Annotated in this window: 9 protein-coding genes (2 of these 9 running past the window's edge); all 9 read left to right on the forward strand. The window is 64.6% G+C overall.

What is annotated here, in order from left to right; genetic code table 11:
* A protein-coding gene (locus AB1286_RS19345) for a cytochrome P450 (protein ID WP_430364777.1) crosses the window boundary here: on the forward strand, positions 1–1,007 show its 3' portion. It extends 226 nt beyond the left edge of the window; only the last 1,007 of its 1,233 coding nucleotides appear in the window; the start codon falls outside the window, past its left edge; it ends in the stop codon at positions 1,005–1,007.
* Between the two features lie 16 nt (positions 1,008–1,023).
* Entirely contained in the window at positions 1,024–1,476 is a 453-nt protein-coding gene (locus tag AB1286_RS19350; RefSeq protein ID WP_430364778.1) for a hypothetical protein, read from the forward strand.
* Between the two features lie 257 nt (positions 1,477–1,733).
* Positions 1,734–2,858 carry an ACP S-malonyltransferase gene (gene fabD, locus AB1286_RS19355; protein WP_430364779.1) on the forward strand — a complete coding sequence of 375 codons (1,125 nt, stop codon included), beginning with the start codon at positions 1,734–1,736 and terminating at the stop codon, positions 2,856–2,858.
* Between the two features lie 91 nt (positions 2,859–2,949).
* On the forward strand, positions 2,950–4,179 hold the full coding sequence (locus AB1286_RS19360) for a beta-ketoacyl synthase N-terminal-like domain-containing protein (protein ID WP_430364780.1): 1,230 nt from the start codon (positions 2,950–2,952) through the stop codon (positions 4,177–4,179).
* 20 nt (positions 4,180–4,199) lie between these two features.
* Positions 4,200–5,459, forward strand: a complete 1,260-nt coding sequence (locus tag AB1286_RS19365; protein WP_430364781.1) for a hydroxymethylglutaryl-CoA synthase family protein — start codon at positions 4,200–4,202, stop codon at positions 5,457–5,459.
* A complete protein-coding gene (locus tag AB1286_RS19370; RefSeq protein ID WP_430364782.1) occupies positions 5,440–29,658 on the forward strand; it encodes an SDR family NAD(P)-dependent oxidoreductase in 24,219 nt (8,072 codons plus the stop codon). Before AB1286_RS19365 ends, AB1286_RS19370 begins: the two co-directional genes overlap by 20 nt.
* A 64-nt stretch (positions 29,659–29,722) precedes the next feature.
* Entirely contained in the window at positions 29,723–45,004 is a 15,282-nt protein-coding gene (locus AB1286_RS19375; RefSeq protein ID WP_430364783.1) for an SDR family NAD(P)-dependent oxidoreductase, read from the forward strand.
* A gap of 71 nt (positions 45,005–45,075) precedes the next feature.
* Positions 45,076–56,808: an SDR family NAD(P)-dependent oxidoreductase gene (locus AB1286_RS19380; protein ID WP_430364784.1), complete on the forward strand. Its 11,733-nt coding sequence runs from the start codon at positions 45,076–45,078 to the stop codon at positions 56,806–56,808.
* Positions 56,809–56,816: 8 nt separating this feature from the next.
* Positions 56,817–57,671, forward strand: partial view of a PfaD family polyunsaturated fatty acid/polyketide biosynthesis protein gene (locus AB1286_RS19385; protein WP_430364785.1) — the 5' portion only. The gene runs 615 nt beyond the window's last position; 855 of the gene's 1,470 nt are visible here — the first part of the coding sequence; it begins with the start codon at positions 56,817–56,819; its stop codon lies beyond the right edge, outside the window.

Here is a 57,671-nt window from a genome sequence, read left to right on the forward strand (position 1 = left end):
CGTCGGAGGAGTTGCCGCGCTTCGAGGAATTGGCCGCGCATATCGGGCGCTGGCTATTGATGCGCGATTTGCCGAGCCATAAGCCGTTGCGCAAGTTGATGAACAAGGGCTTTTCTCCGTTGACGGTTCAGCGGCTCAAGCCGCGTATCGATTCGATCGTCGCGTCGCTGCTCGACAATTTGAGCGCCGTGGCGGAACCCGACGTCATGCGCGACTTCGCCTATCCGCTGCCGGTGCGGGTGATTTGCGAGCTGCTCGGCGTGCCGGCATCGTTGCAAGATCGGTGCATCGTTTTGACCGACGATATCGCCGTGTTGCTGGCGAACCCGCATGTCACGGTCGAGGCGGCGGACCGGGCAAAGAACGCGGTGCTCGAGTTGTCGGAATACTTCAAGACGATCATCCGCGAGCGCAAGGACACGGGCGAGGAGAATCTCTTGAGCCTCTTGCTCGATATCGCGGACGACGAAGACCAAAAGATGTCGGAGGAAGACTTGCTCGCGCAGTGCGTGATGCTGCTCTTCGCCGGACATGAGACCACGCGCAATTTGATCGGCAACGGCGTCTATACGCTGCTCAATCACCCCGATGCCCTGGCCGTCGTGCGAACCGATCCCGAGCGGACCAAGTCGGCGATCGAGGAGGTGCTGCGGTTCGAATCGCCGTTGCAGGCTGTGCGGCGCGTGACGTCGGCCGAAGTGGAATTCGACGGCACCGTGATTCCCGCCGGCGGGTCGGTCATTTTCATCACCGCGGCGGCGAATCGCGATCCGCGGCAGTTCGACGATCCCGATCGCTTCGATATCGACCGTCGAATGAACCGGCATTTGGCGTTCGGCGCCGATCATCATGTTTGTATCGGCAGCACGCTCGCGCGGCTGGAAGGGCAGATTGCCGTGGGCGCGCTCGTTCGTCAGTTTCCGAATATGAAGCTAGTCGACGAGCGCCCGGATTGGCGCGGGCACGCGGCGATGCGCGGGCTGCGCACGCTTCGCGTCGACCTTTGAGCCCGCGGGATTCGCCATGCCGCCCCAGGGCCGCGCCGGCGTCGTGCCGGATTTCCTGATGGCGACGAGCATGGGTACGTTCGCCGCGCTGGAATTTGCGCAGTGCCTCACGGTGCGAGAGGCGGTGCGCGCTGTTGTCGAGCAAGCTCGGCTACTGGAGACGCTATGCCTTTTGCGCGAGATCGACGCGACCTATTTGTGGGACGTCATCCGCAAGCCGATCCGTTTCGATGCCGCCGCAACGATGCTGTGTACGACGCAAAGCGGGACGCTACGGCTCATCGACGTGGGCCTCTCGGGCACGCTGGCGACCAGCCTGAAATACGGTAAGGCGAAGCTCGGCGCTGCCTGCGAAATCGATGCGCTCCTGTCGCCTTTCGGCGCAGGAGCCGCGCGATATGAGCGGATCGTTGCCGATTTGAAACCGGTGGCGGCGGCGCGCGGCCTTCCTGAACCTATCGCTTGGTAATGCGGCGAATGCAATTTCGATTGGCGATCGATTGAGTTAGATGCGTCATTCGCATGCCGTCGGGTTCGGGATGTGAATCACATCGAAATTGTGCCTTCAAAGTGAATTGAAAAAATCTACATGCGTCGAGGAAGCACTGCTTTCCTGCGATATGCGGTTTGAGTGATGACGTCTGACGCGGCTTGCGACCGAGCCTTCGGGCGGAGGTAAGCCGGCGCGTCTTGAGTTCGGCATTCATGAATGGTGGAGGGTGCGGGATGAAGGTCTTCGTGTTCCCGGGACAAGGTTCCCAGCTTCGGGGTATGGGTGGCACGCTATTCGATGATTTCCCCGATTTGACGCGGCAGGCGAGCGAGATCCTTGGGTATTCGATCAAGGAACTCTGTCTCGAAGATCCTAGAAAGGAACTGAACCAGACGCAATTCACGCAGCCGGCGATTTATGTCGTCAACGCGCTCTCGTATTTCCGTCGAATGCAAACCGGCGGGCAGGCGCCGGCGATTTTCGCGGGACACAGCCTGGGCGAATTCAATGCGCTGATGGCGGCCGGCTGTTTCGACTTCGAACTCGGCCTGCGGCTCGTGAAGGTGCGCGGCGAGTTGATGGGCAGGGTCTCCGGCAGCGGCATGGCGGCGGTCATGAATATCGGCCAAGACCGGATCGCCGCGATCATTGGAGAAGAAGGCGCGCAGGGCGTGGATATCGCGATTCACAACTCGCCCACGCAAAGCATCATCGCGGGATTGCGCGAAGACCTCGAACGCTTGGCGTCGCCTATCGAGCGCGCAGGCGGGATGTTCTACCCGTTGAACACGAGCGGCGCGTTTCACTCGCGCTATATGCGCCCGATCGCCGAAGACTTTCGGGGTCATCTGATGAACGCGATCTTTTCGCCGCTGAAAAAGAGCGTGATCGCGAACGTATCGGCCCGGCCCTATGGCGACGACGAGGTGGTCGCGAACCTCGTCAATCAGCTCACGCGCCCGGTCCTATGGTGCGAGAGCGTCCAGTATCTGCTGGCACAGGGCGCAACCGATTTCGAGGAGATCGGCGATAGCGATGTGCTTACGAAGCTGATTGCCAGGATCAAAGCGACGCCGCTTGCCCCTCCACAGGGGCTACCGGTAGCGTCGGACACGACCGTGCAACCGCGCGCGGCATCGGCTCGCGAAGACGCGCACATTCCACCGCGATCGCCGGCCGACAAAGTGGCGGCGTGGAACCAGACGTATCCGATCGGCACGAGGGTGCGGTCGGCTCGGACCGTCGAGGGCGAACTCGAAACGCGAACGAGCGCTCTGGTTCTGTTCGGCCATCGCGCGGCGGTCTATTTGAAGGGCTACAACGGCTACTTCGATTTGGACGAACTCCAGATCGTTTGAGCCGGTCGCGGCGAATCGCCGATTTCATTCGTTCAACCTCACCGGGAGGCCGAGGCATTCGGCCGTCCCGGCGAACCGGCATGCGCGCTTCATGAAAGATTCCGAATCCTCCGGCATCGCGATTACCGGCATTGGCGTGGTCTCCGCGATCGGGCAGGGGCAAGCGGCGTTCGGCCGTGCGTTGCTCGACGGCTGCGCCGCATTCGATGTGATGCGGCGCCCGGGCCGGCAACGCGACTCGCGCTTTCTCGGTGCCGAGATCGCCTCGCTCGCGATGCCGGGCGTCGTATCGAGCCGGTCGATCCGCACCGCCTCGTTCAGCGCGCAGGCGGCGCTGGCGACGCTCGACGAGGCGTGGAACGACGCTCGCGTGGCCGACGTCGATCCGCTGCGCGTCGGTTTGATCGTCGGCGGCTCCAACGTCCAACAGCGAGAGCTTGCATCGATCCACGAAACGTACATGGGCCGCGAGGCATTCGTGCCGCCCCATCACGCGCTCGCGTTCATGGACACCGATCTGTGCGGGCTGTGCACGCAGCAATTCGGCATCAAGGGGCTCGCGTACACGGTCGGCGGTGCATCGGCGAGCGGGCAGCTCGCGATCGTGCAGGCGGCCCAAGCGGTGCTTGCCGGGCAGCTCGACGTGGCCATTGCGCTGGGGGCGATGACGGACCTCTCGCATTGGGAATGCCAAGCGTTGCGCACGCTGGGCGCGATGGGCTCGGACCGCTACGCCGATGCGCCCGAACTCGCATGCCGGCCGTTCGACCGCTGCCACGACGGCTTCATCTACGGCGAGTGCTGCGGTGCCGTCGTGATCGAGCGGATCGGGGCACGAATGCGCGACGGCGTCACGCCCTACGCGCGCATAGCGGGCTTTGGCGTGGCCATGGACGCGAATCGCCAGCCCGATCCGTCGCTGCAAGGCGAGATGCGCGCTATCGATGCGGCTTTGCATAGCGCCGGGATGGCCGCGGCCGATATCGACTATGTCAACCCGCACGGCACGGCATCGAGGCTTGGCGACGAGACGGAGCTTGGCGCGCTGCGTGAAAGCGGTCTACGCCACGCGTATCTGAATGCGACGAAGTCGATCGTCGGACACGGATTGAGCGCGGCCGGCGCGGTCGAGGTGGTCGCCACGTTGGTCCAGATGCAAGCGAAGCGCCTGCATCCGACTCGCAATTTGGACGATCCGATCGATGCGGCCTTCAATTGGGTCCGGCGCGAGAGCGTCGCGCATTCGATCGAGAACGCATTGACGTTGAGCATGGGCTTCGGGGGCATCAACACCGCGTTGTGCCTCACGCGTTACCACTAACGAATCGAGGGAGAGGACCGATGACAGCCGTTGGAATCGAAGCGATGAACGTATTTGGCGGCACGGCCAGCCTCGACGTGGCGCAACTCGCGGCGCACAGGCGCCTCGATACGGCGCGCTTCAACAACCTCCTCATGAAGGAGAAGACGGTCGCCTTGCCGCACGAAGACCCGGTCACGTTCGCGGCCAACGCGGCCAAGCCGTTGGTCGATGCGCTTTCGCAGGAGGCCCGCGATCGGATCGAGATGGTCATCACGTGCTCGGAATCGGGCATCGACTTCGGCAAATCCATGAGCACCTACATCCATCACTACCTCGGGTTGAACCGCAATTGCCGCTTGTTTGAAATCAAACAGGCCTGCTACTCGGGAACGGTGGGGTTGCAGATGGCGATCAACTTCGTGCTCGCGCAGGTGTCGCCGGGCGCGAAAGTGCTCGTGATCGCCACCGACATTTCGCGCTATATGGTGGTGGAGGGCGGCGATGCGTTGACGCAGGATTGGTCGTTCGCCGAACCGAGCGGCGGAGCGGGCGCGGTGGCGCTGCTCGTCGGCGAAGAGCCGCGGATCCTCGATATCGACGTGGGTGCAAACGGCTACTACGGCTACGAAGTGATGGATACGTGCCGGCCCGCGCCCGATGTCGAGGCGGGCGATGCCGACTTATCGCTGCTCTCGTATTTGGATTGCTGCGAGAACGCATTCCTCGAATATCAGAAGCGCGTCGGCGACGTCGATTATGTCGGCTCGTTCAAATACCTTGCGTTTCACACGCCGTTCGGGGGGATGGTCAAAGGCGCGCACCGCACGATGATGCGCAAGCATGCGCGCGCCGCGCCGGCAGACATCGAGCAGGACTTCGAGCGGCGCGTGATGCCGGGACTCGTCTACTGCCAGCGCGTGGGCAACATCATGGGCGCCACGTTGCTGATGTCGATCGCGAGCACGATCGCGAACGGGGAGTTCGCCTCGCCCGCGCGCATTGGCTGCTTCTCCTATGGCTCGGGGTGCTGTTCGGAGTTCTACAGCGGCATCGTGCGTGCGCAGGGGCGAGCGGATCTGCGCAAGCTCGACATCGGCGCGCATCTCGACCGCCGTTACCTGTTGTCGATGCCCGAATACGAGCATCTTCTTCGCAACAACTCGCAATTGAAATTCGGCACGCGCAACGTTTCGGTGCGCGACGACATCGTCCCGGGCGCCCTACGTTCGGAGCCCGGCCGCGCTCAGCTCGTCCTACGTGAAATCAAGGAATTCCACCGTGAATACGAGTGGATCTGACGAGGTGGGCGATCGTTCGTCGATGAATATCCAACCGGAGCGGGGAGGGGACGTGCTCGCGTTCGTCAATGGCATGGTGGCCGGCTTCGTTGCGATTCCGGTGATGAATGCGTGCCGGCGGCACGGCGTGTTTCAAGCGTTTTCCGGAACGGCCGCGCCTAGCGCCGAGCAATTGATCGCCGCAACCGGTGCGCGGGACCAAGCTTTGCGCGTCGCACTCAAGCTCATGACCGATCTCGGGTGCCTCGAGTCGGACGCCGAGGGCCGTTATCGGCTCTCTTCGATCGGCGGTCAATGCATACCGTTGTTGGAGCCGGCCGGCGCGCTGTTGTCGGGCTCGATAGCGGATGTCCTGGCGCAGCCGGACGGCTCGACGTTGGCCCGTCTGTTGACGCTCGCAGAGGACGCCGAGTCTAGGGGAAGCGCGCTGGTGAGCGCAGCCGTTCTCGCGCCGCTGTTCGCGGAGGTTCGGCGTTTGGGCGGCGAGCGAGTGCTGAAAGACGGAGACGTCGGCGTGTCGGACGCCGCGCTTGCGCAGTTGCGCCGCTATTTCGAAGCGCGACGGTGGGCCGGTGACGAGCAAACCGGATTCGAAGGGCTCGATGCCGGCCGCCAGCTATTCGATGCCATGTCCGGGCTCGATGCGCTGCTTGCCTACGAGCCCGCACTGCGTAGCATCGATGCGGTGCTGTTCGATCCGGAGGCGCCTGCCCTTGCGCCGAATCCACCCGGGCACGAGGTGCTGCTCGAGCGGGTGTTGAACGTTGCAGGCGGCGAGAACGCTTATCGCGAGCAACTTGCCGCGGCCGTCGAGCTTGTCGTCGAACGGTTCGATGCGGCACCTTTGTCCGCGCAACCGAATTGGGTCGTCGATCTGCGCTGTGGCGACGGCATGTTCCTCAAACGTGCATACGAAGCGATTCGCGAAGAGACGCGGCGTGGATCGGCTTTGTCGACTCAGCCGGTTTGCATGATCGGCGTAGGCGACGACGAGCCGATGCTCGAGGCCGCGCGCCTCGTGCTTGCGGACGTGCCGCATATTCTGTTGGCGGGTCGGTTCGACGATCCGCGAGACCTGCAAGCGGCGCTTGCGGAGCGGGGCGTGAGCGCTGTCGAAAATGCGCTCTATGTGGCACCGTTTGCTTACCACGATCGTGACATGTCGGCGCCCGCCGGCGCGGGCGAAAACGTCGCGCAACTCGCCGATGCGGGCATCGAGACGCACGCATTGGTCGCGCACTTCGGCCGCTGGCGCGACGCCGTGGACGCGCATGGACTTATCGCAATCGAGACGCACGCCGTAGCGACATCGCCGAGCGGCGCCCTTGCGGCCTGTGCATTGGATGCGCTCCATGGCTTGCTTGGCCGGCGCCGGTTCGATGCGCCCGCGTTTTTGATGGCCGCCGCCGAAGCGGGACTCATGCCCGTGCGCAGTTCGTCACGGCGTTTCCCGACCGGTGGGCCAGCGGCTCTCGTCACGGTGAACCGATTCGTGGCCCGCGACTTTCGAATTCGTCATCCGTTCGAGTCGGATCTGCCCGTGCTGCGCGAATTGGATATCGCGTCATGGACCGATAAATTGGCGGCGCCGGTGCACGAGCTGCTTCGCCGCGTGCGCGAATCGAGAAGCACGCAGTTCGTCCTGGAGCGGGATGAGCGCGTGGTCGCCGCGCTCTATTCGCAACGGGTCGGCGAGCATCGTCCGCTCGATACGCCCGCAGCCCGTTTCGCGGAACTTCACGATCCGCACGGCCCGGTCGCGCATCTGCTCGGCATTTGCGTCGATCCGCAATGCCAAGGGCAGGGACTGGCCGATGAACTCATCGAGTTCGCGTTGACGTACTTCGCTTGCCGTGACGGTATCGAAAGCGTCGTCGGCATCACGCGATGTTACGGCTACGCGCAGGCCGCGGCGGGCGGCGAATCGATCGACACGTACATTCGCCGACGCGACGAGACGGGTGCGGTGCTCGATCCGATGCTGCGCTTCCACGAAGCGCATGGGGCGCGCGTGCGCCAGGTCGTGCCGGGCTTTAGGCCCGACGACGCGGAAAGCGGCGGTGCCGGCGTGTTGGTCGAATACCCGCCTTTCCGAACGCAAAGCGCGAAGCCGGCCGGCCGGCCGGACGCGCAGCCGGTGACGGCGAACGTCGACCTTGACCTCGCGAAAGCCGTTCGCGAAACGATCGAGGGCATTCTTGGTGATCGGCGCATCGACGCATACGGCCCGCTCGTTCCGTTGATGTCGATGGGATTGACGTCGTTCGAGCTGACGGATTTGCGTCGCCGGCTCGGCGCACGCGTCGGCAAGACGCTGGATGCGACGTTCTTCTTTCGGCATGGGACGCCGGCGTCGGCGATCGACGCGTTAATGCGGCAGGACGTCGATGCGATGCGGACTCGGCGCGCCGGCGCGCAGACGCACGAGAGCCGGCCAAGCGCAGTCGCGACCGTGCACGCGCCGCGGATCGACGCGAGTGCCGCGGCGCAACGCGACGCGGAGGGCATCGCAATCGTGGGTATGAGTTGCCGCTTCCCCGGCGGCGCCGATACGCCCGAACAATTCTGGTCGTTATTGGAACGAGGTGTCGACGCAATCGGCGAACGCGCGCTCGCGCGGCAGGCGTCCGGTGCTAACGACGAAGTTGTCCGACGCGGCGGCTTCCTATCGCGCATCGACGAGTTCGATGCGATGTTCTTCCGGATCTCGCCGAAAGAGGCCCAACTGATCGATCCGCAGCAACGCCTGCTGCTCGAAGCGGTGTGGGAGGCGCTTGAGCGCGGCGGCATCGCGGCCGGCACGTTGGCCGGATCGAACACCGGTGTGTTCGTCGGCATGATGCATCACGACTACGAAGTGCTGTTGCGCGAGCGGCATGCCGGTCACGAACGCACGCCGCGCTTTTCGACGGGCAACGCGGCGTCCGTCGCGGCGGGGCGGATCGCCTATTTCTTCGATTGGCACGGCCCGGCGTTGGCTGTCGATACCGCGTGCAGCTCGTCGCTCGTCGCGATTCATTTGGCCACCGAGAGCCTTCGAAACGGCAAATGCGACGTCGCCGTGGCGGCGGGTGTCAATCTATTGCTCGATGCGTCGGGGTTCGAGGCGTTCGAGGCGGCGGGCATGCTCTCGCCCGATGCCCGCTGCAAGACGTTCGATGCGTCCGCCAACGGCTATGTGCGCGCCGAGGGTTGCGGTGTGCTCGTGCTCAAGCGGCTTGCCGATGCGCAGCGCGCGGGCGACCCGATCTGCGCCGTAATCCGAGGCAGTGCGATCAATCACGACGGCGCGAGCGCTGGGCTCACGGTACCCAATCAAGGCGCCCAGCAGTCCGTGATCGAAGCGGCGCTGCACGATGCGCGAATCGCGCCATTCGAGGTGGCCTACCTAGAAGCGCACGGCACAGGCACGAGCTTGGGCGATCCCATCGAGGTTCAAGCCGCGGCGGCGGCGCTCGGCGGCGGTCGTACGGCCGAGCGCCCATTGCTGCTCGGGTCGGTCAAGACGAACGTCGGCCATCTCGAAGCCGCGGCGGGCGTGGCCGGCGTCATCAAGGTCGTGCTCTCGATGCAGCACGAGCGCATTCCCCGGCATTTGCATTTGAGCGAACTCAACCCGCGCTGCAATTGGGCGAGTCTGCCCGTGCGCGTCGCGAGCGAGGCGCAGTCCTGGCCGAGCGGAAACAAGATCGCGGGCGTCAGCAGCTTCGGGTTTAGCGGGACGAATGCACATGTCGTGCTCGAAGGATATCCGGCACCGCATCCGGCGTCCGCCTTGGCGACATCGTCGAGTTCGCGCTGGCCTGTGCTGGTGCCACTGTCGGCCCGCAATGAGGAGCGCTTGCGGGCATACGCGCGGCGGCTTGCACAGGCGATCGAGAGCGAGGACTTCGCCGAGGCCGATTTGGAGGGCATCGCCTACACGCTTCAGGTGGGGCGCGACGCAATGGATGTGCGTGCCGTCTTCACGGCCCCGTCGTTGCCCTCATTGGCCGACAAGCTCGCGCGCTTTGCCGAGCACGGGCGCGATGCGCTCGATGGCTGGTACGGCGAACGTCAACGCAACGACGATCTGCCCGCCCTCTACACGGCCGAGGGCGAGCCGTGTGACGCCTTGCGTGCCGCAATCGACGCATGGCGCGCGCAAGGCCGATGCGACGCACTCGCCGACTTGTGGACACGAGGACATTCGGTGCAATGGTCTCGTCTTTATGAATTGCCTTTGCCGCGGCGACTTTGTCTGCCGACTTATCCGTTTGCGCGTCATCGTTATTGGGTGACGCAAGACCCGGCCAACCGGAGCGGTGCCATGGATCAGCATCAGTCGCAATCGCAAAAGAAACAGCCTTCATCGCTGGCCGAACCGATCGAGATCGCCAGCCGTGCGAGCGCACCGGTTTCAGGTGTGGCAAAACCGAAGGGCGTGCAACTGCGCTCGCTCGACGCGCGCGTACACGCGGCGACACAGGAAGACCCGAAATCGCCGGTCGATAGGATCGACGCGTCGCCCGCACACGCTGAGCAACAAGAACCGGTGCAGCCGCGCGTGCCGGTGCCCGAGGTTGTGCACGCACCGGTCGTCGGTTCGGTCTCGCCCAATCGCGCCGGACCGGACCTGGCCGAGCTCGAACAGACCTTGATGGCAAGTCTTGCCGATGCGCTTTATCTCGACGTCGGCGATATCGATCCGGACCGGCCCTTCGCCGAACTCGGCCTCGACTCGATCATCGGTGTCGAGTGGATGCGCGACATCAATCGCCGCTTCGGTTTGGCTTTGAACGCAACGCTCGTCTACCAGCATCCGACACTGCGCAAGATGACTGCGCACATTGCGCAGGACTTCGACGGCGATGTCGTATCGAAGGCAGGGGAGGATGTTTCTACGATGGAGCCCGCGCCGACGCGCGTCGTCGAGCCCGCGCTAGTGGAGATCCTTCCCTTAGCGGAGCCCGACCGGGCCGCATCCGCGCCGGCTCCGGCGCCGTTGTCGCCGGTTAAGGGCTTCGAACCGGTCGACATCGCGATCGAACGCGCAGCGGAGCCTGCGCTCCGCGAGACGCGTGCAGTGGACCCGACGGTCGAGCTGCGCCGCACACCCGAAGCACAATCGCCCGCACAGACGGAAAGCCCCGTTGCGATTGCGATCGTCGGCATGTCGGGCCGGTATGCCGGTTCGCGCACGATGGACGAGTATTGGGACAACCTCGCGGCCGGACGCGACTGCGTGACGCAGATCCCTTCGTCGCGCTGGGACGTGGACGCGTATTTCGATCCCGTGCGCAAGCCCGGCAGGGTCTATTGCAAATGGCTCGGCAGTATCGACGATATCGACTGCTTCGATCCGCTGTTCTTCAACATCTCGCCGGCCGAAGCGGAACTCATGGATCCGCAGCAGCGCCTGTTCCTCGAGGAAAGCTATAAAGCGTTCGAAGACGCCGGTTACGACCCGCAGCGGCTCAGCGAATCGCGCTGCGGCGTCTACCTCGGCATCATGGGCGCGACCGAGTACGGCTGGCTCGTGCAAGAGCGTCAAGGCGCGGGCGATATCACCGGCACGAGCACGGCGATCGCCGCCGCTCGCATCGCGTACTTCCTGAACTTGAAGGGGCCGGCCGTGCCCGTCGATACGGCCTGCTCGTCGTCGCTCGTCGCAGCGCACTTGGCTTGCCAAGCCTTGCGTAGCGGGGAAATCGACCTGGCACTCGTGGGCGGCACGACGCTCTATCTGTCGGCGCAAATGTACGTCAGCATGTGCAACGCCGGCATGCTGTCGCCGCGCGGCAGATGCCATACGCTCGATAACGACGCCGATGGGTTCGTCCCGGGCGAGGGCGTGGGCGCGCTCGTGCTCAAGCGCTTAGCCGACGCCGAGCGCGACGGCGATCAGATCTACGGCGTCATCGTCGGCTCGGGTATCAATCAAGACGGCAAGACCAACGGCATCACTGCGCCGAATCTAGGCAGTCAGATCGCGCTCGAGCGCGAGGTCTATGCGCGCCATTCGATCGATCCCGAGAGCATCGGCTATGTGGAGCTGCACGGCACGGGCACCAAGCTCGGCGATCCGATCGAATTGAATGCGCTGGCCACCGTGTTCCAAGAAAAGACCGGCAAGCGCAATTACTGCGCGCTGGGGTCCGTCAAGAGCAACATCGGGCATACGTCGGCGGCCGCCGGTGTCGCGAGCGTGCAAAAGGTGTTGCTGCAAATGAAGCACGAGCAGCTTGCGCCGACGCTGCATTACCGCACGCCCAACGAACATTTCGATTTCGAGCGCTCGCCGTTTTTCGTCAGTGCTTCACTGCAACCATGGCCTGCGAGTCATGGGAAACCGCGCCGTGCCGCGGTGAGCTCGTTCGGCATCAGCGGGACCAACGCACACCTCGTGATCGAAGAATATCGGCCTCGCGCTGCCGCCCAACGCGTGCCGTCGCTCGAACCCGCGCTGATCGTGCTGTCCGCTAAGAGCCTCGATCAGTTGCAGTCGGCGGCGTCGAACCTTCGCGATGCCGTCGCCCGTATCGCCGATATCGATCTCCCCGCATTGGCCTATACGTTGCAAACGGGGCGCGCGGCCTTCGAGCAGCGGCTCGCGTTCGTCGGCCACTCTCGCGAGCAGGTGCTCGATACGCTCGACGCCTTCGTGCGGGACGCAACGACGGCGCGCGTGATGCGCGGCGAGGTCAAGCGGACGACGGAGGCCGCGTCCTTGTTCGAAGGGGAGGAGGAGTTCGACGCATTGCTGTCGAGTCTCGTGCGCAACCGCAAACTTCGCAAGTTGGGTCAGTTGTGGGTGAAGGGTGTCCCGCTCGACTGGGCACCGCTCTATGGCGCGATGCGCCCGAAGCGTTTTTCGCTGCCGACGTACCCGTTTGCGCGCGAAAGGTATTGGGTGCAGCCGACCTTGGCCGATGCGATCGGCGCCAAGGCAGCCGTGCCTGCTCAACCGGTTGCGAGCGAGAGGCTGCATCCGCTCGTCCATACGAACACCTCGACGCTGGGCCGTCAGCACTACAGCTCGCGCTTGGATAGCGATGCGTTCTACTTGCGCGATCACGTGGTCAGCGCTCGCCGCGTCGTGCCGGGCGTCGCGCAATTGGAATGGGCGCGCGCGGCGACGAGTGACGCCTTGGGGCATGCCGGCGCGATCCGCTTGGAGCAGGTGAGCTGGATTCGGCCGATGGTCGTCGACGATAGGCTCGACGTGCATATCGAACTGACGCCCGACGGACATAACCGCATCCGCTATGAGATCTATCGCGGCGCGGGCGATGCGCGGCAGGTCTATAGCCAAGGCTGGGCGGTGGCGATTGCCGAGACGGGACGCGCCGAGCCTGAACGGATCGATGTGCAGGCGTTGCGGACGCGTTGCACCGAGACGATCGACGCCGCGCAGCGCTACGCGCATTTCGAGCGCGTGGGTCTAATCTATGGGCCGACGTTTCGCGTGATGACCGAACTCGCCGCGGCGCCCGATCTGGTCGTCGCGACGTTGCAACGGCCCGACTCGGCGCCGGTGCAAGGCTATCAATGGCCGCCGAGCATGCTCGATGGCGCATTGCAGGCGGGGCTCGGGCTTATCGCGCGCGACGGCGGACTCGAGTTGCCGTTCGCGATGCAGGCGATCGAGCAATGGGCGCCGATGCCGGATACCGGCTTTTCGATCGTGCGTTGGGCGGCTGACGATAGCGCTGCCGTCCGAAAGATCGACGTCGATATCGTCGACGTCAGCGGACGTGTCGCATTGCGTGTCACGGGCTTCAGTACGCGGCCGTTGAGCGGGCCGCTCACATTGGGCGACGCGACTAAGCCCGCGGTGGAGACGAGCGCGGCCTCGCATGCGGGGGATTTGATGCTGGCGCCCGTATGGGAGGCCGTTACAGCGCCGGTCGCGGCGCGGGACGCGCTGTCCGCGCGTATGGCATGGATCGGCGAAGAGGCGGCGCGGCTCGACCGTGATGCACTGATCGAGCGCTTGAAGCGCGAAGGCGAGTTCGATCATTTGGTCTGGCAGGTACCGGTGGGCATCGGCCAAGCGGCGAGAGCTGGGCTCAGGCTCATTCAAGCGCTCGTCGCGCTCGAATACGGTGCGCGTCCGTTCGCGTTCACGGTCGTAACGCGCCAGGCGCAGGCCGTTTGGCCGCAGGAAGCGGCCGACCCCGAACATGCGGGCGTGCATGGCCTGATCGGCTCGTTGGCCAAGTCCTACCCGAAGTGGCAAGTGCGTCTGCTCGACTTGCCGCACGGCCAGGACCTCGCGCCGCTCGCGTGGCACGACCTCGAGGCCGATCCGCGCGGCGATGCGCGCGTGTGGCGCGACGGCATATGGTATCGGCAGCGCCTTGCGCGCTGCGAGTTCGGCCACGACGACTCGGCGAAGCCGGCGTTCCGCGAGGGCGGGGTCTACGTTGTGCTCGGCGGAGCCGGGGCGATCGGCATCGCGCTCAGCGAACATCTGATTCGGCGTTATCGCGCGCAAGTGGTCTGGCTCGGACGCCGGGCGCAGGACGCGACGATCTCGCGGCAGTGCGAGCGTCTTGGCGCGCTGGGTCCGGCGCCGCTCTATGTGCAAGCCGACGCGACCGATCTCGAGGCGTTGGCGCGCGCCCGTGCGCAGATTCATCGGCAATTGGGCGCCGTGCATGGGATCGTGCATTCGGCCGTCGTGCTGACCGAAACGAGCCTCGCCGCCATGGACGAGGCGACGTTCGAACTCGTCGTGTCGGCCAAGGCGGCGGCCAGTACGAATTTGGATGCCGTCTTCGGCGGCGATGCGCTCGACTTCCAAGTGTTTTTTTCATCGGCGCAGAGCTTTACGAAGACGCCGCGTCTTGGACACTACGCGGCCGGCTGCTGTTATACCGACGCGTTCGCGCACGAGTTGCGCCGGCGCCGCCCCTATCCGATCAAGGTCATGCACTGGGGCTACTGGGGCCTCAGCGGCGACGGCGCGGCACTATTCGATCAATTGATGGCGCAATCGGGTTTCGACGTGATCGACCCCGCGCGTGGCATCGGTGCGCTTGAGCGGCTGCTTACGGGCCCGGTCATGCAAGCGGCGTTCTTGAGCACGACGCATCGCCAAGGTGCACAGGCCGCGCTCGGGGTGTCCGCGCACGAGACGATCGATGCGGCATCACGCGCGCCGGTCGGCCAGATTCCCGCGACCTCGGCGGTGGCGTTGCCGGCCGGCGCGTTGCAGGCATTGGCGGAACTCGATCGCCATCTCGCGCACGCGCTCTGGGCGCATTTGGCGGCCGAAGGCTGGCTCCAGTCCGACGACGGCTTGAGCGACGGGTATCGCCGCTGGCGTCAAGCGTCGCAGCGTCTATTAGCCGAGCAAGGTATTCGCTTGAGCGACCGTATGCCGGGCCGCGATGCGCTGCTAAGCGAGTGGCGCAGCTACTGCGATCGTATGCGAGGCGATGCCACGCTGGGTGCGCAGGTGCGGATCACGGAGGCGGCTTTGCAGGTGCTGCCTGCGGTGTTGGGCGGCCAGCTCAAGGCAACGGAAGTGCTATTCCCGCAGGGGCAATTGAGCCTCGTGGAGCCGATCTACCGCAACAATCCGGTGTCGGACTATTTCAACGCAGTCCTCGCGGAAAGCCTTGAGGCGTATGTCGGCGCGCGCATTGCGCAGGAGCCGGGCGCGAAGCTGCGGATCCTGGAGATCGGAGCGGGCACGGGCGGCACGAGCGCGCGCTTGTTCGATGTGTTGGCACCGTACGCGCGAAACATCGCGCAATACGGCTATACCGATGTCTCGCCCGCATTCTTGCTGCACGGCGAGAAGGCCTTTGCGTCGAAGGCGCCTTACCTGCGCACCATGCGGCTCGATATCGAAAGTGCGCCGCAGTCGCAAGGCTTCGCGATGGGCGAGTACGACGTCGTGGTGGCGGCCAACGTTTTGCATGCGACGCGCGACATTCGCCGCACGCTGCGCCATGTCAAGGCGCTGCTCAAGCAAAACGGACTGCTCGCGCTGAACGAGGTATCGAAGGCGAGCTTGTTTACGCATGTGACGTTCGGGCTGCTCGACGGATGGTGGCTGGCCGAGGACGAAGCGTTGCGGATCCCGGGTACACCGGCGCTGAGCCCACGCGGTTGGGAGACCGTACTCACGCAGGAAGGCTTTGCCCCCGTCTATTCGCCGGCGCGCCACGGACATGACCTCGGTCAACAGATCGTAATTGCGCGCAGCGACGGCGTGATTCGCGTGCAGGACGAGCACACCCAATCCGCCGCGCCGAAAACGGTCGCGACGAACGCGGCACCGTCACGTTCGGAAAGCCTCGCGGCACCCGTATCGGCGTCGCGTCAAACGAGCGCCGCGCCTGCGGCCCCGGCCGTGATGTCCGTCGAATCGCGACAGCTCATGGTGCGATCGGCGGTGCGGGCGAGTATCGCCCAGGCGCTCAAGCTCAGCGAAGCGAAGTTGAGCGATGACGAAGCGTTTTCGAACTACGGCGTCGATTCGATCACGGGCGTTGCGTTGGTCAATACGATCAACGCGCAGCTCGGCCTCACGCTGCCGACGACCGTGCTGTTCGACTACGTGACGATCGAACAATTGAGCGCCCACGTAGCGACGGTGCATGGCGAGCAGCTACGCGTGCCGGAAGCGCCGTCGCAACGCATCGTCGAAGTTGCGACGCCGCCGGCGGCCTCCAATGCGGCGACGGATACGCCTGCCTTATCGTTTCCGTCGACTCCTTCGGAGCCCGTCACGATAACCGGCGAGCGCCAAGACGATCGCATTGCACCCAATTCGAGCGGCGTGTCATCGAACCCCACCCCAAACGCCGCCCCAAACGCCACCCCAAACGCCGGACGAACATATGAGCCGATCGCGGTGATCGGCATGAGCGGTCGGTTCGCCCGGGCCGGCAGCCTGCGCGAGCTGTGGGCCGCTTTGGCCGCCGGCGAAGACTTGATCGAGGAGGTGACGCGCTGGGATCTGTCCGCGCACTATGAGCGGCTCGACCGGCCGTACTGCCGTCATGGCGGCTTCCTTCGCGACCCTGACGCGTTCGACCCGCTGTTCTTCAGCATTTCCGGCGCGGAAGCGCGCGCGATGGACCCGCAGCAGCGGTTGTTCCTCGAAGAGGCTTGGCATGCGCTCGAGGATGCCGGCTATGCGGGCAAGGCGTTGGACGGGCATCGTTGCGGGGTGTATGTCGGTTGTACGAGCGGCGACTACATTCGGTTGCTCGACGACGACGTCCCGGCACAAGCGTTCTGGGGCAACGCCGCTTCGGTGATTCCGGCCCGGATCGCCTACTTCTTGAATTTGCAAGGTGCGGCAGTAGCCGTCGACACGGCCTGCTCGAGTTCGCTCGTCGCGCTGCATCTTGCCTGCGAGAGCCTACGCGCGGGCGAGGCCGACCTCGCGGTGACGGGTGGCGTGTTCGTGCACAGCACCGAGGCGTTTTACGTGCAGTCGGAGCGCGCCGGCATGCTGTCGCCGACGGGACGTTGCCATACGTTCGACGCCAAGGCCGACGGCTTCGTGCCGAGCGAGGGCGTGGGGGCGCTAATACTAAAGCGGCTCTCGCGCGCGCAAGCCGACGGCGACCACATCCATGCGGTGATTCACGCGTCCGGTACGAATCAAGACGGCGCGACCAATGGCATCACGGCGCCTAGCGCGCTCTCGCAGGCGCGCTTGGAGCGCGACGTCTATCGACGCTTCGGCATCGATCCGGCCGATATCCAGATGATGGAGGCCCATGGAACGGGGACGGTCCTCGGCGATCCGATCGAATTGCGCGCACTGGCGGACGCCTTCGCCTCGGGCACCGAGCGGCGCGAGCGATGTGCGCTCGGCACGATCAAGAGCAACCTCGGCCATCCCGCGGCGGCTGCCGGTATCGCGGGCGTGATGAAGGTGCTGCTCTCGCTGCGTCATCGGCAGATCCCGCCGTCGCTGCATTTTCACGAGGGCAATCCGCAGATCGACTTCGCGCGCAGCCCGTTCTTCGTGAATACGACGCTGCGTTCGTGGGACGTTCCGCCGGGACATTCGCGTTTGGCGGCAGTCAGCTCGTTCGGGTTCAGCGGCACCAACGCGCATGCGGTGATCGGCGAAGCGCCCGCACAGGTGGGGCCTGCATCGCCGCAGCGGCCCGCGTATTTGGTTGCGGTTTCGGCACGGACGGCGGCGCAACTGCGCGAGCAACTCGAACAACTGCATGCGTGGTGCAACGAAGAGCCGGTCGATATCGGTGCAATGAGTTTCACGCTACTCACCGGCCGGCGTCATATGGAGCATCGATGGGTATGCGTGGCGTCCGATCTATCAAGCGTCATCGCGGGCTTGTCCGACTGGCTCGCCCAAGGTCATGCGCCCGGTGTGAAGACTGGTGCGCGCAAGCTCGAGAAGGAGGAGGCGGTCGGGCTCGCGCGTATCGGTAGCCGGTGCATCGACGAGTGCCGCGAGGCGACGGCGCGCGACGCATGGATCGAATCGCTATCGACGCTCGCCGACCTCTATGCGCGCGGCGCGGATCTAGACTGGCCGGCGCTGTTCGCGGGACAGTCGTATCGCCGGGTGAGCCTGCCGACGTATCCGTTTGCACGCGAACGCTATTGGGCGGCGGCAAAAACGCCTCGCGTGGCGATCCGAGCGAACGAAAGTAACGGCGTCGCCGCAAAAGCCGACGTTGGAATGCCACGCCAGGCTGCTCCGCTGTGCTTCGAAGAGACGTGGCAAGCGCAGGTCCTGCAATCCGGTGGTGGGCTTAAGTTGCGAACGCTCGTGTGCCGCGTGGCCAGCGACGCGCAGCGCCAAGCGATCGCGACCGCGTTCGCTCAATGGGCGCCGCAAATCGCGCTGACCTTCGTGATTCAGGGCAGCGAGCGCGAGCGTCACGGTTCGACCGGACCGGCGATGTGCTATCGACTGGATGCCGATGCAAGCGCCGAGGCGTGCGCCGATGTATTGCGTGCGATCGGCAAGGCGCAGGGCGACATCGATGCCTTCATGTATCTGGTGGAGCCGGTCGTCCCGGCGAGCAGCCACGATATCGCCCCGCTATTGAGCTGGTTGCAGGCCGTGCCGCTCAGCGGTGTCGTGTGCAAGCGCATCGTGCTCGCAGGTCGTGCCAGCGACGACGACGGTCAAGCTTTCCTGGAGTCGTTGCTCGGCATCGAGCGCTCGTTGGGCTTGGCGATCCCGAACACGCGTGTGATCTCGGTGCTCGAGCGCACGGCCGGGGTGCGCGACCTCGCGCAATGGATCGAAACGCTGTGCGCCGAACTAACCGGCCCCGCGGAGCAAAGCGTGCTTTACCGCGATGGCTTGCGCCATGTTTGCCGCATCGAGCAGATCGACGTCGAGCTTGCTGCTCAGACGCAAGCGCTTTCGCGCGGCACCGGATTCAAGCCGGGCGGCGTTTATTGGATCACGGGCGGTGCCGGCGGCCTCGGCAGGCTCGTGGCCGAACATCTCGCGCGTAAGTATCGAGCGCGGCTCGTTTTGTCGGGACGCGGGGCATTCGACGACGCGAAAGAACGGCTGATCGATACGCTCGGCGCAATGGGCGGCGAAGCGATGTATTGCCGAGCCGACGTCGCCGACGAAGCCGCGATGAGCGATGTCTATCGCCAAGCGGTGGTGCGTTTCGGTCGCATCGACGGCGTGATCCACGCGGCGGGCATCGTTCATTCATCGCGCTTGATGGAAAAGCGCGCCGAGGATTTCTTCGACACGTTATCGCCGAAGATAGCCGGGACGCGCGTGCTCGATGCCGTCTTGCGTGACCGGCCGCTCGATTTCGTTTGCTATTTCTCGTCGGTGTCGGCCGTGATCGGCGACTTCGGCTCGGCCGATTATGCGATCGGAAATCGCTTCCAGATGGCCTATGCGCGCTTGCGCCAACGAACGAGCGGGCAAGGCGCGGCGCATGGCCGCCGGGTCGCCATCGGTTGGCCGTTGTGGCGCGAGGGCGGAATGCAAGTGGGCGATGCACAGCAAACGCGCCTGTATTTGGAAACGAGCGGTCAGCGCATGCTGGAAACCGAGGAAGGCTTGACGTTGCTCGAATTGCTACTCGCGCACGATTGCGCGCAGCCGCTCGTGATTGCCGGGCAACGCGAGCGCATCGCGGCTTTTCTGGCGCGTATTGCGGCGGCTGGGGTGCGGGCGTCGACCCCGGCGCAAGATGCCGTTGCGGGTAAGGGCTGGCGCGAGCAGATGAAGGGGCTCGACGTCGAACAATGCGTTGCATGGGATTTGGCGGATCAGACGCAGCAATTGATGCAGATACCACGCGATGCGATCGAGCCCACGACGAATCTGGTCGAATACGGTTTCGACTCGATTGCGTTGACCGACTTCGCGCGCCGATTGAGCCGGCACTACGCGCTCGACCTGCCGCCGACGCTCTTTTATAGCCATCCGAGTCTTGGCCAATTCACGGCGTATTTGTTGCAAAACCATCGCGAAGCGATGACGCGCTTCTATGCGCCAGGTGCGGACGCCGGGGTCGCCGCGTTACCGGTTGCGCCCGCGCCGATCCAAGCATCGTCGGTCGCATCCGAAGCGGTTGCGTCGATACCTATGCCGCTGCCCGCCATCGACAACGCCGAGCCGATTGCCGTGATCGGCATGAGCGGCCGTTTTCCCGGGGCGCGGACGATCGACGAGTTATGGTCGATTTTGCGCGACGGCAAAGCGGTCGTGCATGCACTGCCGCCGCAAGGGCCGCAGGGACGCCCGGGCGCCGGCGACTTTTCGGGCTACTGGCTCGGCGAGGTACCGGGCGCGACCGAGTTCGATCCGCTGTTCTTTGAAATTGCGCCGCGCGATGCCGAAGTGATGGACCCCCGGCAGCGTTTGCTGCTGCAAGAAGCGTGGCGCGCGCTCGAAGATGCCGGCTATGGCCAGGCGCATCTGCGGCGGCACACGATCGGTATGTTCGTCGGCGTCGAACACGGCGGATACGAGAGCCTTGTCGGCGGCAGCGGCGGGGTGACCTCCAACCATGACGGCGTGCTCGCGGCACGGCTAGCCTATGCGCTCGACTTGCACGGCCCGGCGATGGCGATCAACACCGCCTGCTCGTCGGGGCTCGTCGCGCTGCATGAAGCGTGTCTAAGTATCCGAGCGGGCGAGTGCGATACGGCGATCGCGGCCGGCGTGAATTTGCTCTTGGCGTCGTCGCAATTGGACGCGATGCGCCAAGCGGGCATGCTTTCGCCCACAGGGCAATGCCGCGCATTCGACCGGCACGCCGACGGCATGGTCGCAGGCGAAGCGGTCGTGGCGATCGTATTGAAGCGGCTCTCGCAAGCACAGGCCGACGGCGATCCGATTCACGGCGTCATCGTCGGTAGCGGCATCAACTACGACGGCAAGACGCAAGGGATCACGGCGCCGAGCGGTGCGGCGCAAACGCGCCTGCTGCGTACGGTCTACGATCGGCACGGGATCGATCCCGACCAGATCGACTACGTCGTGACGCACGGCACCGGGACCGTGCTCGGCGATCCGATCGAGATCAATGCGCTTACCGACGCCTTCGCGCCGTATACGCAGCGGCGCGCGTTTTGCGCGCTCACGTCGAGCAAAAGCAATCTCGGCCACACGTTGGCCGCTTCGGGGTTGGTTAGCGTGGTCGGTCTGTTGCAGGCCATGCGCCATCGTACGATTCCAGCGAGCTTGCATTGCGAGCAAGACAGCGAGCATATCGACTGGTCGCGGTCCCCGTTCTACGTGAACAAGGCGGCCAAGCCGTGGCCGGCCCGAGAGGGCGTGGGCTACGTCGGCGCGGTTAGCGCATTCGGCGTAAGTGGGACCAATGCACACGTGGTGGTGCGCGGCCATGTGGAGCAAGCGCAACCGCCGGTGACCGGGGCACAGCACGGGCCGGTGCTGCTCGTGTTGTCGGCAAAGACCGAGGAGGCGTTGAGCGAGCGCGTCGCGGATTTGCGTGCGGCGCTCGAGTCTCGCGATTGGGACGCGCAAACGCTTTTTGCGGCAAGCCACACGCTACTGAACGGCCGCCAACATTTTGCTTACCGTTGCGCCGTCGTCGCCCACGACAGGGAAGACGCACTGCGCGTGTTGCAGGCATGGGAGCAAAAGCAGGCGCGGCCGAACGTGTTTCGCGGCGTCGTAAGCCGAGAATCCGTCGCGCAAAAGGCGCTTCAAGCGTTCGGTGACGAGTTGATCGGGCGCGTGCTCGAAGCGAGGCACGCGCATGACGGTGCCGCGGTGCAAGAGGCGTTGTGCGGGCTCGCCGATCTGTATTGCCAAGGTTATGCGTTGAGTTGGGAGCGGCTGTTCGGCGAGCATCCGCCGCGGCGGATCTCGTTACCGGCGTATCCGTTCGCGCGTGAGCGCTACTGGGTGCCCGAGGGTATGCGGCAAGAGCGGTTCGTGCCGGCATCGGTGCCGATGCAGCTCCACCCCATGGTCCACCGCAATTGTTCGGATCTGAACGAGCAGCGTTACGGTACGCGATTGACCGGCGACGAGTTCTATTTGCGCGATCACGTGGTGCGAGGTGCGCGCGTCGTGCCCGGCGTGGCGCAATTGGAATGGGCACGCGCCGCCGTGAGTTTGGCGTTGGGAGGCGGCGTAGCGGATTTCGCGGTGCGCTTGGAGCAGGTCAGTTGGGTTCGGCCGTTGGTCGTCGATGGGCCGCTCGATGTCTTTATCGGCCTCGGCGAAGAGCAAGACGGACGGATCGGCTACGAGATCTATAGCGAGCAGGCGGATCAGGCCGTGGTGTTCAGCCAGGGGTGGGCCGTGGTCGTCGCCGGCGAGGGCGAGGCGCCGTCGATCGATCTCCCTGCAACCTTGGCGCAATGCGATCGCATGCTTGGCGCGGAAGAATGCTACGCGCGGTTCGATGCGATGGGCCTGGCCTACGGGCCGACCTTCCGCGTGTTGGACGACGTGCGCTCGGGCGAGGATATCGCCGTCGGCACGCTGCTCGGTATGCGAGGGGAATCGTCCGACGGCTACCAGTGGCGGCCGAACGTATTGGATGGCGCGCTGCAATCGAGCATTGCGTTGGGATGGGCCGACGATGGGCTCGCGTTGCCGTTTGCGCTCGAATCGGTGCGGCAATGGCGGCCGATCCCGCAAAACGGTTTCGCGGTGGTGCGGCGCGCTGCCGGCGATCGCGCAGCGTTGCGTCGGTGGGACGTAGAAATCGTCGACGAGCAAGGGCGCGTTGCACTGCGCTTCGGCGGCGTCAGCGCACGGCCGGTAGAGCAGGCGAATGCCGTACGAACGCTCTTGCTGGAGCCGCGTTGGCACGCGCAGGCATTGACGGCGAGCGTCGCGCCGAGCCGATATGCGGCTCATATCGTCGTGCTCTGCGAACTAGACATACCGCATGATGCCGGCGTGCAATTGGAAGGCGTGGAGTGGGTTCGACTGCAAGCGAGCGGCTCGCTCGGGCAACGCTACGAGGCGTACGCTCAACAGTTGCTGGCGGGCTTGAAAGAGTGGATCGCGCGCGCGGCCGGCGGGTCGTTGCTCGTGCAACTGGTCGTGCCTGCGCTCGGCGAGGGCGTCGTGTTCCAAGGATTGGGCGCTTTGCTGCGTAGCGCGCGGCAAGAGTATCCGCGGTTGAATGCGCAGGTGTTGCAATTGAGCGGCGGCCGTGAAGTGGCACGTCGATTGAGCGAGGAGGCCGGCGCCCACACGTTGGCGGCGCTCGTGCGAGACGGCGCATCGGGGCGTGAGGTGTGCGCATTCGAAGCGTACGGGGCCGATGCGGCAGTCGTAGCTCCGTTGGCTTGGCGCGACGGCGGCGTCTACTGGGTGACGGGCGGCCTCGGAGGGCTGGGGCGAGTCTTTGCTCAGGCCGTAGCGGAAGCGGTACGTGAACCGGTGCTCGTCTTGAGCGGCCGGGGCGTGCCGAGCGAAGAACAGGAGCGATTCCTGGCTGCGCTGCGCGAACGCGGCGCACAGGTGCAATACCGCCAGGCCGATGTCGGCGATCTCGCGGCGATGACGCGCGTGGCGAATGAAATCGTGTCGCGGTACGGCGCGATACACGGCGTGATCCATAGTGCGGGCCTGGTGCGCGACGGCTTGCTGATGCACAAGACGCAAGAACAGGCGGCGCAGGTGCTGCAACCGAAGGTGTCCGGCACCGTGGCGCTGGACCAAGCCACGCGCGACATCGCGCTCGATTGGATGGTGCTGTGTTCGTCGGCTTCGAGCGTCCTCGGCAACGTGGGCCAAGCGGACTACGCGGCAGCCAACGGCTTTCTCGATGCTTATGCCGCCTACCGAGAAACGTTGGTGGCGCAGGGGCGCCGGCATGGGCGAACCGTTTCGATCGGCTGGCCGCTGTGGGCCGAAGGCGGAATGCGTGTCGAGGAAGAGGTAGAGCGTCGCTTGCGTCGCACGCTCGGGATGCATGCATTGCCGTCGCAAGCCGGCATCGACGCGTTGCACCGGGCGCTGGCGCAAACGGCGTCGCATGTGCTCGTGTTGCACGGCGAGGGTGAGCGCCTGCTGGATCATGTGCAAGAAGCGGACAGCGCGGTGACGGACGGCATGAAGAGCGAAGCGCAGCAGGCAGCGAGCCTTGAGCCGTCGGTCAGCGACTCGACGTATTCAACGCGATCCGCGCCCGCGGCATCGAGTGCGGACGCACAAGCGCCTTCGCTGCTGGAGCCGGCGCAACGCTACTTGGCGACGTTGCTCGCGCATAGCCTGAAGCTGCCGCCGCAGCGAATCGATGCACAAGCGCCCCTCGAGCAATACGGAATCGATTCGGTCCTCGCGATCACGTTGACGCAGGATCTGGAAGATGTATTCGGTCCGTTGTCGAAGACGTTGTTCTTCGAATATCAAACCATCGCCGCTTTGACGCAATACTTCCTGCGGCATCATGGCGCTAAGCTGGCCTCGCTGTTGGCGACGCCGCCTGCGCCGGAGCGCATTGAACGTGCGGTATCCGCTGCCGCCGCGCATCGCGCAATCGCGCCGGCGCTCGCCGGCATCGGCCGCCGAGCGCGTCGTCGCCTGACGGCCGATGCGCAGCAGAGCGCGCAACCCGCGCCACCCGTGCAAGCGCAGTCCACTTCGCTCGATATCGCCATCGTGGGGTTGAGCGGCCGCTATCCGCAAGCCGATAACGTCGACGAATACTGGGCCAACCTGCTGAACGGCGTGGACTGCATCACGGAGATTCCCGAGCAACGCTGGGATTGGCGCCGCGATTTCGATGCGAACAAGGGCGCGGCGGGGAAAAGCTATAGCCGTTGGGGCGGCTTCATGAACGGGGTCGACGAATTCGACTCGCTGTTCTTCAACATCTCCCCGAAAGAAGCACAACTGATGGATCCGCAGGAGCGGTTGTTCTTGCAGTGCGCGCATGGTGCGCTGGAGGACGCGGGCTATACGCGAGCGCAGTTGGGCGAGGGCGGCGACGTCGGGGTGTTCGTCGGCGTGATGTACCTCGAATACCAGCTTTACGGTGCACAAGCGCAGGCCCTCGGCGTCGGCACGACGCTTTCGGGTAGCGCCGCGACGATCGCCAATCGCGTCTCGTACTTCGGCAACTTCCACGGGCCGAGTCTCGCCGTCGATACGGCCTGCTCGTCGTCGCTCACGGCGATTCATCTGGCGTGCCAGAGTTTGAAGCAAGGCCAATGCAAGGTGGCGATCGCGGGCGGGGTAAACGTCTCGATTCACCCGAACAAATATCTGATGCTCTCGCAAGGGCAGTTCGCGTCGAGCGATGGGCGTTGCACGAGTTTCGGCGAAGGCGGTGACGGGTATGTGCCGGGTGAGGGCGTGGGTGCGGTCGTGCTGAAGTCGTTGGCGCAGGCGCAAGCCGACGGCGACCACATCTACGGCGTGATCAAGGCCAGCGCGATCAACCACGGGGGCAAGACAAACGGTTATACGGTCCCCAATCCGCAACTGCAATCGAAGGTCATCGCCGATGCGCTGCGGCAGTCGGGCGTGCATCCGCGTGCGATCAGTTATATCGAAGCGCATGGCACCGGCACGCCGCTAGGGGATCCCATCGAAGTTGCGGGGCTGACGCAAGCGTTCGGCGCACTTACGCAAGATCGGCAGTACTGTGCGATCGGCTCGGCCAAGTCGAACGTGGGGCATTGCGAAAGCGCGGCCGGCATGGCGGGGCTGACGAAGGTGCTGTTGCAGATGAAGCATGGCCAGCTCGTGAAGAGTTTGCACAGCGATACGTTGAACCCGCATATCGACTTCAGCACGACGCCGTTTGTCGTGCAACATTCGACGCAGCAGTGGCAGCGGCCCGTACTGACGCTCGACGACGGTATCGAGCGTGAGTACCCGCTGACGGCTGGGCTCTCGTCATTCGGCGCGGGCGGCTCCAATGCGCACTTGATCGTGCAGGAGTATCGCGGGACCGAGGCGGTATCGCGTACGGGCGCTCGCCCAGCATTGATCGTGCTGTCCGCAAAGAATGAGCAGCGATTGAAGGAGCGGGCCGAGCAATTGCTCGATTTCATCGAACGCCATGGATATGGCGATGCCGAGCTCGATCGCGTCGCGTTCACGCTGCAAAGCGGACGCGAAGGCATGGAGCAACGCCTCGCGTTCGCTGCCGACACGATGGAGCAGGTGCGGCAAGCTCTCCGCGCCTATTCGCAGAGCAAGGACGGTGCGGTGTATTGCCATCGCGGCGAGGCCGTCGCGAGCCGGGACACGTTCTCGGGCCTCGTCTCCGACGATGATGCGGCGCAGCTGCTGCATAGCTGGCTCGAAAAAGGCAAGCACGACAAAGTGCTTGCGCTCTGGGTGAAGGGACTGCCCGTGGATTGGTCGCTGCTGTACGAGGGCAACCAGCCGCGTCGCATTAGCCTGCCCCCTTATCCGTTCGCGCGCGAGCGTCATTGGTTCGAACCGCTACCCGAACGTGTCGCGTCTGTCTCCGCCGCACCGCACGAGCCACGTATGCTCGTCAAGCGCTGGGAAGTCGCTATGTCGGCTGCCAAAGCAACGCCGCCGGCTCGCGTGGCCGTGCTCTTCGATTCGTCGACGCATGCACTCGCCCGGTTATTGGCGCAGCGATTGACGACGGAGCTTGCCGTCGGCGAGGTCCGCTTGCTCGACGGCGGCGCAGCGCCGGACGGCGCGGCGGGCTGCGACGGCTGGATCGATTTGATCGGCTGCGGCCAGGGCGTATTGCACGACCTCGACTGGACGACGAATCTGCGCGAATGGATCGATTCGGCGCCGCGCGAAAATCGCTTGGCGCTTTGCATCACGCGCGGGCTCGAGTCGTACCGCAACGATGTCGTCAATCTGCGCGGCGCGGATCGGGCCGGTCTCTACCGGATGCTGTCGAGCGAGTACGGACACGTGAGCTCGCGTCACGTCGACATGCCGGCCGACGCCGAGGATGCTGGGGTGGTGGCCCATATCCTGGCCGAATGCGTGGCGAGCCATGACGAAGTCCAAGCGTGCTATCGCGACGAGCGGCGTTATCGCGCCGTCTTGGAAGAACTATCGTCGGAGGACTCGCCGGCATTTGGCGCCGGATTCGATCTGTCCGACTTCCCGGCCGATCACGCGCTACTGATCACGGGCGGAACACGCGGCATCGGCTATCGCTGCGCGCAGCACTTCGTCAGCCGGTATGGCGTGCGTCGTTTGGTGCTGTGCGGACGCGAGGCATTGCCGCCGCGGGAGCAATGGGATGCGTTGCGGGACGAGGCGTCGGCAATCGGCGGCAAGATTCGCGCGGTGTTGGCGCTCGAAGCGCAAGGGGCGCAGGTAGAGGTACTTGCGGCAACGCTTTCCCACGAGATCGAGCTGACGCGCAACCTGCAACAAGCAACGGCGAAGCTCGGTCCGATCGCCGGGGTCATTCATTGCGCGGGACTCGTCGATGCGCAAGAGCCGGCCCTCGTGCGCAAGACGGTTGAAACCATGGCGAGCGTGCTCGAGCCGAAGGTAGCGGGGCTCGATACCTTGCTCGACTGTCTCGACCGCGAGCCGCTGCGCTTCGTATTGCTGTTTTCGTCGGTTAGCGCGACGGTGCCGGCGCTCGCGGTCGGGCAAAGCGACTACGCGATGGCCAATGCCTACATGGACTACGTGGCCGAGGCCTACGCACGACGGCTGCCGATCGTCAGCATCCAGTGGCCGAGCTGGAAGGAAAGCGGTATGGGCGAAAGCCGCAGTGCCGTCTATCAAGGTCTGGGTTTCTTGAGCCATTCGGACGCGGACGGATTGCGCATGCTCGACGCGATCGTCGCGCGCAAACCGAGTCCCGTAGTGCTGCCCGCGCTCGTGGACCCGCAGCGCTGGCAAAGCGCAGTCCTCATGCGGCCCCGCACGCGCCAGGTGCCGCTCGGCGGGAACAGGCAGAAGGCCCCGAAAACGCAAACACAAACGCAAACGCAAACGAACGGGGCAGCGCAGCACGATGAAGACATTGACGCAACAGTTCTGCGTTGGCTCACCGAGTTGCTTGCACGAGAACTGAAGCTCGATGCGTCGAGGGTCGATGCGCGCACGCCGCTTGCCGATTACGGCGTGGACTCGGTGATGCTCGTGCAACTGCTGAAGCCCGTCTCGGAGCGCGTAGGCGAGACGCTGGATCCGTCGATCCTGTTCGAATATCCGACGCTCTGGCAGTTTGCGCGATGGCTCGTCGAGCGGCACGCGGGCGCGTTCGCGCCTGCGGAGCAGCCGGGCGAGCAAACCGCAAAGCAACCCAAGTCGCAACCAGTGCACGCTGCGACGACGGAGCGCGTCGTCGATGTCGCGCCTGTGGCTACGAACAAGTCGCCCGAGGCGCAAGGGACCGACATCGCCGTCATCGGCATGTCGTGCAGGTTTCCGGGGGCGGACGACATTGCCGCGTTCTGGGACCTGTTGGCGCAAGGTCGCTCCGCGCTGCGGCGTGTGCCGCCCGCGCGGTGGGGGGCGCCGAGCGACTACGTTGCCGGCGTCCTCGACCGCGCGACGTACTACGACCGCGCGTTCTTTTCGATCTCGGCCGAAGATGCGCGCGCGATGGATCCGCAAGCGCTGCTCGCGCTCGAGCAAGCACTGGCGCTCTGGTATGCAGGCGGTTACCGCATGGAGGAAATCAAGGGCCGCGCGGTTGGCGTCTACCTCGGGGCGCGTGCCCAGGTGGTGGCCGACGCGCAAACGCTGCGCGGCGCGCACAACCCGATCATGGCCGTCGGCGCTAACTACATGGCGGCGAATATTTCGCGCTTCTTCGATTTGCATGGGCCGAGCGTGGTGGTCGATACGGCCTGCTCGTCGGCGCTCGTCGCGATGAATATGGCGATCCAAGCGTTGCGCGACGGCGATATCGAGTCGGCGCTGGTCGGAGGCGTCAGCTTATTCAACGGCGACAGCGCATTCCAGATGTTCGAGCAACGCGGGATCTTGAGCCGCGAGTCGTCGCTTCATCTGTTCGATGGGCGGGCGAGCGGCACCGTCCTCGGCGAAGGGGCGGGGATGGTCTGGCTCAAGACGCTCGACCAAGCGCTGCGCGACGGCGACGCGATCCATGCCGTCATACGCGGTATCGCCGTCAACAACGACGGCCGCACGGCGGGGCCGGCGGCGCCGAACTTGTCGTCGCAGAAAGAGGTTATGCAGCGCGCGCTGGCTCGCAGCGGTATCGCGCCGACGCAGGTCGAGCATATCGAGGTCAACGGCTCGGGCACCTTGGTGACCGATCTGTTGGAGTTGAAGGCGATCGAGGCCGTGTATCGAAGCGGCGCGGACGTGCCATGCGAGCTTGGCTCGGTGAAGCCGAATATCGGTCATCCCTTATGCGCCGAGGGGATCGCGAGCTTGATCAAAGGCGTGTTGACGCTGCAACGGCGGCAACGGGTCCCGTTCCTGTCTGCGACCGAGCCGATGGCGCACTACGACCTCGCGGCGTCGCCGTTCCGGTTCGCGCGCACGCTCAGCGAACGAGGCGATGCGCCCTCGATCGTCGCGGTCAATTGCTTTGCCGACGGCGGCACGAACGCACATGTAATTTTGCAGGCATGGCAAGACCCGCAGCAATGGGCCGCACGTAGAACGCCGCTTACGCCGCCCACGTTGAATCGTGTCGATTGCCGCGCGCAAGCGTCGGGCGATGGATACGCGGACGGTCGGCGGTCTGAAAGACACGAGGCGGTATCGCTCGTCGAGGCTCCGGCGACGGGCACGAGCGGGGCGCGCGGCAGCGTATGGAAGCGGGTTGTCGAGACGGTCTAGCAACGGTGTTGCACCGGCCGCGCAGAGGCGGCCGGCGAACGATGTCTTCTTGAGGAAACGCACGATGATCGATTACAGGCTGGTGGATATCGACAACCCTTTGGTCAGCGCCCACCGGGTGCTTGGGCAGCCCTTGCTGCCGGGGTTGGCCTATATCGATCTGATCTTTCAGATTTTTCGCGATGCCGGCCACGATCCCCGTTCGCTCGCGTTGCGCAATGTCTCGATCCATCGCCCTTTGCGAGTCGGGGAGACCGAGGGCGTCCTGCTCGCGGTGGCATGCACCGAGGCGCAGCCGGGACGGTGGCAAATCGAGATTACGGGGCGGCCGTATCGGGGCGGCGCGGCACACGGCGAGCCGATGCGATACGTGACGGCTCAAATGCACTGTTCGCAGGCGAGCGTATTCGATGAGGTTATCGATCGGAGCCAGATTATGGCCGCGGTCACGCAAACGCTCGATCTCGAAGACGTCTACGCGCGTTGCCGCTCGCTCGAGCTCGTCCACGATGCGTTCATGCGGCCGTCCGGACAGGTTCACCTGACGGATGACGCGCTCTATGTGGAATGCGAGTTGAGCGCGCCGGCGTTGAGCAGCGCCGAGCACATGATGTTTCATCCGGCTTTGCTCGATGCTAGCGCGGTTGCGGCGAGCGTCGCGGCTTCGGCGTGGTTCGACCCAGACCAAGATCTGGTCCTTGGATTGCCGTTGTTCTATGAAGCGTTCGAGGCGAACGCGCTGTTGCAGGAGGCATGCATCGCACGGATCGCGCGCTCGTCGGTGCGCCACGTCAACGAGCTGAGCTATTTGACGTTGGTGTTTTTCGACCGAAGCGGTCGCAAGGTCGCGCAGTTGACGAACTTGGCCGGGAAGCGCGTGCGCGATGGCGTAGGGATTGCCGATGCGGGACGGCATGCGTCCGTTGCGAAGCGCGAGCCGTCCGCGCTCGAACCGGAAGCGATCGAACCGGAAGCGATCGAAGCGACGATCGACTCGGGGCGTACAGGTAGCGCACAGATCGAATCGTTCCTGCGAACCTTATTTGCGCAAAGGCTCGGACAAGCGCCCGAAGAGATCGACGTTCGCATGAGCTACTACGAGATGGGCATCGATTCGGCGGGTATGCTCGAACTCGTGCAGGCCATCGAAGCCAAGTTCGCCGTGCCGCTCTCGCCGACGCTGTTGTTCGAATATGTGACGCTGGCCGATTTGGCCGAGCATCTCTCGTCGCTCGTGCAACGCAACGCGACCGAGGTGAACGGGCTTTCATCCGTCGAGGGGAAACGCAGTTTGGACGATGCGGATTCGGCCGAGGCCGAACCATCGGAAGCGCGTGTTTTTCGATTCGCCGAAAGCGATCCGTTCTTGCAAGACCATCGTGTGCTAGGCCAGCCGGCGCTGATGGGCGTGACGCATCCCTGCCTGGTGCTGCAAGCGTACGTGGAGCGGTTCGGTGCGCGCTTACCGTTGCAACTGGAGCACATTCGCTTTCGCGGTGGCCCGGTCACGATACCTGCCGGCGACAGCGTGCAGATCCAAGTCGACTTCGACGATACCGAGCACGGTAAGGCGTTTCGTGTGCACTATCGCGGCCGAGGGCGTGCTGAGCCGATGCGGTGTTGCGACGGCGATATGGTCGGTGCGGCATCCGGTACGTCGGAATCGATCGACCTGCCGAGCTTGATAAGCGGCGCAACGCGCTTTGACGACGAACGCATCGCTCGCCTTTATGCGCGCACCCGCGCATTCGAGATCGGCCCTTCGCTGCGCACGGTGGAAGCGGCCTGGCGGGTGGACGAATCGACCCAATTGCTGCGCATACGCGCCTATGCCGATGCGGCGAAGGACGATGTGCGCGACTACGTGCTCGACCCGATGGCGCTGTGCGCCTGCTACTACTTGGACGAAGAACTCGGTGGGTCGTCGTCCTCGCCGGAGATGACCGTGCCGCTCGCGATCGAGCGCATCGTGCTCCATCGACCGGTGCCGAAGCGTTTCTATGTGCTCGTACGGATGCGCGTTAAACGGTCGGACTTCGCCGCCTTCGACGCAAGCCTCATCGACGAAGACGGGGCCGTGCTCGCGGCGGTGACGAACGCGACCTTGCACGAGGTCAAACAGCCGTCGACGCTCGCGAACGCATCGTTCGCGAGTGTGCCCGGTGCCGATCCGGCCGGAGGTCCGACGCCATTCGACGCCTCTTCCGACAGCGACATCGCGGTGATCGGAATCAGCGGCCGCTACCCGCAGGCCGACGACGTAGACGCCTTTTGGTCGAACTTGGTCGATGGGGTCGACAGCATCACGGAAATTCCCGCCGAACGCTGGGACCATGCGCCGTACTTCGATGCAAGAAGGGGGCAGCCCGGCAAGACCTACAGCAAGTGGGGCGGGTTCATGCGCGGGGTGGACGAGTTCGATCCGCTGTTCTTCCACATCGCGCCAGCCGAGGCGCGGGCCATGGACCCTCAGGAACGGCTCTTTCTACAATGCGCCTACAGCGCAATCGAAGATGCCGGCTACACGCGCGAGACGTTGGTTGCCGCCGCGAAAGGCGAGAAAGCGCTGCGCGCCGTGGGCGTCTTCGTCGGCGTGATGTCCCAGGAGTATCAGCTCTATGGTGCGCAGGCCCACGCGAAAGGGACGCCGATGGCTTCATCCGGCAGCCTGGCGTCGATTGCCAACCGGGTCTCTTACTTCGGCAATTTCCACGGACCGAGCATTGCCGTCGATACGATGTGCTCGTCCTCGCTGACCGCGATCCATCTGGCGTGCCAGAGCCTCAAGCAGGGGCAATGCAAGGTGGCGATCGCGGGCGGGGTGAACGTCACGATCCATCCGAACAAATATCTGATGCTCGCGCAGGGGCAGTTCGCGTCTAGCGACGGGCGCTGCACGAGTTTCGGCGAGGGCGGCGACGGCTACGTGCCCGGCGAGGGCGTCGGCGCCGTGGTGCTCAAGCCGCTTGCCCAAGCCCGCGCCGATGGCGATCACATCTACGGCGTGATCAAGGCGAGTGCGATCAATCACGGCGGCAAGACGAGCGGCTACACGGTGCCCAACCCGCAGTTGCAGGCGCAAGTGATCGGGCAAGCGTTGCGCGAATCGGGCGTGCCCGCTCGCGCGGTGACCTATGTGGAGGCACATGGCACCGGTACGTCGCTGGGCGACCCGATCGAGATCGCGGGCCTTGCGCAAGCGTTCGGCGCGTTCACGCAAGAGCGGCAGTTTTGCGCGATCGGTTCGGTGAAGTCGAACGTGGGCCATTGCGAAAGCGCGGCTGGGATGGCGGGACTCACGAAAGTGCTGATGCAGATGCAGCACGGCCAGCTCGTGAAGAGCTTGCACAGCGACACATTGAACCCGCACATCGACTTCGGTGCGACGCCGTTCGTGGTCCAACATGCGACGCAAACGTGGCACCGCCCCGTTCTGAAGGGCGACGACGGGACGGAGCGCGAGTATCCGCTCACGGCGGGCTTGTCCTCGTTCGGCGCGGGCGGCGCCAATGCGCATCTGATCGTCCAGGAGTATCGCGAGACGAGGATTGCCTCGGCGCGCGAATCGCGTTCCGCCCAGGGGCCAGTGCTCGTCGTGCTGTCGGCACGCAACGAGGAGCGTTTGATCGAGCAGGCGCAGCGGTTTGCCGCCTATCTCGAGCGCAATACCTTAGACCTGTCGAGCCTCGCCTATACGTTGCAAGCCGGTCGCGAGGCGATGTCGGCTCGGCTCGCGTTGGTGGTGTCTTCGGTCGACGAGTTGCGCGAGAAACTGGCACGGTACGCACGGCGCGACCAACCGATCGCAGATCTGTATCGAGGCGATGTGAAAGGCGGCCAAGGTGCGATGACGGCATTCTCGGCGGACGAGGAGTGGCAAGAGGCCGTCGAAAAATGGATCGCGCGGGGCAAGCTCGGCAAGCTGGCCGAGGTGTGGGTTCAGGGGCTCGCCGTGCCGTGGGAAAAGCTTTACGGATCGACGCGCCCGCGACGATCGAGTCTGCCGACCTATCCGTTCGCGCGCGAACGCTATTGGGTGCTCGAATCGGCGCGAAGCGAAGATGCGGGACGATCGGTTTCCGAGGGCTGGGGGTCGCGGCTGCATCCGCTGGTCCATCGCAATAGTTCGGCGTTGAGCGGCCAGCGCTACAGCACCTTGCTGACCGATGAGGCGCCTTATCTGCGCGACCACGTGGTGCGCGGGCAGTGCGTGGTGCCGGGCGTGGTGCAATTGGAATGGGCGCGCGCGGCCGCGAAGCTGGCGCTAGGCGAGGAAGGCGAAGGTGCGGCGATTGCCCTGGAACAGGTCAGTTGGCTTCGTCCTTTGATCGTCGATGGCGAATTGGACGTGCACATCGCGTTGAACGAAGAGCAAGACGCGCGTATCGCCTACGAGATCTTTAGCGACGAAGCCGACGGGCAATGCATCTATAGCCGGGGATGGGCAGTCGTAGTCGAGGCTCCGGGCGAAGCACTGCCCGAGCGGTTGGACCTCGCTGCGATCGGCGACGCCTGCTCGCGCGAGTTGGACGCGCAGGCGTGCTATGCGCGCTTCGATGCCGCGGGCCTCGCCTATGGTCCAACGCTGCGGAGCTTGCGGGCGGTCAAGGCCGGCGATGCCGTCGTGCTGGCCCATATCGTATGTCCCGAATCGGCCGAGATGCCCGAGTTGGCATGGACGCCGAGCATCTTGGACGCCGCACTCCAGGCAAGTGCGGGGCTGCCGGCACAAGCCGACGAACTCGCGTTGCCGTTCGCCGTGCAGGCGGTGCGAGCATGGGGCGAGACGCCTCGCGTGGGCTATGCGATCGTGCGGCGCATCGAGACCTCGGGCACGCCGAAGCTCGATATCACGATAACGGATGAGCAAGGATGCGTCGCCTTGAAGCTCGATGGCGTGAGCATTCGCACCGTGGACAAACCGGCGCCCGCGCAAACGCTGCTGCTGGCGCCGCGCTGGGAGGCTCAGCCGCTCGGCCCGGGTATTGCATCGGCTCGCTATGCGGTGCATGCCGTCGTCGTTTGCGACGAGGCTTTGCCGCACGAAGGCGAACTGAGGATGGACGGCGCCGATTGCATCCGGCTGCAAGCGAGCGGTTCGGTCGTGCAACGCTACGAAGCGTACGCCCAGCAATTGATGGCGCGTTTGAAAGACTGGATCGCGCGTGCGGCCGGCGGTGCTTTGTTCGTGCAATTGGTCGTTCCAGCCAGCGGAGAGGGCGCGCTTGTGCAAGGACTGGGCGGCCTATTGCGCAGCGCACGGCGAGAATGTTCGCAATTAGTCGCCCAAGTCGTTCACGTGACGGGACCGGGAGATTTCGCGCGGCGATTGCAGGCCGAGGCGGAGGCTGCCGAACCGGCAGCGATCGTGCGGGACGGCGCCGATGGACGCGAGGTGCTGTCGTATGCGCGATGCGGCCTCGATACGCAGCGTGGTGCGCCGTTGACCTGGCGCGATGGCGGCATCTATTGGATCACCGGCGGCCTGGGTGGACTTGGGCGGGTTTTCGCGCGAACGATCGCGCAAGCGGTGCGCGAACCGGTGCTCGTGATAACCGGACGAGGTGTACCGGCTCCAGAGCATGACTCGTTTCTTGCCGAGCTGCGCGGCCACGGTGCGCGAGTGGTGTATCGGAAGGCGGACGTCGCCGATGCGACGGCCGTCAAAACGATCGCCGATGAAACCGTTTCGCGCTACGGCGCTTTGCACGGGGTGATCCATAGCGCCGGCGTGTTGCGTGACGGCTTGCTGATGCACAAGACGCCGGAAAAGATGGCGCAGGTGTTAGCGCCGAAGGTGGCGGGAACGTGGGCGCTCGATGAGGCCACTCGCGATGTAAAGCTCGATTGGATGGTGTTGTGTTCGTCGGCGGCAAGCGTGCTGGGCAACGCGGGGCAGACGGACTATGCGGCCGCCAATGGCTTCATGGATGCCTATGCAGCCTATCGAGAAGAACTGGCGAGAGTGGGGCGCCGGTATGGCCGAACCGTCTCGATCAATTGGCCGTTGTGGGCGGAGGGCGGCATGCAGGTGTCGCCCGACGTGCAAGCGCACATGCGTCGGGCGATGGGGATGCATGCACTGCCGTCGCCGGCTGGAATCGAGGCGCTACACGCGTCGCTGCGGCAAGGCGCTGCGCAAGTGCTCGTGCTGCACGGAGAAGGCGAACGGTTGCTGCAAGGCGTGCGTGACGCGTGGCATATCGCGGCGAGCACCGTGCCGGCGGCAGCGGAGGCAGGCGTAACGGAAACGGCGGCGATGCGCACCGAGCTCGACGCTCCCACGGAAGACCCCTCGGCACGGTCGAGCGATGCAGCATTGGCGGCCCAGGTCGAGCGCGCGATAACGCAACTCGTATCGGAGCATTTGCAGATCGCGGCGCACGAGCTCGAACGTCAAACGCCGTTTAGCGAGTTCGGCTTCGATTCGATCAAGGCGACGACCTTCGTCGATGTGTTGAACGGCCGCTACGGTTTGCCGTTGAGCCCGACTGCGCTATTCGAGGCACCGACGATCGCCGCACTTGCTCAGTTTTTGGTCGTCGAGCACGGCGGGACCCTTGCCAAGGCGTTCGTCTCCAACGAAGCGCCCAAGCCGGCTCGAACCCCGGCCATGCCTCCCGTCGGGCAAACCGGCGCGAGGCGTGGACGCCTCGATCGGCGCGCTCGAGTGGTGCCCGCGTTGGCCGATCGCGCCGGCATGGATGCCGAACCGGTCGCCGTTATCGGCATCAGCGGAAGTTTTCCGCAGGCGCCGGATATCGATACGTTCTGGTCGAACCTTAGCCAAGGGCGCGATTGCATCGGCGAAGTGCCGTCCTGGCGATGGGGGGAAGACCTTGCCGAGCGAGCCTATCCGGCCGGCGTGCTGGACGGCATCGACGAATTCGATCCGCTCTTCTTCGGTATCTCGCCACGCGAGGCGCAGGCCATGGATCCCCAGCAGCGCCTGCTCATGACCTACGTTCATAAAGCGATCGAAGACGCCGGCTATTCGGTGCAAAGTCTTTCCGGTAGCGCCACCGCGCTCTTGGTCGGTACCGGCCAAAGCGGCTATGGACAACTGCTCGCGGGCGCGGGCGAAGCCGTGACCGGATCGAGCGCGGCGGGGCTCGTCGGCTCGATGGGCCCCAACCGGATGAGTTATTGGCTGAACTGGCACGGAGCGAGCGAGCCCGTCGAGACGGCATGCTCGAGCTCGCTGGTCGCGATTCACCGCGCACTGGCGCTGCTGCGCAGCGGCGAGTGCGATCAGGCGGTGGTGGGCGGAGTGAATACGCTGCTCTCGAAAGACGCGCAAGAAAGCTTCGGTCTAGCGGGCATGTTGAGTCCCGAAGGGCGCTGCAAGACGTTTTCCGCGCGTGCCGATGGCTATGTTCGCGGCGAAGGCGTCGGCATGCTGTTCCTGAAGCCGCTTTCCGCCGCGCGTCGCGACGGCGATCATATCTACGGGTTGATCGTGGGCAGCGCACAGAATCACGGCGGACGCGCGAACTCGCTCACGGCGCCGAACCCGGTTGCCCAAGCGCGTTTGATCGAGCGCGCGTTCAAAGACGCCGCCGTGGATCCGCGCACGGTGGGCTACATCGAAGCGCACGGGACAGGCACGGCGCTCGGCGATCCGATCGAAATCGAGGGCCTGCGCCGCGCATTCAACGCTTTGGCCGGCGATGCGCCCTTGACGCGCGCAAGTGTCGGTATCGGTTCGGTGAAGAGCAACATTGGGCATCTCGAACTCGCCGCGGGCGTCGCGGGCGTGATCAAAGTGTTGCTCCAAATGCGGCACGGTCGATTGGTCAAGACGTTGAACGCGCAGCCCCTCAATCCACGCATCGATTTGGAGGGCAGTCCGTTCTATGTAGTGGATATGGATCGTCCGTGGGAGCGCCTAAGCGACGCGGTCGGTATGGCGCTGCCGCGCCGCGCGGGCGTCAGCTCGTTCGGGTTCGGCGGCGTCAACGCGCACGTCGTGCTCGAGGAGTATCTGCCTCCCGATGACGCACGGGTAACGGCCTCGTTCGACGGTCCCGTCGTGGCGGTGCTGTCGGCGCGCGACGAGGAGCGTTTGCGCGACCATGCGCGCCAGTTGCTTGCGCACCTCGAACGCACCGACGCGCACCTTGCCGACATGGCCTATACGCTTCAAGTGGGGCGTGAGGCGATGGGAACGCGTCTCGCTGTGGTTGTCGCCTCGACCGAACAATTGCGCGAAAAGCTTGCACGGTATCTACGCGGCGAAACGGCGATCGAGGGGCTATACGCCGGGGACGTCAAGAGCGGCCAAAGCGCGATGGCCGCATTCGCGGCGGATGAGGAATTGCAGGAAGCGATCGAAAAATGGATCGCGCGGGGCAAGTTGGCGAAGCTGGCCGAACTCTGGGTACAAGGTCTTTCGGTGACGTGGGACAAGCTGTATGGACAAACGCGTCCGCGCCGCTTGAGCCTGCCGACCTATCCGTTCGCACGCGAGCGCTATTGGGTGCCCGATAGCGCGGCCGGCGATCGGCATGCTTCGACGCGCTCGGCCGCACGCCTTCATCCGTTGGTTCACCGCAATACATCGGACCTGCACCAGCAGCGCTATAGCACGACGCTCACGGACGCGGCGTTCTATCTGCGCGATCACGTGGTGCTGGGACGGCATGTCGTGCCGGGCGTCGTCCAACTGGAATGGGCGCGCGCGGCGGTGCGATTGGCATTGGGCGTGGCGGCGGCAGGTTCGTCGATTCGATTGGAGCAGGTGAGCTGGATGCGCCCGTTGATCGTCGACGGCGAGTGCGAGATTCACATCGGTCTCAGCGATACCCAAGACAATCGCGTTGCCTATGAGATCTATAGCGAGCAAGCGGGGGATGTCGTCGTGTTCAGCCAAGGATGGGCCGCGATCGCCGATGGCGACGAAGACGCTCAGGCCGAATGGCTGGATCTCGCCGAGATCGGTCACGCGTGCGATCGCGAACTGAGTATCGAATCGTGCTATGCGCGTTTCGAGGCAGCGGGGCTGGCATACGGTTCGACGTTCCGAGGTTTGCAGGCGCTCAAAGCAAGCGATGCGCTTGCGCTCGCGCGCATCGCGTGTCCAGATGGCGCGCATTCGGCGGGATTGGAGTGGACGCCGAGCATGCTCGATGCCGCACTGCAAGCGAGTATCGGTCTCGCCGCGAGCGCGGACGAATTGGCCTTGCCGTTCGCCGTCGATGCGGTGCGTGCGCTCGGGCCGGTGCCCCGCTCCGGTTACGCGGTGGTACGGCGCGTCGAGGGCGCGGGGGCGTCGACGCTCGACATCGCGATCGCCGACGAGCAAGGCCGCATCGCGTTGAAACTCGATGGCGTCAGCATCCGCGAGGCGCAACGCCCGACACCGGTCGAAACGCTCCTGATGGCACCGCAATGGCGGGCCGAGGCGCTGCCGGCGAGTGGGCGCGTCGTTCGCCGCGAACGGCATCTAATCGTGATTTGCCGAGACGAAACGCCGTCGGGGCTTTCCGATCGCGACGCGTTCTCGCTCGAATTGGCCGAACACCTGCCGTCTGCTCGTCATGTCTTCCTGTACGCCGATGGTTCATTGCCGCAACGGTACGAAGCGTATGCGCTGCAATTGATGCAGCACGTGAAGGAATGGATCGCCGATGCGAAGGACGATGCGCTGTTGGTACAACTCGTGGTACCGGCTAGCGGCGAGGACAGCGTGGCTCAAGGTCTGGGTGGCTTGCTGCGTAGCGCGCGGCAAGAGTATCCGCGATTGATCGCCCAGGTGGTGCAGGTGTGCGATTGGCGCGAACTCGCGCCGCGCCTGCGCGCCGAAGCGTATGCCATCGAGCCTGCCCCGGTGGTGCGCGACGATCCGCGGCAGCGTTCAGTGTTGTTGTACGAGCAATGCGCGTTCGACGCTGAAGCACCGGCACCGGTGTCATGGCGCGATGAAGGTGTCTACTGGATTACGGGCGGCCTCGGCGGGTTGGGTCGCGTTTTCGCGCAGGCGGTGGTGGAAGCGGTGCACGAACCGGTACTCGTATTGAGCGGTCGCGGTGTGCCGACGCACGAACAAGAGGTCTTTCTCTCCGGTCTGCGCGAGCGCGGCACGCGGGTTCAATACCGGCAGGCCGACGTCACCGACGCGCAGGCGATGAAAGCGCTCGCGAATGAAATCGTCACGCGGTACGGCAGTTTGCACGGCGTGATCCACGCTGCCGGCGTATTGCACGACGGCTTACTGGCGCATAAGACACAAGAGCAAATCGCGCAGGTACTGCGGCCGAAGGTGGCGGGCACGGTGGCGTTGGACGACGCCACTCGCGCCGTGAAACTGGATTGGATGGTGCTGTGCTCGTCGGCCGCGAGCGTCCTGGGCAATGTGGGCCAGAGCGACTATGCGGCGGCCAATGGTTTCATGGATGCGTTCGCGGCTTACCGGGAAACCTTGGTGGTACACGGCGATCGGCACGGTCGAACCGTTTCGGTGAGCTGGCCGTTATGGGCCGAAGGGGGAATGCGGGTATCGGCCCAGGCGCAGGCGCATATGCGCCGCACGCAAGGCATGGGCGTGCTACCGCGGCGCGCCGGCGTCGACGCGTTCCACCGGGCCTTGGCGCAAAGCGGCTCGCATGTGCTCGTGCTGCACGGAGAGGGTGAACGGCTGCTGCATAACGCACGCGATGCCTGGCGCGCGACGGCCGGAGCGGATTCCGAGCAGGCCTCTAAGGAGCCTCAAGAGAGAGCAACGCTGACCGTTAGCGTGCAGGCCGCTTCCCTGGAGGAGGCGGCACAGCGGTACGTCGTGCAGCTGTTGGCGCGCAGCTTGAAACTTCCGCCGCAGCGAATCGACGCGCAAGCGCCGCTCGAGCAATACGGTATCGATTCGGTGCTGGCGATTACGCTGACGCAGGATCTCGAGCAAGCCTTCGGTCCGCTTTCGAAGACGCTGTTCTTTGAGTACCAGACGATCGCGGCGTTGACGCAGTATTTCCTGCGTCAGCATACGGAGCAACTTGTATCGCTGCTCGATAGGTCTCCTGCGCTCGCGAGCGGGATGGCGGTAGCGTCGATCGATGCCACTGCTTCCGGCATTGCGTCGATGCAGGATATGAGGCGATCGGTGCGTCGCCGAGGCGCGGCCGAGCCGAGCGGCAATCGCTCGGAAGGGCGGGGGCAACCGGAATCGCAGTCGCTGGATATCGCGATCGTCGGCCTAAGCGGGCGTTATCCGCAAGCCGAGAGCGTGGACGAATACTGGTCCAACTTGCTGAACGGCGTGGACTGCATCACGGAGATCCCCGAGCAACGCTGGGATTGGCGCCGCGAGTTCGACGCGAACAAGGGCGTGCCGGGCAAGAGCTACAGCCGCTGGGGCGGCTTCTTGAACGGCGTCGATGAGTTCGATCCGCTGTATTTCAACATCTCGCCGCGCGAAGCGCAGTTGATGGACCCGCAAGAGCGGTTGTTCTTGCAGTGCGCGCATGGTGCGTTGGAGGATGCGGGCTATACGCGAGCACAGTTGGGCGAGGGCGGCGACGTCGGGGTGTTCGTCGGCGTGATGTACCTCGAATATCAGCTTTACGGCGCGCAGGCGCAGGAGCAGGAAGGCGGGTTGTCCTTGGGCGGCAGCGCGGCATCGATCGCCAACCGCGTTTCGTACTTCGGCAACTTCCATGGACCGAGCATCGCGATCGATACGATGTGTTCGTCGTCGCTCACGGCGATTCATCTGGCGTGCCAGAGTTTGAAGCAAGGCCAATGCAAGGTGGCGATCGCGGGCGGGGTGAACGTCTCGATTCATCCGAACAAGTATCGGCTGCTCTCGCAAGGGCAGTTTGCGTCGAGCGACGGGCGTTGCACGAGTTTCGGCGAAGGCGGCGACGGGTATGTGCCGGGCGAGGGCGTGGGTGCCGTGGTGCTGAAGTCGCTGGCGCAGGCGCAGGCCGACGGCGACCATATCTACGGCGTGATCAAGGCGAGCGCGATCAATCACGGGGGCAAGACGAACGGATATACGGTCCCCAATCCGCAGTTGCAATCGAAGGCAATTGCCGATGCGTTGCGGCAATCGGGCGTGCATCCGCGTGCAATCAGTTATGTCGAAGCGCATGGCACGGGTACGTCGCTGGGCGATCCGATCGAGATCGCGGGGCTGACGCAGGCGTTCGGTGCGCTCACGCAAGATCGGCAGTACTGCGCGATCGGTTCGGCCAAGTCGAACGTGGGGCATTGCGAAAGCGCAGCCGGTATGGCGGGGCTGACGAAGGTGCTGTTGCAGATGAAGCACGGCCAGCTCGTGAAGAGCTTGCACAGCGACACGTTGAACCCGCATATCGACTTCAGCGCGACGCCGTTCGTCGTGCAACGCTCGACGCAGCAGTGGCAGCGTCCCGTGCTTGCGCTCGACGACGGCATCGAGCGTGAGTACCCGCTGACGGCCGGGCTTTCGTCGTTCGGCGCGGGCGGCTCCAATGCTCACTTGATCGTGCAGGAGTACCGCGAAGCGCAGGCGATATCGACGCTGGAACCGGCGGCATCGCAAGGGCCGGTCGTTGTGGTGCTGTCGGCGCGCAACGAAGATCGTCTCCGGGAACAAGCGCGGCGGCTGCATGCGCACTTGGCGAACAACGAAGTGGCGCTTATCGATCTGGCTTACACGCTACAGACCGGCCGCGACGGATTGCGTGTGCGCTTGGCGCTCGTAGTCGAATCGGTCGCGCAATTGCAGGAAGCACTGGAGCGGTGCATGCGTGGCGAAAAGGCATCCGAAGGTAGCTACCAGGGTGTCGTCAAAGGCGAGCCGGGTCTGACCGAATCCATGTTCGTCGATGCCGAATCGCGTGAAGCGATCGACGCGTGGCTCGTGGCAGGGAACGCGGACATGCTCGCCGAATCTTGGGTGCGGGGTTCGCCGATCGCGTGGCACAAGCTATACGAACAAACGCGCCCGCGTCGGCTGAGTTTGCCGACGTATCCGTTCGCACGCGAGCGCTATTGGGCGCCCGACGCGACGACGCCCATCGTGTCGTCGGCGAAGCGGCAGGCGATTGCTGCGCTTCATCCAATGATTCACCGCAATAGTTCCGAGTTCAGCGAACAGCGCTACAGCACGGTGCTGACCGCTGAGGCGTCTTACCTACGCGATCACAAGGTTCGCGGTCGGCATGTGATGCCCGGCGTGGCGCAATTGGAGTGGGCTCGCGCCGCGATCAGACTTGCTTTAGGCCGAGAGGCCGTGGACGCGTCGATTCGCTTGGAGCAGGTGAGCTGGATTCGGCCGTTGATCGTCGATGGCGAGTTGGAGGTGCATATAAGGCTCAGCGAAGAGCGCGATGGCCGCATCGCGTTCGAGATCTATCGAGAGCAGTCCGATGAGGCAACCGCATACAGCCAAGGATGGGCCTCGATCGTCGATGCAAGCGAGAGTGTCGGGCCCGAGCCGCTGGACGTCGCCTCGATCGCCCACGCATGCAACCGCGAATGGGATATCGAGGCGTTTTACGCAGGCTTCGATGCGGCGGGCATCGCATACGGTCCGACGTTCCGAGCATTGCGAACGCTAAGAGTCGGCGATGCCACGGTGTTGGCACGCTTCGCCTGTCCGTCGTCGGCGGATACACCGGACATGCAATGGCTGCCGAGCATATTGGATGCCGCCCTTCAGGCGAGCGCCGGGCTAGCGGCGAACGCCGACGACCTTGCGCTACCGTTCGCGGTAAGCGCCGTGCAGGCATGGGGCGAGTTGCCGCGCACGGGCTATGCGCTCGTGCGGCGCAACGAGCAATCGGGCGTGTCGACGCTGGATGTGACGATCGCCGACGATGAAGGCCGCATCGCTTTGACGCTGGACGGCGTCAGGATCCGAGCGACGCAACAGCGAAACGCCGCGACGAACCCCATTGCATCGGAATCGACCATGGCCGAGACATCGCCGGCATCGCCCCCGTTCGGCGATTTGACGTTGGCGCCGGTATGGGAGCCGGTGCCCGCGCCGGCAGTCCCGCTCCACGAGGCAGTGCCGTCGCGAGTGGTGCAGTTGAGCGACGATCTGTCGTCGGCGATTGCCGGTGTGCCCTGGCTGGTTTGGAAGGCATCCGACACGCGCGAGCAACTGATCGAACGGCTGCACGGCGCGCATTCCTTCGAGCATCTGGTGTGGCAAGTGTCGTCGACGCAAGCGAAGCCCGCCGTCATGGGGCTGAAGCTGATTCAGGCGCTGCTTGCGCTGGGGTATGGCGCGCGCACGCTCGAACTCACCGTCGTCACGCGCCGCGCGCAGGCCGTTTGGCCGCAGGACGGCGCGGACCCGGAGCAGGCTAGCGTGCATGGATTGATCGGATCGCTCGCCAAGGAATATCCGAACTGGCGCTTGCGTTTGCTCGACTTGCCCGACGGCAAGCACCTCGCGCTTGCGGAACTGCTGTCCCAGCCGGCAAACGCGGCCGGCGACGCGCGCGCGTGGCGCGCCGGGCGCTGGTACGAACAAAGACTCTTGCCCTGTGCATTGCAGGTTGCGTCGCAGCCGGCCTATCGCGAGGGCGGCATCTATGTCGTGCTGGGCGGCGCGGGCGGCATCGGTATGGCGTTGAGCGACTACCTCGTTCGGACCTATCGCGCGCAACTGGTATGGCTCGGCCGCCGCGCGCAGACGGAGGCGATCTCGCTCCAATGCGACCGACTGGCCGCGTTCGGTCCGCGTCCCGTCTATCTGCAAGTCGATGCGACCGATCGCGATGCGATGGACCGGGCGCACGCATCGACGATGCAGCGCTTCGGCGCGATTCATGGCGTCGTGCATTCGGCGATCGTGCTGGCCGACCGCGGCCTCGCGAATATGGAAGAGGCGACGTTCGAAGCGGCGTTATCGGCCAAAGCCGCGACCGCGGTCAATCTCGTCGAGACGTTCGGCCGCGAGGCCCTGGATTTCCTCGTGTTCTTTTCGTCGCTGCAAAGCTTCATGAAAGCGCCCGGCCAAAGCAACTACGCAGCCGGATGCTGCTTCGCGGACGCGTACGCCGGCCAACTGCGCGCCTTGCCCTATCCGGTGAAAGTCTTGCACTGGGGCTACTGGGGCAGTGTGGGCGTGGTGGCCTCGGCAGCTTATCGCGAGCGTATGACACAGATGGGCTTCGGCTCCATCGAGCCCCCGGAGGCAATGGAGGTGTTGGAACGGCTGTTGGCCGCACCGGTCGAGCGCGCAGCGTTCGTGAAAACGACGCGGCCGGCGGTCGCGCTCGCGTTGGGCGTGAATCGGCAAGAGCGAGTGGAGCTTGCCCCGGTGGCGCCTATCGTCTCGCTGCCGCCTCCCGCGATGAAGTCCCCCAAGCAATTCTTGGCGCAGCACCGGCGCGTCGGCCAGCCGACGGTCTGAACGTACGCGAGTAGTCCCGATAGTCAATCTCGTCGCCCTTGCGCGACGAGTGCACGAAGGATGGAACGGATATGTCTACAGTCATCAAGGATCCGTTGGAAGCGGCGATGGATGCACAGGCCACGCTCGAGCAACTGCTCGGGCAACTGCTCTTCGCGCACTTGGCACGGCAAGGCTGGATCGAAGGCGACGCCGGCTTGGCCTCGAACTATCGCCGCTGGCGCGAGGCGAGCGTCGCTTTGCTGCGCGAGCGGCGCTTCGCGCTCGAACAAGCGGCGCCCGAGTGGGAATCGTGCCTCGGCCGATGGCGGACGTTCCGCGAGCAGGCGCGCGAGGACGCGATGCTGGGCGCGCAAGTGCGCTTGGCCGACGCGGCTTTGCAAGCCTTACCGGCGATTCTTCTCGGCGAGCGCGCAGCCACGGGCGTGTTGTTTCCCCAAGGACAATTGACGCTCGTCGAGGGGATCTATCGCGATCATCCGGTGGCCGATTACTTCAATGCCGCGCTGGGCGAACGCCTTCAGGCATACGTGCAAGCGCGTCTCGCGAACGATCGCGATAGCCGTTTGAGGATCGTCGAGATCGGTGCGGGTACCGGCGGCACCAGCGTCGGTCTTTGGCCGCGCCTGACCGCGCATGCGCATAGGATCGAGGCGTACTGCTACACCGACGTATCGCCTGCCTTTCTTTTGCACGCGCAGGAGCACTATCGCAAGCTCGCGCCGTATTTGCGCACGCAGCGTCTCGACATCGAAGCGTCGCCCGCCACGCAAGGCTTCGAGACGGGCGGATACGACGTCGTCGTCGCATCGAACGTGTTGCATGCCACGCGCGATATTCGACGCACGTTGCGGCACGTCAAGATGCTGCTGAAGGCGAACGGGATCGTGCTGTTGAACGAAGTGTCTTCGGCAAGTTTGTTCTCGCACATGACGTTCGGTTTGCTCGACGGTTGGTGGCTTGCGCAAGACGAGGCGTTGCGGATCGCAGGAACGCCGGCTTTGAGTCCTGACGGCTGGCATCGCGTATTGCAGGCGGAGGGCTTCACGCAGATCGAGTTCCCCGCGCAAGACGCGCACGCGCTCGGTCAGCAAATCGTCTGGGCCGTCAGCGACGGCGTCATTCGCGTCGATCGTCACGCGGAACCCGTGCCGTCGGAGCGGATTGCTGACGCCGTAGCGAAACCGGCACACGAGCCGTCGCCGCCGCAAGCGGCGCGCGATACATCCGAGTCCGCTACGCCGGCCTTATCGCAATCATCGGTCAGGCAAGCGATTCGCGCGAGCATTGCCCAAACGCTTCAGCTTAGCGACACGCAGGTGCTCGACGACCAGGCGTTTTCGAGTTTCGGCGTGGATTCGATTACGGGCGTGACGCTCGTGAGCGAGATCAACGCAAGGCTTGGCTTGAGCTTGCCGACGACGGTGCTATTCGACTACGCGACGATCGATCAGCTAACGGCACATATCGCGCAAACGAGCGTGCGCCCGAGCACCGGCCGCGACGATCGCGCGATCGCTCGGCGCCCCGCGACAGAGGCGAGCCCTTCGGTGCAATCGCCTATGGCGGCCGCGCAACCTCGGCCCATACTGCGACGGCGTACATCGGCTCGTGAGGCCATTCGCGCAAGCGTCGCGCAGACGCTAAAGGTCGGCGATGCTCAATTGCTCGACGACCAAGCGTTTTCCAGCTACGGGATCGACTCGATCACGGGCGTGACCCTTGTGGGCGAGATCAACACGCGACTCGGCTTGTCCATGCCGACGACCGTGCTGTTCGACTACGCGACGATCGACCAATTGGCCGAACACATCGAGGCGGCCTACCCGAATGCGGCTCGGGACGACTCGGCGCGCGCGCAGGCGGACGTGGCGCCGGACGCGCCTTCGAACCCCCCGGTCGCGCCGGTCGCGCGGACAGGGCGGCGGGCGCGCTCGGGCGTGGTCTCGGTTCCGGTGCCTGTAGCCGCGCCGGGCGTCGGGCCTTCGACCATGCCATCGGCCGGGACGGAAACGCAAGAGCCGACGTATCACCGCGTATGGCTTGAGCGACCGGGAACGATCGACGATATGCGTATCGAGCGGGCGCCGCTTGCGCCGCTGGGCGAGCATGAAGTGCGGGTCGCCGTGTGGGCTTTTTCGCTGAATTTCGGCGACCTGTTGTGCGTAAAGGGCCTCTATCCCACGCAGCCGGCGTACCCGTTTACCCCGGGCTTCGAGGCGAGCGGCGTCGTCATCGAGGTGGGTACGCACGTGAGCTCGGTGGCTGTGGGCGACGAAGTCGTCGCACTGGCCGGGCCCGCGCTCGGCGCTCACGCAACGGTTTTGTCGTGCGAAGAGCAGTGGGTGTTCAAGCGCCCGCGGAACCTATCGTTCGAGGCGGCGTGCGCGCTACCCGTGGTCGCGCTGACGATGATCGAGTGTTTCGCCAAAGCGCGGTTGCAGCCCGGGGAGCGCATCTTGATTCAGACGGCCACGGGCGGCACGGGGCTCGTAGCGGTCCAGATGGCGCAACATGCGGGGGCCGAAATCTATGCGACGGCGGGCTCGGCCGAGAAGCTGGAATACCTCGCGTCGCTCGGCGTTCGCCATTTGATTAATTACCGCGAGGAGGATTTCGAGTCTGCCATCGAGCGGATGACGGACGGGCGCGGTGTCGACGTCGTCATCAACACGCTCGCGGGAGACGCCGTCCAAAAGGGCATCAATTGCCTAGCCCCCGGTGGCCGCTATATCGAGATCGCGATGACGGCGCTCAAATCGGCGCAGGCGATCGATCTGTCCAGGCTCAACGACAACCAAACCTTGCATAGCGTGGACCTGCGCAAACTGGGTCGCGCGCAGCCGGAGGTCTTACTGCGCGCGATCGAGGAGATGCACCGCTTGGTCGATGCGGGCGTGATCGAGCCGACCGTCAGCCATACGTTTGAGTTCGACCGGATACAAGAGGCGTATCGCGCGCTCGCGGATCGCCGGAACGTCGGCAAGATCGTCGTCAGTATTCCGGAGGCGTATCGATTCAAAGCGCGCGAATCGAACGCGTCTCTCGAACCGATCGCGGTGATCGGTATGAGCGGCCGGTTCGCGCGGGCGCAGAACGTACGCGAACTCTGGGAGGCATTGGCCGGCGCCCAAGACTTGATAGAGCCTGTCACGCGTTGGCCGCTGCCGCAACGCGACGAACGAAGCGGTAGGCCATTTTGCGACCAGGGCGGACTGTTGCACGACATCGATGCGTTCGATCCGATGTTCTTCAATATTTCGGGCTCGGAAGCGCAGGCGATGGACCCGCAGCAGCGCTTGTTCCTCGAGGAAGCATGGCGGGCGCTCGAAGACGCCGGTCACGCCGGGGCAGGTATCAAGGGACGGCGCTGCGCGGTATTCGTCGGATGCGCCAACGGCGACTATGCGCGGTTGTTCGACGAGCGCGCCCCGGCTCAAGCATTCTGGGGCAACGCGGGATCGGTGATTCCGGCGCGCATTGCCTACCACCTCGACCTTCAAGGCCCCGCGGTAGCGATCGACACGGCGTGTTCGAGCTCGCTCGTCGCACTGCATCTGGCTTGCGAGAGCCTGCGCGCAGGCGAAGCGGAACTCGCATTGGCCGGAGGCGTCTTCGTGCAAAGCACGGACGCGTTCTATCAGCAATCGAACCGCGCCGGCATGCTGTCGCCAAATGCCCGCTGCTATAGCTTCGATGCACGTGCGGACGGCTTCGTGCCCGGCGAAGGCGTCGGCGCGATCGTGCTCAAGCGGCTATCGCAGGCCATCGCCGACGGCGATCATGTGTATGGCGTGATTCGCGCGTCGGGCATGAATCAAGACGGCGCGACAAACGGCATCACCGCGCCGAGCGCTCGGTCGCAGGCAAGGCTCGAACGCGACGTGTACCGCCGCTTCGGCATCGATCCCACCGAGATCCAACTTGTCGAAGCGCACGGCACCGGCACGGCGCTGGGCGATCCGATCGAATTCAGCGCGCTCACGGAGGTATTCGCCTCGAACGGGGCACGCGGTGAACGCTGCGCGCTCGGCTCGATCAAGAGCAATCTCGGGCACACGGCTACGGCCGCCGGCGTGGCCGGTGTCATCAAGTTGCTGCTCGCGTTGCGGCATCGGCAGATTCCGCCGTCGCTGCACTTCGAACAAGGCAACCCGAGGATCGACTTCGAAAACAGCCCGTTCTACGTGAACACGCAACTGAAGGCGTGGGATGCGCCCGCGGGCCGCGAGCTGTTGGCTGCGGTCAGCTCTTTCGGCTTCAGCGGTACCAATGCGCATGCCGTGATCGGCGAAGCCCCTGAAGCCGCTTCGTTGCAAGCGCCGCAACGGCCCGCTTACTTGCTCGTGTTGTCCGCGGCGACGGCGGGCCAATTGCGGACGCAGGTCGAGCAATTGGTGAGGCATTGTCGTGGCGAAGCCGTCGATGTCGGGGCGATGAGTTTTACGCTGATGACGGGGCGGCGTCATATGGATCATCGTTTGGCGTGCGTTGCGTCCGATTCGGCGGACGTCGTCGAACGTCTTGAGATGTGGCTCGAACAAGGGCGTGCACCGCGCGTGGCCACCGGCATACGCGAGCCCGAGAAGAAAGCCTCCGCTTCGTTGTCGAAGCTCGGCGAGCGGTGTATCGCCGAGTATGTTCAAGCATCGGCTCGCGAGGTCGTCGTCGAGGCGCTGTCGACGCTCGCGGAATTGTTCGCGCAGGGCGTCGAGCTCGAGTGGAGGCGGCTGTTTGCGGGCGGGAAGTATCCGCGAGTGAGCCTACCCACGTATCCGTTCGCCCGGGAGCGCTATTGGGTGCCGGACGATGCGCTGGCCGCACGCGCGCCGTCGGCGGGAACGAAGCCGCATGCGTCGTGGCTTCATCCGCTCATCGATCGCAATAGTTCCGACCTGAGCGAACAGCGCTACACCACGGTGCTAACGGGCGAGGCGTTTTATCTGCGGGACCACGTCGTACGTGGTCAACGCGTGATGCCGGGCGTCGTGCAATTGGAATGGGCGCGAGCGGCTGTGGCGTTGGCGTTGGGCGGCGAGCGCCCCGATATGTCGATTCGCTTGGAGGACGTGCGCTGGATTCGGCCGTTGGTCGTGGATGGTGAATTGGAGGTGCATGTTGCACTTGCCGAAGACGATGACGGCCGTATTGCTTACGAGATCTACCGAGAGCAGGCGGGGCGGACCTTGGTGTATAGCCAGGGCCACGCAATGGTCGTCGAGTTCGGCGAGGCCGATGTCGGTGAGCAGTTGGACCTTGCCGCGATCGCCGATGCGTGCGATCGCGAGCTGAACGTCGAAGCGTGCTATGCGCGCTTCGACGAAGCAGGTCTCGTCTACGGTCCGACGTTCCGGGGTTTGCAAGCGCTCCGCGCCGGAGAGACAGTCGTGCTGGCGCGCGTGCAGTGTCCCGATTCCGCCGATATCGCGGCGTTTCAATGGCTGCCGAGCATCCTCGATGCGGCGTTGCAAGCTTGCGTCGGGTTGCCTGCATTGTTCGACGGCTTAGCCTTGCCGTTCTCGGTGTCGGCGGTCAGCGCATGGGGCGAGGTGCCGCGCTCCGCCTATGTACTCGTCCGGCGTAGCGAGGCAGAGGGCCCGCCTAAGTTGGATATCGCGATCGCCGACGAGCAAGGCCGCGTGGCGATGAAGCTCGATGGCGTCAGCATCAGGGCTGTCGAGAAGCCGGCTGCGGCTGCGACGCTCTTGCTCAAGCCTCATTGGGAAGTCCAAGGGCGGGAGGAGCCTATTGCGACGGCCCGATATGCGGTGCGCGGCGTCGTGCTGTGCGAAGCGGACCTGCCGCGCGGGAGCGAGCCGCGATTCGATGGCGCCGAGTGCTTGTCGTTGCAAACGAACGGTTCTTTGGCGCAAAGGTTCGAGGCCTATGCAGAGCGGTTGACGGAGAGTGTGAAGCGGTGGATCGCGCAGGCCCAGGGCGGCGCATTGCTGGTGCAGCTCGTCGTGCCGGACACCGGCGAGGGAGCGGTGCTGCAAGGCTTGGGTGCGCTGCTTCAGAGCGCGCGCCAAGAGTATCCGCAGTTGAGCGCGCAAGTGGTGCGTACCAGCGATTGGAGCGGGCTTGCACCGCTATTGCGGTCGCAAGCCGATCGCATGGAGCCGGCGGCGGTCGTGCGTGAAGGGACGCAAGGCGTTGAAGTGTTGTCGTTCGAGCCGTGCGAGTTCGATGAAACGCGGGCGATGCCCCTGGCCTGGCGCGATGGGGGCGTCTACTGGATTACGGGCGGGTTGGGCGGATTGGGTCGCGTGTTCGCGCAGGCGGTGGTGGAGGCGGTACGCGAGCCGGTCGTTGTGCTCAGTGGCCGCGGTGAACCGTCTGAAGGCGACGAAGCGTTCTTGGCCGCGCTGCGTGTTCGCGGTGCACAGGTCGAATACCGTCGGGCGGATGTCGGCGATGCGCAAGCGATGGCCGCGCTCGCCATCGAGATCGTGTCTCGGCATGGCGGTTTGCATGGCGTGATTCACGCCGCGGGCGTCGTGCGTGACGGCTTGCTCATGCATAAAACGCAAGAGAAGATCGCGCAGGTGTTGAGGCCGAAGGTGACGGGCACGGTGGCGTTGGACGAAGCTACGCGCGGTGTGAAGCTCGATTGGATGGTGCTCTGCTCGTCGGCGGCGAGCGTACTGGGCAACTTGGGTCAGACCGATTATGCGGCGGCCAACGGTTTCATGGACGCCTACGCGGCTTACCGAGAAGGCTTGGTCGCACGAGGCAGCCGGTATGGTCGAACCGTTTCGGTGGGCTGGCCGCTATGGGCCGACGGCGGCATGCAGGTGCCGGCCGAGGTCGAGGCGCAGATGCGACGCGTTCTGGGCATGCAAGCATTGCCACTGCAAGCCGGCATCGACGCCTTGCACCGCGCGTTAGCGCAGAGCGCGCCGCATGTGCTGGTGCTGCATGGCGACGACGAGCGATTGCAGCGAAGCGTTCGCCGCGCGTGCAAGGCGTCGGGACAAGCTGCGGCGCAAGCGGCGAGTGCGTCGCCGGCAAGCGAGACGCGGAGCGATATCGGAAACGGTGCGCCCATCGCGCGTACGGATGAGCAGGCGCACCCCGAGCTCTCCCCGCGCGATCTCGAACAGCGGGCACGTCGCTATCTGGTCGAGTTGCTGGCGCGCGGGCTGAAGCTCCCGGCGCAACGAATCGACGCACAAGCACCGTTGGAGCAATACGGCATCGATTCGGTGTTGGCGATTACGTTGACACAGGATTTGGAAGCGGTGTTTGGCCCCCTCTCGAAGACGTTGTTTTTCGAGTATCAGACGATCGGGGCGTTGGCGCAGTATTTCGTCCGTCATCATTCGTCGAAACTCACATCGGTTCTCGGTCTCTCGGTATCTCACTCGCCTAAGAGCGAAACGAGGCCGGCTGAGCGTGCGGGTGCGAAGGATGTGTCCACGACAGGCGGGCCGGCGCGTAGCGAACGCAGCGTGCAAGCAAAAGAGCGAGCAGGCAGAGCCGGTCGTCAGGGCCGCCGCCGAGGCGCGGGCGAGGCGAGCGGCAATCGCTCCGAAGGGCGGGGCCAACCGGAATCGCAGTCGCTGGATATCGCGATCGTCGGCCTAAGCGGGCGTTATCCGCAAGCCGAGAGCGTGGACGAATACTGGTCCAACTTGCTGAACGGCGTGGACTGCATCACGGAGATCCCCGAGCAACGCTGGGATTGGCGCCGCGAGTTCGACGCGAACAAGGGCGTGCCGGGCAAGAGCTACAGCCGCTGGGGCGGCTTCTTGAACGGCGTCGATGAGTTCGATCCGCTGTATTTCAACATCTCGCCGCGCGAAGCGCAGTTGATGGACCCGCAAGAGCGGTTGTTCTTGCAGTGCGCGCATGGTGCGTTGGAGGATGCGGGCTATACGCGAGCACAGTTGGGCGAGGGCGGCGACGTCGGGGTGTTCGTCGGCGTGATGTACCTCGAATATCAGCTTTACGGCGCGCAGGCGCAGGAGCAGGAAGGCGGGTTGTCCTTGGGCGGCAGCGCGGCATCGATCGCCAACCGCGTTTCGTACTTCGGCAACTTCTATGGACCGAGCATCGCGATCGATACGATGTGTTCGTCGTCGCTCACGGCGATTCATCTGGCGTGCCAGAGTTTGAAGCAAGGCCAATGCAAGGTGGCGATCGCGGGCGGGGTGAACGTCTCGATTCATCCGAACAAGTATCGGCTGCTCTCGCAAGGGCAGTTTGCGTCGAGCGACGGGCGTTGCACGAGTTTCGGCGAAGGCGGCGACGGGTATGTGCCGGGCGAGGGCGTGGGTGCCGTGGTGCTGAAGTCGCTGGCGCAGGCGCAGGCCGACGGCGACCATATCTACGGCGTGATCAAGGCGAGCGCGATCAATCACGGGGGCAAGACGAACGGATATACGGTCCCCAATCCGCAGTTGCAATCGAAGGCAATTGCCGATGCGTTGCGGCAATCGGGCGTGCATCCGCGTGCAATCAGTTATGTCGAAGCGCATGGCACGGGTACGTCGCTGGGCGATCCGATCGAGATCGCGGGGCTGACGCAGGCGTTCGGTGCGCTCACGCAAGATCGGCAGTACTGCGCGATCGGTTCGGCCAAGTCGAACGTGGGGCATTGCGAGAGTGCGGCCGGCATGGCGGGGTTGACGAAGGTGCTGTTGCAGATGAGGCACGGCCAGCTCGTGAAGAGTTTGCACAGCGACACGTTGAACCCGCATATCGACTTCAGCGCGACGCCGTTCGTCGTGCAACGCTCGACGCAGCAGTGGCAGCGTCCCGTGCTTGCGCTCGACGACGGCATCGAGCGTGAGTACCCGCTGACGGCCGGGCTTTCGTCGTTCGGCGCGGGCGGCTCCAATGCTCACTTGATCGTGCAGGAGTACCGCGAAGCGCAGGCGATATCGACGCTGGAACCGGCGGCATCGCAAGGGCCGGTCGTTGTGGTGCTGTCGGCGCGCAACGAAGATCGTCTACGCGAACAAGCGCGGCGGCTGCATGCGCACTTGGCGCACAACGAAGTGGCCCTCATCGATCTGGCTTACACGCTACAGACCGGCCGCGATGCGCTGGCACACCGCGTCGCATTCGTCGTGGATACGCTGGAGACATTGCAAGATCGACTCTCGCGGTTCCAGCAATCGGAATCGGTCATCGATAATGTCTATCTAGGTACGACCAAAGGCCATCAGGCCGCGTTGGCGACGTTGATGGACGATGACGAATGGCAACCGCTTATCGAGAAATGGCTATCGCAGGGCAAGGTCGCCAAGCTCGCGGAATTGTGGGTACAAGGCGTTCCCATCGAATGGAAGCGGCTCTATACCGAGGGCCAGCCACGGCGGGTCTCGCTGCCGACGTATCCCTTTGCGCGCGATCGTTATTGGTTGCCGCGGACAGCTGCGAGCGGGACGGCCGATTCGCCCGCACCGGTGGCAAGCGTGGAGCAGCAGCAGGTGGCGGCGTCGCCGGAACCGAAGCCGGAATCGTCGGCGCAGCAGGCGACCGTGCCTGCAAGCACGACGAGCGATAAGCCGAAGCTCAAGTTGCGCGATATCGACAGAGTGCCGTCTCAACCGGCGATGTCGGTAGGTGATGGGCCGCGCCACAGCCGTGGCGAAACCATCGCCGCGCTGCGGATATTGATGAAGCCCACGGCTCGCACACAAGATTCGCCGGCTCCCGCGCGGGCGAAGGCCGCGGTCGGCTCGCGCGCGCTCGAGGGCGAATTGGCCTCCGATCTTGGGGCGGTGCTGCTCATCGATACAAACGACATCGATGTCGATACGCCGTTTATCGATCTCGGGCTCGATTCCATTGCCGGTGTCGAATGGATTCGCAAGATCAACACGCGCTATGGCCTATCGCTGGAAGCCGCGCAAGTGTACGAGCATCCGACGGTGCGCAAGCTGGCAGGGTGGGTAGCGCAACGGTTGACCGAGCGGCGCGATGACGGTTCTACGCTCGCTCCGGCTCCGGCTCCGGCTCCGGCTCCGGCTCCGGCTTCTGCTTCTGCTTCTGCTTCTGCTTCTGCTTCCGCTGGCCAGCGCGGCACTTCGACGGTTCTTCCGCAAACGGTGGAGCGCGAATTGGCGGAGGACTTGGGCGCCGTTCTTTTGATCGAGGCCGACGCGATCGACCCCGAGACGCCGTTTATCGACTTCGGGCTCGATTCGATCGCCGGTGTCGAATGGATTCGTAAGATCAACCTGCGCTATGGCCTCGCGTTGGAGGCGACTCAGGTCTATGAGCATCCGACGTTGCGCAAACTGGCCGAACTCGTTGCCGGCCTTGTAAGCGGTGCACGCGCCGCAAGCGAGGAGCCGGCGCAACGCGTCGCGTCGCCGAGTGCGGCCGCTGCCGTCAAGCCGGCATCGGAGAGCGCGGCACCCCCAGCCGCGAGTGTGCCGAACCCGGTAAAGACAACGCAGCGCCCTGCGACCGCTCGCATCACAACGAGGGACGCCGGCTTAGAAGCCGAACCGATCGCCGTCATCGGAATGAGCGGGCGCTTCCCGTGCGCCGACAATGTCGACGAATACTGGGACAACCTCGTAGCGGGGCGCGATTGCATCACGGAGATTCCCCCACAGCGCTGGTCGCTCGACGGCTTTTATCGTGAGGATCGCGCAACCGCGATCAACGAAGGGCGCAGCTATAACAAGTGGGGCGGCTTCATCCGGGACATCTCGAACGCGGAGCTTGGAATCGACGTCTCGCGCGCGTTGGCGGCCGGCATCAAATTGACGAACGAGCAGAAGCTCTTCATGGAGACGGTCCACAACCTGCTGGCTTCGGCGGGGTACCGCGGCGAAGGGTTATCGCGCTTGCGCGGTTCGCGCACGGGCGTTTATCTCGGGATGACGTCCGCGCCGAATCAGACGCAAGGCTCGCTCGTCGGTATGGTGTCCGGCTTGTTCGATTTGAACGGACCGAGCATTGCCGTCGATGCGCACAGCGCTTCGTCGATGACGGCCTTGCATATGGCATGTACGGCGCTCGCGCGGGGCGAATGCGAAGCCGCGATTGCCGGCGGCGTGTATCTGCTCTATCCGGAGTCCTACACGCGCAGTTGCCGCCTCAAGATTCTGGCGAGCCATAGCGACAGCAGGAGCTTTTCCGCGAACCGAGACGGGATGTTGTTTGCCGATTGCGTCGGCGCGGTGCTGCTCAAGCCGCTTTCGAAGGCGATTGCGGACAACGACGAGGTTCTCGCTGTGATTCGTTCGACGGCGGCGACCTATGTCGGCGATATCTACGTCGCCAACAAACCGACGCCGAACGCGATCGCCGCCGCGATTCGCGAAAGCATCGTACGTTCGGGAATCGATCCGCGCACGATCAGCTACGTGGAGGCGGCGGCAGCAGGCTTGCCGCTCGGCGACGCGCTCGAATTGTCGGCGATCTCGCAGGCGTTTCGCGAATTCACGACGGCGCGACAGTTCTGTGCGCTGGGTTCCGTGAAGTCGAACATCGGCCATGCGGCGGCGGCTTCCGGTATTTCCCAACTGATCAAGGTGATCTTGCAGATGAAGCACCGGCGGCTCGTGTCGCCGCTCAAAGTGCAATCGCCGAGCCCCGAGCTGCAATTGAACGACTCGCCGTTCTATTTGCAACAGATGCAATCCGTCTGGCAGCGGCCAAGTGTGTCGCGCGACGGCGCCGCTGTAAGCCATCCGTTGCGGGCGATGGTCAACTCGATGGGCTTCGGCGGCTTCTACGCCGGGACGATTCTCGAGGAATACGAACCGGCCCTCGCCGCCGAAGGCGCGGTTGCGGCGGTCGACTCCTCCGAGCGGATCGACGCGTTCGAGGAGGCGTAACGGTCGAAATGAACAATGACGTATTCGAAGGAAGCGGGGACGACCCGCAGGCGCGGCTGCTCGGTAGCCCGGCATTTCGCCGGCGCTACGGGCTCCGATACGCGTACGTAGCGGGTGCGATGTACCGGGGCATCGCGTCGGCGGAACTGGTGATTCGCATGGGGCGCGCCGGCATGATCGGCTACCTCGGGACGGGCGGGTTGCCGATAGCCGCCGTCGAGGAAGCGATTCGAACGATTCAGGCGAGTCTTTCGCCCGACGAGCCTTACGGTTTGAACCTGTTGGCGGACTACGACGTGCCCGATTCGGAGCGCGCGATGCTCGAGCTGTATTTGAAGTACGGCGTTCGCTGCATCGAAGCGGCCGCGTTCATGCGGATGACGCCGGCACTCGTACGTTTTCGGGTGAGCGGCTTATATCGCGACGTGCAGGGCGAGATCCGCTGCGCGCATCGGGTGCTGGCCAAGGTATCGCGGGTGGAAGTGGCGGAGGCTTTCATGAGCCCGGCGCCGCCCGCGATCGTGGATGCGCTATTGCGGGAGGGCGCGATTACCGCCGAACAAGCAAGAATGGCTTCGTACGTTCCGATGAGCCACGACATTTGCGTGGAGGCGGATTCGGGCGGTCATACCGACGGCGGCATTCCGACGGTCTTGCTGCCCGCCATGCAGCAACTGCGGCAAACCATCGTCAAGCGCTACGACTATCGCGAGCCGATCTGCATGGGGCTGGCGGGCGGCATCGGTACGCCGGCTTCGGCCGGCGCGGCGTTCGCGATGGGCGCGGACTTCGTGCTGACGGGCTCCATCAATCAATGCACGGTCGAATCGGGCGCGGCCGACGCCGTCAAGACGATGCTGCAA

This window comes from Trinickia sp. NRRL B-1857, from assembly GCF_050470685.1.
Taxonomy (GTDB): Bacteria; Pseudomonadota; Gammaproteobacteria; order Burkholderiales; family Burkholderiaceae; genus Trinickia.

Coding starts and splice junctions, on each gene's coding strand:
- AB1286_RS19350 (WP_430364778.1), top strand. CDS start 1,024: ATGCCGCCCCAGGGCCGCGCCGGCGTCGTGCCGGATTTCCTGATGGCG.
- fabD (WP_430364779.1), top strand. CDS start 1,734: ATGAAGGTCTTCGTGTTCCCGGGACAAGGTTCCCAGCTTCGGGGTATG.
- AB1286_RS19380 (WP_430364784.1), top strand. CDS start 45,076: ATGTCTACAGTCATCAAGGATCCGTTGGAAGCGGCGATGGATGCACAG.
- AB1286_RS19365 (WP_430364781.1), top strand. CDS start 4,200: ATGACAGCCGTTGGAATCGAAGCGATGAACGTATTTGGCGGCACGGCC.
- AB1286_RS19360 (WP_430364780.1), top strand. CDS start 2,950: ATGAAAGATTCCGAATCCTCCGGCATCGCGATTACCGGCATTGGCGTG.
- AB1286_RS19375 (WP_430364783.1), top strand. CDS start 29,723: ATGATCGATTACAGGCTGGTGGATATCGACAACCCTTTGGTCAGCGCC.